46 protein-coding genes are annotated in these 50,237 nt (G+C 63.7%); 31 read left to right on the top strand and 15 right to left on the bottom strand.

Going from position 1 to position 50,237, the window contains the following annotated elements:
- The first annotated feature begins 127 nt into the window (after positions 1–127).
- The 5 genes from V2S85_RS22365 (at position 128) to V2S85_RS22350 (ending at position 3,100) form a co-directional block, all read left to right on the top strand.
- Positions 128–838, top strand: a complete 711-nt coding sequence (locus V2S85_RS22365) for a LuxR family transcriptional regulator (RefSeq protein WP_330705023.1) — start codon at positions 128–130, stop codon at positions 836–838.
- A gap of 70 nt (positions 839–908) precedes the next feature.
- The gene (locus V2S85_RS22360; protein ID WP_330705022.1) at positions 909–1,514 is read left to right on the top strand and encodes an acyl-homoserine-lactone synthase; all 606 of its coding nucleotides are present in this window, start codon (positions 909–911) and stop codon (positions 1,512–1,514) included.
- On the top strand, positions 1,511–2,374 hold the full coding sequence (locus V2S85_RS22355) for a phytanoyl-CoA dioxygenase family protein (RefSeq protein ID WP_330705021.1): 864 nt from the start codon (positions 1,511–1,513) through the stop codon (positions 2,372–2,374). The genes V2S85_RS22360 and V2S85_RS22355 overlap by 4 nt, the downstream gene beginning before the upstream one ends.
- Positions 2,375–2,379: 5 nt before the next feature.
- Positions 2,380–2,565 (top strand): transcriptional regulator domain-containing protein, encoded by a 186-nt coding sequence (locus tag V2S85_RS27285; protein ID WP_419198227.1) that lies wholly within the window; start codon positions 2,380–2,382, stop codon positions 2,563–2,565.
- 7 nt (positions 2,566–2,572) lie between these two features.
- Complete coding sequence (locus V2S85_RS22350) at positions 2,573–3,100, top strand: hypothetical protein (protein WP_330705020.1); 528 nt, start codon at positions 2,573–2,575, stop codon at positions 3,098–3,100.
- A gap of 4 nt (positions 3,101–3,104) precedes the next feature.
- Here the strand turns inward: V2S85_RS22350 and V2S85_RS22345 are convergent, their stop codons facing one another.
- Entirely contained in the window at positions 3,105–3,344 is a 240-nt protein-coding gene (locus tag V2S85_RS22345; RefSeq protein WP_330705019.1) for a helix-turn-helix transcriptional regulator, read from the bottom strand.
- A gap of 696 nt (positions 3,345–4,040) precedes the next feature.
- Between V2S85_RS22345 and V2S85_RS22340 the strand changes: the two genes are divergently transcribed.
- The 10 genes from V2S85_RS22340 (at position 4,041) to rlxS (ending at position 13,010) form a co-directional block, all read left to right on the top strand.
- Complete coding sequence (locus V2S85_RS22340) at positions 4,041–5,006, top strand: ArdC family protein (protein ID WP_330705018.1); 966 nt, start codon at positions 4,041–4,043, stop codon at positions 5,004–5,006.
- On the top strand, positions 5,003–5,431 hold the full coding sequence (locus tag V2S85_RS22335) for a DUF2958 domain-containing protein (RefSeq protein WP_330705017.1): 429 nt from the start codon (positions 5,003–5,005) through the stop codon (positions 5,429–5,431). Before V2S85_RS22340 ends, V2S85_RS22335 begins: the two co-directional genes overlap by 4 nt.
- A 106-nt stretch (positions 5,432–5,537) precedes the next feature.
- Entirely contained in the window at positions 5,538–7,334 is a 1,797-nt protein-coding gene (locus V2S85_RS22330; protein ID WP_330705016.1) for a ParB/RepB/Spo0J family partition protein, read from the top strand.
- Positions 7,335–7,519: 185 nt separating this feature from the next.
- Positions 7,520–7,948, top strand: a complete 429-nt coding sequence (locus tag V2S85_RS22325; protein ID WP_330705015.1) for a DUF5990 family protein — start codon at positions 7,520–7,522, stop codon at positions 7,946–7,948.
- Positions 7,949–8,303: 355 nt separating this feature from the next.
- Entirely contained in the window at positions 8,304–8,603 is a 300-nt protein-coding gene (locus V2S85_RS22320; RefSeq protein ID WP_330705014.1) for a DUF736 domain-containing protein, read from the top strand.
- A 158-nt stretch (positions 8,604–8,761) separates the two neighbouring features.
- Positions 8,762–8,989: a DNA-binding protein gene (locus V2S85_RS22315; protein WP_330705013.1), complete on the top strand. Its 228-nt coding sequence runs from the start codon at positions 8,762–8,764 to the stop codon at positions 8,987–8,989.
- Positions 8,986–9,567, top strand: a complete 582-nt coding sequence (locus V2S85_RS22310; protein ID WP_330705012.1) for a S26 family signal peptidase — start codon at positions 8,986–8,988, stop codon at positions 9,565–9,567. Before V2S85_RS22315 ends, V2S85_RS22310 begins: the two co-directional genes overlap by 4 nt.
- Positions 9,555–10,190 carry a lytic transglycosylase domain-containing protein gene (locus V2S85_RS22305; protein ID WP_330705011.1) on the top strand — a complete coding sequence of 212 codons (636 nt, stop codon included), beginning with the start codon at positions 9,555–9,557 and terminating at the stop codon, positions 10,188–10,190. Before V2S85_RS22310 ends, V2S85_RS22305 begins: the two co-directional genes overlap by 13 nt.
- Before the next feature lie 232 nt (positions 10,191–10,422).
- The gene (locus V2S85_RS22300) at positions 10,423–10,794 is read left to right on the top strand and encodes a hypothetical protein (RefSeq protein ID WP_330705010.1); all 372 of its coding nucleotides are present in this window, start codon (positions 10,423–10,425) and stop codon (positions 10,792–10,794) included.
- Between the two features lie 197 nt (positions 10,795–10,991).
- Entirely contained in the window at positions 10,992–13,010 is a 2,019-nt protein-coding gene (gene rlxS, locus V2S85_RS22295) for a relaxase/mobilization nuclease RlxS (protein WP_330705024.1), read from the top strand.
- 588 nt (positions 13,011–13,598) lie between these two features.
- On the opposite strand, the gene V2S85_RS22290 is transcribed toward rlxS, so the two are convergent.
- The 9 genes from V2S85_RS22290 to V2S85_RS22250 all read right to left on the bottom strand — a co-directional run bounded on the left by V2S85_RS22290 (position 13,599) and on the right by V2S85_RS22250 (position 26,132).
- On the bottom strand, positions 13,599–14,483 hold the full coding sequence (locus V2S85_RS22290; RefSeq protein WP_330705009.1) for an HNH endonuclease signature motif containing protein: 885 nt from the start codon (positions 14,481–14,483) through the stop codon (positions 13,599–13,601).
- Positions 14,480–16,126: an AAA family ATPase gene (locus V2S85_RS22285; RefSeq protein WP_330705008.1), complete on the bottom strand. Its 1,647-nt coding sequence runs from the start codon at positions 16,124–16,126 to the stop codon at positions 14,480–14,482. Before V2S85_RS22285 ends, V2S85_RS22290 begins: the two co-directional genes overlap by 4 nt.
- Positions 16,127–16,180: 54 nt before the next feature.
- Positions 16,181–17,182: an HNH endonuclease gene (locus V2S85_RS22280; protein WP_330705007.1), complete on the bottom strand. Its 1,002-nt coding sequence runs from the start codon at positions 17,180–17,182 to the stop codon at positions 16,181–16,183.
- Between the two features lie 28 nt (positions 17,183–17,210).
- A complete protein-coding gene (locus V2S85_RS22275; protein ID WP_330705006.1) occupies positions 17,211–18,008 on the bottom strand; it encodes a DUF6339 family protein in 798 nt (265 codons plus the stop codon).
- Entirely contained in the window at positions 18,005–18,919 is a 915-nt protein-coding gene (locus V2S85_RS22270; RefSeq protein ID WP_330705005.1) for a hypothetical protein, read from the bottom strand. Before V2S85_RS22270 ends, V2S85_RS22275 begins: the two co-directional genes overlap by 4 nt.
- Positions 18,916–20,757, bottom strand: a complete 1,842-nt coding sequence (locus V2S85_RS22265; protein ID WP_330705004.1) for a hypothetical protein — start codon at positions 20,755–20,757, stop codon at positions 18,916–18,918. The genes V2S85_RS22270 and V2S85_RS22265 overlap by 4 nt, the downstream gene beginning before the upstream one ends.
- Positions 20,739–21,752: a PD-(D/E)XK motif protein gene (locus V2S85_RS22260; RefSeq protein ID WP_330705003.1), complete on the bottom strand. Its 1,014-nt coding sequence runs from the start codon at positions 21,750–21,752 to the stop codon at positions 20,739–20,741. The genes V2S85_RS22265 and V2S85_RS22260 overlap by 19 nt, the downstream gene beginning before the upstream one ends.
- Complete coding sequence (locus tag V2S85_RS22255) at positions 21,742–24,381, bottom strand: Z1 domain-containing protein (RefSeq protein WP_330705002.1); 2,640 nt, start codon at positions 24,379–24,381, stop codon at positions 21,742–21,744. The genes V2S85_RS22260 and V2S85_RS22255 overlap by 11 nt, the downstream gene beginning before the upstream one ends.
- Before the next feature lie 140 nt (positions 24,382–24,521).
- Positions 24,522–26,132, bottom strand: a complete 1,611-nt coding sequence (locus V2S85_RS22250) for a DNA cytosine methyltransferase (protein ID WP_330705001.1) — start codon at positions 26,130–26,132, stop codon at positions 24,522–24,524.
- A 76-nt stretch (positions 26,133–26,208) separates the two neighbouring features.
- Here V2S85_RS22250 and V2S85_RS22245 point away from each other — a divergent pair, with 76 nt between their 5' ends.
- The 3 genes from V2S85_RS22245 (at position 26,209) to V2S85_RS22235 (ending at position 28,274) form a co-directional block, all read left to right on the top strand.
- On the top strand, positions 26,209–26,676 hold the full coding sequence (locus V2S85_RS22245; protein ID WP_330705000.1) for a very short patch repair endonuclease: 468 nt from the start codon (positions 26,209–26,211) through the stop codon (positions 26,674–26,676).
- A 115-nt stretch (positions 26,677–26,791) separates the two neighbouring features.
- Positions 26,792–27,415 carry a type IV toxin-antitoxin system AbiEi family antitoxin domain-containing protein gene (locus V2S85_RS22240; RefSeq protein ID WP_330704999.1) on the top strand — a complete coding sequence of 208 codons (624 nt, stop codon included), beginning with the start codon at positions 26,792–26,794 and terminating at the stop codon, positions 27,413–27,415.
- On the top strand, positions 27,408–28,274 hold the full coding sequence (locus V2S85_RS22235; RefSeq protein ID WP_330704998.1) for a nucleotidyl transferase AbiEii/AbiGii toxin family protein: 867 nt from the start codon (positions 27,408–27,410) through the stop codon (positions 28,272–28,274). Before V2S85_RS22240 ends, V2S85_RS22235 begins: the two co-directional genes overlap by 8 nt.
- A gap of 84 nt (positions 28,275–28,358) precedes the next feature.
- On the opposite strand, the gene V2S85_RS22230 is transcribed toward V2S85_RS22235, so the two are convergent.
- Positions 28,359–30,086 (bottom strand): hypothetical protein, encoded by a 1,728-nt coding sequence (locus tag V2S85_RS22230; RefSeq protein ID WP_330704997.1) that lies wholly within the window; start codon positions 30,084–30,086, stop codon positions 28,359–28,361.
- 137 nt (positions 30,087–30,223) lie between these two features.
- On the opposite strand from V2S85_RS22230, the gene V2S85_RS22225 reads away from it, so the two are divergent.
- From V2S85_RS22225 to V2S85_RS22215, 3 genes are all read left to right on the top strand, one after another.
- Positions 30,224–31,462 (top strand): hypothetical protein, encoded by a 1,239-nt coding sequence (locus tag V2S85_RS22225; protein WP_330704996.1) that lies wholly within the window; start codon positions 30,224–30,226, stop codon positions 31,460–31,462.
- A 403-nt stretch (positions 31,463–31,865) separates the two neighbouring features.
- Positions 31,866–32,537 carry a DUF6088 family protein gene (locus V2S85_RS22220; RefSeq protein ID WP_330704995.1) on the top strand — a complete coding sequence of 224 codons (672 nt, stop codon included), beginning with the start codon at positions 31,866–31,868 and terminating at the stop codon, positions 32,535–32,537.
- Entirely contained in the window at positions 32,534–33,592 is a 1,059-nt protein-coding gene (locus V2S85_RS22215) for a nucleotidyl transferase AbiEii/AbiGii toxin family protein (RefSeq protein WP_330704994.1), read from the top strand. The genes V2S85_RS22220 and V2S85_RS22215 overlap by 4 nt, the downstream gene beginning before the upstream one ends.
- A gap of 344 nt (positions 33,593–33,936) precedes the next feature.
- Here V2S85_RS22215 and V2S85_RS22210 read toward each other — a convergent pair whose 3' ends face one another.
- Positions 33,937–34,716 (bottom strand): class I SAM-dependent methyltransferase, encoded by a 780-nt coding sequence (locus V2S85_RS22210; protein ID WP_330704993.1) that lies wholly within the window; start codon positions 34,714–34,716, stop codon positions 33,937–33,939.
- Between the two features lie 87 nt (positions 34,717–34,803).
- Here V2S85_RS22210 and V2S85_RS22205 point away from each other — a divergent pair, with 87 nt between their 5' ends.
- Entirely contained in the window at positions 34,804–35,250 is a 447-nt protein-coding gene (locus tag V2S85_RS22205) for an Rrf2 family transcriptional regulator (protein ID WP_330704992.1), read from the top strand.
- Between the two features lie 342 nt (positions 35,251–35,592).
- On the opposite strand, the gene V2S85_RS22200 is transcribed toward V2S85_RS22205, so the two are convergent.
- Both V2S85_RS22200 and V2S85_RS22195 read right to left on the bottom strand, forming a co-directional pair.
- Positions 35,593–36,075 carry a GNAT family N-acetyltransferase gene (locus V2S85_RS22200; protein ID WP_330704991.1) on the bottom strand — a complete coding sequence of 161 codons (483 nt, stop codon included), beginning with the start codon at positions 36,073–36,075 and terminating at the stop codon, positions 35,593–35,595.
- Positions 36,076–36,087: 12 nt separating this feature from the next.
- Positions 36,088–37,119 carry a TIGR02391 family protein gene (locus V2S85_RS22195; protein WP_330704990.1) on the bottom strand — a complete coding sequence of 344 codons (1,032 nt, stop codon included), beginning with the start codon at positions 37,117–37,119 and terminating at the stop codon, positions 36,088–36,090.
- Here V2S85_RS22195 and V2S85_RS22190 point away from each other — a divergent pair.
- The 9 genes from V2S85_RS22190 to V2S85_RS22150 all read left to right on the top strand — a co-directional run bounded on the left by V2S85_RS22190 (position 37,084) and on the right by V2S85_RS22150 (position 49,492).
- Positions 37,084–37,572, top strand: coding sequence for a hypothetical protein (locus V2S85_RS22190; RefSeq protein WP_330704989.1), 489 nt, complete (start codon positions 37,084–37,086; stop codon positions 37,570–37,572). The two genes, V2S85_RS22195 and V2S85_RS22190, sit on opposite strands and share 36 nt — an antisense overlap.
- A 1-nt stretch (position 37,573) precedes the next feature.
- Positions 37,574–38,059: a DUF7665 family protein gene (locus V2S85_RS22185; RefSeq protein ID WP_330704988.1), complete on the top strand. Its 486-nt coding sequence runs from the start codon at positions 37,574–37,576 to the stop codon at positions 38,057–38,059.
- Entirely contained in the window at positions 38,013–38,543 is a 531-nt protein-coding gene (locus V2S85_RS22180) for a Mov34/MPN/PAD-1 family protein (protein WP_330704987.1), read from the top strand. Before V2S85_RS22185 ends, V2S85_RS22180 begins: the two co-directional genes overlap by 47 nt.
- Positions 38,540–39,949, top strand: a complete 1,410-nt coding sequence (locus V2S85_RS22175) for a hypothetical protein (protein ID WP_330704986.1) — start codon at positions 38,540–38,542, stop codon at positions 39,947–39,949. The genes V2S85_RS22180 and V2S85_RS22175 overlap by 4 nt, the downstream gene beginning before the upstream one ends.
- A 152-nt stretch (positions 39,950–40,101) precedes the next feature.
- Positions 40,102–41,352 (top strand): DNA repair exonuclease, encoded by a 1,251-nt coding sequence (locus V2S85_RS22170; protein WP_330704985.1) that lies wholly within the window; start codon positions 40,102–40,104, stop codon positions 41,350–41,352.
- A gap of 2 nt (positions 41,353–41,354) precedes the next feature.
- Positions 41,355–44,795: an ATP-binding protein gene (locus tag V2S85_RS22165; RefSeq protein WP_330704984.1), complete on the top strand. Its 3,441-nt coding sequence runs from the start codon at positions 41,355–41,357 to the stop codon at positions 44,793–44,795.
- 82 nt (positions 44,796–44,877) lie between these two features.
- The gene (locus V2S85_RS22160) at positions 44,878–45,543 is read left to right on the top strand and encodes a sigma-70 family RNA polymerase sigma factor (protein WP_330704983.1); all 666 of its coding nucleotides are present in this window, start codon (positions 44,878–44,880) and stop codon (positions 45,541–45,543) included.
- A complete protein-coding gene (locus tag V2S85_RS22155; RefSeq protein WP_330704982.1) occupies positions 45,543–46,157 on the top strand; it encodes a helix-turn-helix transcriptional regulator in 615 nt (204 codons plus the stop codon). Before V2S85_RS22160 ends, V2S85_RS22155 begins: the two co-directional genes overlap by 1 nt.
- Positions 46,157–49,492: a UvrD-helicase domain-containing protein gene (locus tag V2S85_RS22150; protein ID WP_330704981.1), complete on the top strand. Its 3,336-nt coding sequence runs from the start codon at positions 46,157–46,159 to the stop codon at positions 49,490–49,492. The genes V2S85_RS22155 and V2S85_RS22150 overlap by 1 nt, the downstream gene beginning before the upstream one ends.
- 440 nt (positions 49,493–49,932) lie before the next feature.
- Here V2S85_RS22150 and V2S85_RS22145 read toward each other — a convergent pair.
- Positions 49,933–50,237: hypothetical protein (locus V2S85_RS22145; protein ID WP_330704980.1), on the bottom strand; the 305-nt coding region annotated here is incomplete at its 5' end.

Below are 50,237 nucleotides of genomic sequence, written 5' to 3'. Positions count from 1 at the left end.
AATATAAACGCCGGGCAAACCATGTTCGAAATAAGCAACATCGTCACCGCTGCTTGATTACCAAAATTACATCGCCAAACCTGCCGCGGCGGTTCAACCGCAACGTGGAGGATTTTTACCGCTTACGGTGGACTCGGCTGGCGGGCTTCAGCATCTCTTACGAGATACCGCCGCCGAGCTGGGATGCCGCTACTTCGCCGTCATTCGCCATGATATGTTAAACGGCCTTGTCCCTGACGACATCCCCCTGGTTCATTACCCCGGTGCCGTACTTGAGCGGCTGTTTCGAGATCGCGGCTACCGTCGCGATCCGGTCCTGCGCGGATGCATCTTCGCCGATAGCGCCTTCCTGTGGTCTGAAGTCGGGCGAATAATCGACCTCGACAGGCATGACCATGCGCAGTTTGAATTCGGGGCGAGGGAAGGCCTCAACGAAGGCATTACCGTGCCCTGCTTTCGGCTTGGGCAAAGCCTGGGATCTTGCACCTTTGCCGGCATGCGTCGTCCGGAGGACGCTACTGACATCCTCGGTGTCGTCCAGATGATGGGCGTCTTTGCCGTCCAGGCCGCTCGCCGCCTGAGCTGCCTCGACCTGCCGGTCGTAGCACCTCGCCCGCGCTTGCATCCGCGTCCCCGCGATTGTGTCGTGCTTGCTGGCCGCGGCTATTCCAACAAGGAAATCGCTCGTGCCCTTTCGCTGACTCCGCGCACGGTCGACGGCTACCTGACCGAAGCCCGGCGGCTCTTCGACGCGCATGATCGCACCGAACTGGTCGTCAGCGCCGTGCTCGCCGGCGAGATCGGACTCCATGAGCTTAAGAGCCGTCAACCCGGGTAATCGCTCGGTCTATCTGTCAGGCTGCGACGCTGCTTCCTTGGGCTTCGATCGAAGCCAGCGGAGCCCTTGCATGATCCATCACATCGACAATTATCCAAGCGACCGACGCCAGGATCTTCTCGCGTCCATGTTTGCCGACCGAAAGGCGCTATTCGTCGATTTCTTCGGCTGGGACGTCCCCGTGGTCGATGGGCTCTACGAAATCGACCAGTTCGACACGGCGGGCGCTCTTTACATCATCATTGCTGACGAAACCGGCGGTCATGCCGCTTCGCTGCGCCTCCTGCCGACCACCGCGCCGCACATGCTTGGCACCATCTTCTCCCAGCTTTGCCCGCTCGGTGCGCCCGTGGGCGACGATGTCTGGGAAAGTACCCGGCTGTGTCTGCCGCGGCGGCACGGCGCCGCGCGGCGGCGGGCACTGCGAAACGAGCTGATCTCGGCCATGGTCGATGTCGCGCTGGAGCGCGGGATTGCACGATACATCGGCGTCCTGCCCGAAGGCTTTCGCAAGGAGGTCCTCGCGATGGGCTGGAGAGCCGAGCCGCTCGGGCCTGCGGTGCGCACGGCCGGCGGCACGGTCGGCGCCTTTCTCGTCCATATCGATCCGGAGACGCCCAAGCGGCTGTGCTGGACGCAGACTTACATTCACGCCGACCGGGAAATTGCGGCATGAGCAGGACTGACCATCTCGCCGCCCGTCTCGACCAGGATGGCTGGTGCGTGATCGAGCAAGCGCTGCCGGGCTCGGTCATCACGGCCCTCGAACGGGATCTCCAGGTCCCCTTCGCCGCCACGCCGCTGAGCCAGGGCGCGTTCTATGGGGAGCGGACGCGGCGCTTCGGTGGGCTGCTGAAACGTTCAGCCCACGCGCGTGATCTGGTGATGCACGAGGCGGTACTGGACCTCGTGGAAGCGCTGCTGCTTCCCTGGTGCGATCGGATCGCCCTCAACCTGACCCAGGCGATCGAGATCATGCCGGGTGCCTTGCCCCAGATGCCCCACCGCGATCAGGACATGTGGCAAGGCCCCAAGGGGTGTGTCGAGTATCTCGTCAACGTGATGTGGCCGCTCACCGCGTTCACGCGCCAGAATGGCGGCACCCGGCTCTGGACCGGCAGCCAGCTCGTCCAGGATGTCCCGGCGCTGCCGGAGGAGGAGGCAGTCGTGCCGATGGTCAGGCCCGGCGACGCGCTGGTCTTCCTGGGATCGACGCTCCACGGTGGTGGCGGCAATGTCAGCACTGCGCCCCGGCGCGGCATCATCGTTAGCTATTGTCTTGGCTGGTTGAAGCCATTCGAGCTGCAATGGCTGGTCTACCCGCCTGCGGTCGCGCGTCATTTCTCGCCGGATCTTGCCGCACTTGTTGGTTACGCGCAGCACCGCCCGAACCTCGGCAACGTCGAAGGCCAGTGCCCGTCGGTCCTCCTGCGCGACGTGGTTCCGGCCAATCTTCCGGCGATCGACGCCTTGCGCCTTGACCAGGCCGAGGCCGCTGAACTGTTCGTCCGCTCGCAGATGGGCGAAATGGGCTGAAGTTGGTGGTGCGCCCGCGCCCCCTGGAACGATGCCGGTTGTTGGCGCATCGCGGTCGTGCCGGCCTCGCCTGGGAGGTGCTGCGGCGCGATCCAGGCTACCGGGCTGCTGCGGGCGCGCTTCGCGGCGCATCGCCCGACCACGCCGCGCCTCCATCCTTCGCTGCCCGCTGGGGGGGGCACTTTCGCTGAGGATCCATTGCTGGATTGCGCCCAGGTGCTGCCCGTCTGGTCGGCGGCGCTGGATCCTCACGTCTTGCGCGCCCGGCTCGTGTCGCCGGCCGATGTTGCCCGGCCTTGCTGGTTCGACCCAGCTGCTTGGCGCATCAGGCATCTTGCCGGCGTGGATCTCCAGCATCTCGCCTTCACCTGTGCCGGCGAGGTCGCGCGGATTGATTTGGTCGGAGACGGCCGGTTCGCGGGCCCCGCAGTTCTTCAATTTGACATCGTGGCCGACGAGCGGCTGGCTTGCCAGCTTGCTGCTGTTCGGCGGATGTTCGGCATGGCGGCGGTTTCCAGCGAGCCACGCCGACTCCAGCGCCAGCACTTGTCCTTGCTGGCCCATGACGTCCATGCTGGAGGCGCGAGCTTGCGCGAAACCGCCGGGCTCATCCTGGGCGAGGGCGAGTGGCCCGGTGATGGTGAGCACCGCAAGTCGTTGATGCGGCGTCTGATTGATGCAGGCGACCGCCTGCTGGCGGCTGGGGCTGGAGCGGTGCTGCGGTAAGAAGCTATGAAATCTGCTCGAGCGTCCCGCGCGGCAATTCGTCCATCAAAAGAACGTACGGCTGGACGCCCAGTGATGCAGCAATGCTGTCCAGTCTGTCTATACTGACGCTGTACTCGCGCCTTTCAAGCGCGCTGACATACGTCCGGTGTATCCCTGCTTCGTGCGCCAAAGATTCCTGCGACATGCCTTTTGCTGCCCGAAGGAGGCGCAGATTGCGCGCAAGATTGTCGCGGCTGGACATCAAGGCCAGCCACCCGATTGCACTGTATTTATCTACACTGTATACTGTGCAATCGTGATGCGGACTCCGTCTTGCTCCTGTTCTCCCCGGGCTCCCGAGGGCATGATGACCGGTTACGATCGGCTTAATCTGGCCGTGTACGCAGCGCTGCTGGATTGGGATGATTCAGGATATGATTGGGCTGCCGGTGTGAGCGCACTATTGGGCATCGATCCGGCGGACCCTCGTGCCGAAGCATGCTGGCGGTCGCATCTGCAAAGGGCGCGATGGATCGTCGGTCCCGGGCTCGAACAGGCGATCAGCGCTTTCGGAGCGCGTTCTTCATAGCATGAATGGGCGCCTCGCGGCACGCCGCGATCGCGCTCTACGGCTCGTTGCTCTCGCCGCCGAGCCCCTCGCGGGTCTCGTCCTGCGGTGACGATCGCTTGCGCAGGATGATGGTCGCCGCGCGGTTTGCGCGGCGGCGCTTTCTGTTTGCCTCTCCCGGCGTGGCGGGTGTGGCCGGCGCTCCCGGCTAGGCCCGTCGCGGCCAGGGACAACCCCGCTCGCTGCGCTCCTGCGGGGTGCTCCACATCCGTTCCGCCCTGGCGGTGTCCTTGTCCGCTGGAGCCGGGCCTCTTGGTCGCATTTCGCCGCCCACCCCCGCCTTTGCGGGGAGGCTTTGTGCCTTTTTAGGGTGGCGGGAAAGGACAGGCCATGTCGAAGTCTTCAAGCCGCAGTGTTACCTGTGAGGTCGGAAAGGACAGGAACGGCGAGCGCTCCAACCTCTATGACGAGGTCACCATGCGCATCGTTTCGGAACTGGAAGCGGGGCGCTTCCCGTGGGTGCAGCCATGGGGAAATGGGGAGGGCATTGGCCCCGGCCTGCCGCGCAACGCGGTGACCGCCCGGCCTTATTCAGGCGTCAACATCCTCATCTTGTGGTGCGCCGTTATCGAAAGCGGCTGGCCATCGCAAGGCTGGCTGACCTTCCGGCAAGCCCGCGCGGCTGGGGGATGCGTGCGAAAGGGCGAGCGCGGCGTGACCGTGGTCTACGCCGATCGCTTCACCCCCAAGGGCGAGGCCGAGCGGGCAACACGCGACGGCGACGAGGCCCGCGCCGTCCCCTTCCTCAAGCGCTTCACCCTCTTCAACATCGCCCAATGTGATGGCCTACCGGCTGAGCTTGGCGGCGATCCGGTGCCGCTGCCCGAGTGCGAGATCGTGCCGCTTGTCCACGAGTTGATCGCCGCTTCGGGCGTCGAGTTTCGCGTGGGCGGGGACAAGGCCTTCTATGCGCCAGGTGCCGACTTCGTGGCCGTGCCGCCGCAGACCGCTTTCTTCGATCCGGTGAACTGGCACCGGACGGCACTTCACGAACTTTGCCACGCGACTGGCCACGCCAAGCGGTTGGGCCGCGATCTTACCAACCCCTTCGGCAGCAAGGACTATGCCCGTGAGGAACTCGTCGCAGAGATGGGTTCCGCCTTCCTGTGTGCCGCGCTCGGCATCATCCCGACTGTCCGTCATGCGGATTATCTCGGCGCTTGGCTCGATGTTCTGCGCGAGGACAACCGTGCCATCTTCCGCGCCGCGAGCGCTGCTTCCAAGGCCGCCGACTGGCTGCTTGCCCGCCATCGCGAGGCCGAGAATGCCCGAGCCGAAGAAAGGATCGCAGCATGATCCTGCTTCCCGATGACCTGCGCGAGGCACTGCGCGCGAATGCGATCCGCCATGGCATCGCCATGCGCAGCGGCCTTGCCGAACCGGACTTCGTGCCGCTTCTCAAGCTCTTCAATCCGCTGGGCGCGGCGACATGGCTGGCGACCGAGCTTGCCGAAGATGGCGATACGCTGTTCGGCCTCGCCGATCTTGGCTTTGGTTGCCCGGAACTGGGCACTTTCAGCCTCTCGGAAATCAGTGCTGTGCGGCTGCCTTATGGCATGGGCATGGAGCGCGATCTGGCCTTCGAGACGGCTCACCCGCTTTCCGTCTGGGCCTCGTGGTCGCGCCGTTCCGGCTCGATCCTCTGGGCGCAGACCATGCTCCGCCGACACGGTCCGGCTTCGCCTGACGGGGCTGCGGACCCCGACATTCCGCCGTCCTGACGGCGGATGACGCGAGGCGGCGCGTCACGCCGCCATTTAAGTGCCGGTCAAGCCAAGAACATCGCAAGCAGCGCGACCGGCACCTTTTCCTGAAAGGTGATCACCCATGAAACTCGATCATATTCCTCTCGACAGGCTCTATGTGGACAAGACCAACATGCGCTTTGGCCGCAAGGCCCCGGACGTGTCCGACATCCTGCCCACCATCCGCGCGCGGGGCGTCATCCAGACGCTGCTGGTCCGTCCTCCCGATGCCGAAGGGCGCTTCGGCGTAGTCGCGGGAAGCCGCGGCTTCCATGCCTGCCGCATCGTCGCCGATGAACGCCGGGAAGCGGGCAATATCGATCCCGAGGCGCTGCTCCTGCCCTGCGCGATCATGGAGGAAGGCGACGATGCCGCCGCCATCGAGGCCTCGATGATCGAGAACATGGCCCGGCTTGACGCCGATGAAGTGCGCCAATGGGAGAGCTTCACCCGGCTGGTGCGAGAAGGACGAGGGCTGGACGACATCGCCATGACCTTCGGACTTCCCGAGCTATCCATCCGGCGCGTCCTCGCGCTAGGCAACCTTTTGCCGCGCATCCGCGATCTCTATCGGACCGAGCGGATCGAACGGGGCACCGTCCGGCACCTGACACTGGCCAGCAAGAGCCAGCAGAAGGCATGGCTGGCGCTGTTCGACGACGCCGACGCCTATGTCCCCACAGGCCACCAGTTGAAGGCGTGGCTCTTTGGCGGACAGTCGATCCCGGCCCGCTTCGCCCTCTTCGACATCGATGGTTTCACCGGCGCGACCGTCGCCGACCTGTTTGGCGAAGACCGTTATTTCGCTGATCCTGACACCTTCTGGACGGCACAGAATGCGGCGATTGAAGCGTCGCGCGGCGCTTATCTCGATGAAGGATGGGCCGACGTCGTCGTGGTTCCGCCTGCCGAGCACTTCCACTCGTGGGAGTTCGAAAAGGCCGCGAAGCGCAAGGGTGGGCGCGTCTATATCGATGTGCGCGGCACGGGCGAGGTCACGTTTCACGAAGGCTATGTCACGCGCGCCGAGGCGCGCCGGATCGAGCGCGGCGAAGCCGCCTGCGCGCCGAAGGCGCAGCGGCCCGAACTGACGTCCACGCTCCAGACCTATGTGGACCTGCACCGCCATGCGGCTGTGCGCGCCGCGCTTATCGGCCATCCGGCGCTCGCCCTGCGTCTCATGCTCGCGCACGCCATCGTCGGCTCGTCCCTTTGGACCGTGCGTGTCGAGCCGCAGGCGACACGCAATGACGAAGTGCGTGAGAGCGTCGAAACCAGCCGGGGCGAGGCGGTCTTCGACACGGAACGCCGCGTGGTGCTCGATACTCTCGGCTTCGCCGCTGAAGAGCCTGCCGTTACCGGCGGCAACGGCGATGACCATGGCGTGGCCGGGCTGTTCCTGCGTCTTGCCGCCTTGCCTGACGAGGCCGTGATGCGGGCGATCACCGTCGTCATCGGCGAGACCTTGGCGGCAGGCTCGGCTGCCGTCGAGGCGGTCGGTGAGGAGGTCGGGATCGACATGGCGGACTGGTGGCAGGCCGATGAAGCGCTCTTCGCATTGCTGCGCGACCGCGAAGTGCTGGGCAGGATGACGGCCGAAGTGGCGGGCGCAACGGTCGCCAATGCCAATGCGGGGGAGAAGACGAAGACCTTGAAGCGGATCATCGCCGACCATCTCGGCGGCGCGGAAGGGAGGGACAAGGTCGAGCGCTGGGTGCCCCGCTGGATGCAATTTCCGCCGTCTGCGTACACCGAAAGGGGCGGCGTCGGCACCGTTGCAGCCCATGCCGAGGTCGTGGCCACGCGCCAGACGGCCAGTGGCCAATGCACTGCGGAATGTGAGGAAGAAGAGGAGCAACCGCTGCCCCAAGCGGCGTGAACTGGCGCGGGCGGGAGCGATCCCGCCCGCCTTCGGAGTGTTGGAAAAATTGCGCCGCGCGGCCTTGCCTCTGGGCTCGGCCGCGCGGCTTTGTCGTGCCTGGATGAGTGCTGGAACAACCCGGCACGGCCCATTATGATCGACAGACTGCCAATGGAAGCCGGGCGGGCAATGTGGGAGCGGCGATGAAGCGGACGGACACGACCGACATCAGGATGCGGATCGTTATTGATCGGCCCGTTCCTGGTGTGCTCCACAGCCTGCAATCCAAGGACGGCAAGCCGCTTGATCCGCAGCGCTCCCGCGACGGCGAACCACTTGCTTTCGATTTCGCCGTCCGCACCGGACCCGGCCCGAAATTCTACGGCGACCAGGTTCGCTCCGAGGGCCCCATTCGCCGGTTCGTCTATGTTCGCGTCGGCCAAGCGGCCGGTGATCCCGGCTCACCCTGGTCCCGCCGGATGAAGGTCGATATCCATGATATCGACCCTGTGCTGCTGGATCACGCGGCCGGAGGAGGAATTATCGTCACTACGGTCTGCGGTGCCGGCAAGGACGGCAGCCCTGCCTGCGCCACGGTCCTCGCGTTGCGCCGGGAGCTTGTCGAGCGCTAGGACGCGGGGGGGCGTTGTGCGCGCACCCTAGCGTTGCGGCTTCCCCGTAGCCGGTTCTTTCCCACGGTATCGTAGCCATATCGTGCGAACAAACGTCTCCACCTTTGGATCGCTCATGCCGACTCTGGCCTCTTTCGAAGGCTGGTCTGGCGGCGTGCGCGCCTAGTCCATGCAACGGCTTCTCGCCTCTTTCTTCCCCGCCCTGACGGGCTCCTCGCGGACCAAGAAACAGGCGCTTTCGCCGTCCTTCGCTGGCGCTGCGGCCGTCCCGGTGCACGGCGGCGCGACACCGCCCGATCGACCGCCATCGAGGCCGCATCGGGCGGCATTCGGGCAATCGAGAAGGAGACATATCATGGCACAGATCGGCAGCTTCACTCGCAACGAGGACGGCGTCTACAACGGGGAAATCCGCACCCTCACGCTTCGCGTCAAGGCCACCATCAGGCCGGTCGAGCGCGATCACGACAAGGCCCCGGACCATCACGTCAGCGCCGGCGGCGTCGAGTTCGGGGCGGGCTGGACCAAGGCGGCTCGCGAGACTGGAGCTGAATATCTCAGCCTCAAGCTCGACGATCCGTCGCTTCCCGCGCCGATCTACGCAACGCTGACCCAGGGCGACAATGGCGAGCACAGGCTCATCTGGTCCCGCTGAATAGCGCGAGCCCCGCGTCGAGACCGGCGCGGGGCCTGGCCCTGCTGTGTCGAAAACGACCGCGCGGGTTCCGACACTCCCGGCCCGGTATCTCGCCAGCCATCTTCGATGTCGCGACCGCACAGTCTCGGGTCGCTCTATTCGAAGGATGGCCCATCATGGACGACGACCAGATCGCCCGGGCGACCCGCGCCAAGCGCGGCTCGCCCTTCCTCAACACCGAGCAGGCCGCAGCCTACCTGAAGATTTCCGGCCTGCTGCTGCGGCGCATGCGGCGCGGCGGCACGGGACCAATCTTCCGCCGCCACAGCCGCTTCGTCCAATACCATATCGATGATCTCGATGCCTGGTCGCGCGAGCACAGTGCGCGGGGGCTTTCGAAGTGAGCGGCCGTCGCGACAGTCTGCGCGATGCACCGCTGCTCGCCTGGGGGGAAGCCTTTCGCCGGCGCAAGGAAGCGCACAGCCGGCTTCGCCGCCGCATGCTCGCGGTTGGCCTCGGGACCGCTATTGTCTTCGGCGCGGCGGTGCTTCCGCCCACGCCGCGCCTTGTCTGGAACGCGAGCGCCAGTGCGCCGGTCGGGCTCTACTGGGTCAGTCCTGCTGCCCCCGCCACGTTGGGCGACATGGTGGTGGCGCGCTTGCCCGAACCCGTCCGGGAACTTGCAGCAAGCCGCCGTTACCTCCCTCGCAATGTGCCGCTGGTCAAGCGCGTCGCGGCTGAGGCAGGCGATGAAATCTGTGCGCTTGGCGACCAGATTTTCGTCAACGGACAGCCATCGGCGAAGCGACGGCTCGCCGATGGCGCTGGACGAGCCATGCCCTCATGGAACGGTTGTCACATGCTGCGGGGGCGGCAACTGCTGCTGCTGATGGACAGTCCAGGCTCGTTTGACGGGCGTTATTTCGGGGTGACCGAAGGCACTGATCTCGTCGGGAAGGCACGGCTGCTGTGGCGCCGCTGAGATGGGCGGTGGCCCTCCTGGCGTTTGTCGCGCCGGTCCCGGCATCGAGCCAGCCATCGGCCCAGCAAGCTGGATCAACGGTTGCGACATGGCGGCCGTACATCCGCGAAGCGTCCCTGCGTTTCGGCGTCCCGGTGGCCTGGATCGAGCGCGTCATGCAAGCCGAAAGCCGGGGCCGAACCTCCCAGGGCGGTCGGCCGATCCGGTCGTCGGCGGGTGCGATCGGGCTCATGCAGGTCATGCCTGCGACCTGGTCGGACATGCGCGCGAGACTTGGCCTTGGCGCCGATCCGGATGACCCGCGCGACAACATTCTCGCGGGCACATTCTACCTTCGCCTGATGTACGATCGCTTCGGATATCCTGGGCTCTTTGCGGCCTATAATGCCGGTCCGGCGCGCTATGCGGACTATCTGGCCGGTCGCACGAGGCTGCCGGGCGAGACCATCGGCTATCTCGCCAGTGTCGCGCCGGGAGCAAAAGGGAGTGGCCAGGCCTCGGCAGCAGCGCGGCCAGTTGAGGGGCTTTTTGCCGTACGACGGATCCCGGCATCACCGCCTTCCGATAGCCCCGATGCGACGTCCCAGGGGTCACTCTTTGTTGCGCTGTCGCAGGGGCAATGACGTGAGGTCGTGTGCCAACGAGAGGGAGGAAGCTCGTCTCGATAGACCCAGTATGACGGCTGGCGGACCGGCTATCAAGGCTCGCGGGTGCCCCCCAATTTGCTGCGCAAATCGGTTCCCCCCACGTCCGCTTCGCGGCGCTGCGCTTCGCTCCGCGGCCCTGACAGCCGCTCCGCCAGCCGTCCTTCAAACGCCGTTCTCGATGATGGGAACGCGAAGCTTGGAGGTTTCAATGGGCATGTCTCAAAGTATTGGAACGGCGTCGGCGAATGCCGTTGATCGCGTGATGGCAGCGCTGGTTTCTGGCCTTGAACTGGAATTCGGTCGGGGTGCCGGCGAAGCCTTGGCGCATCGGTTTCTTGAGGCCGAGGAAGCGGATTTTCGCTGGGATGCACGGATCGAGGAGCGCTGGATCGGCGCCTGCGAAAGCCCCGATGGCGAGGAATATGAACTCGACCGGATCGCGATTTGCGGGCGGCTCGACGGGAAATGGTTCTGTGCCACCATGATCGTGGATGGCGAAGGCCAGGCCCACGGGATGGTGGGATGCCGCCAGTTCAGGTCGCTGGTCAGGGCGCGGGATGCAATGCTCGATGCGCATTGATCGCAGCGCAATTCACGGGGAGAGGCGGCGTCGCAAGGCGCTCGCCTTTCCCGCTTTTTTGAGCCTTGTAGGTGTGCAGGAGGGAAGAGAGGGGAAACAAGATAAAGGCAGTGTCTCACGACCCCTGCCAAGTCATTGTCTGCACATCCTTTTTTCACGAGACAGGCAATCGCGACCGCGAGACAGTCAAAGCAGGAATGGCCGAAATCAGCGATTTTCTGCCCGAAATCGCGAGACTGGAGGACGGTGTGATGTCTGATGACGATTTTACCCCCAGGCTCGGCAGCCAGCGCGGCAAGGACGGCAAGAAGGTCGTCAAATATGGCGGACGCATCCGCGCTGCTGCACGCCTCGCGGGCACGAAGACCGGAGTCCGCTCGCGACGGTTCGACGGCAGTCGGATCGGGCGCGGCGCCAGCATGGGGCGATTGCTGTCGAGCCGCGACCGGCTCGCGGGTTTTCGCGGGCGCCGTGCCGTGGTGAAGGCGAGCCTGATCCGTTTGGCTGGCAAGGGCGGCTTGGCCGCCCGCGCGCACATGCGCTACATCCAGCGCGACGGGGTGACCCGCGAGGGCTTGCCGGGCGAACTCTACGGCCCGGAAACCGACCGTGCAGATGGCGGCGATTTCCTGAGGCGGACCGCCGGCGACCGCCATCAGTTTCGCTTCATCGTCTCCGCCGAAGACGGCGCGGAATATCCCGATCTCAAGCCCTATGTCCGGCGACTGATGATCCAGGTCGAGCAGGACCTCGGCACGAAGCTGGACTGGGTCGCGGTCGATCACTTCAACACCGAGCGTCCGCATACCCACATCGTGCTGCGCGGGGTCGATGACCAGGGTGACAATCTGGTCATCGCGCGGGAGTTTATTTCGCACGGGTTTCGCGAGCGCGCCTCAGAGCTTGTGACGCTCGACCTCGGTCCTCGTACCGATCATGAGATCGAGGCGCGCCTGCGCCATGATGTTGACCAGGAACGGCTAACCGCGATCGACCGCCGTCTGGTCCGCCGCATGGACGTCGAGCGAACGGTGTCACCGGCGGACAACGATCCCTTCCAGCAGTCGGTCGCGGCGGGGCGGCTGCGCAAGCTCAAGGCGATGGGCCTGGCCGACGATGTCGGTGGCGGGCGCTACAGGCTCTCCGAGGGGCTGGAGGACACGCTTCGCCGGATGGGCGAGCGCGGCGACATCATCCGTCTCATGCAGCGTGAGTTGACCGCCCGCAGGCTCGACCGTGCCGGCGTCGAGCAGATCGTGTCAAACGACCTTCGAGAACCGATAGTCGGACGCGTGATTCAGCGTGGCTTTTCCGATGAGCATCGCGACCGACATTATCTGATGGTCGACGGAGTAGATGGCCGGGTCCATTATGTCGATATCGGCCGAGGCGATGCCACGCCATCGGTTCCCGAAGGATCGACGGTACGGGTCGCGCCGTCGCGGATCGAGGCGACCCAGTCTGATCGTACCGTCGATGCGATCGCCCGCGCCAATGGGGGGCGCTACTCGATCGACCTGCACCTGGCGCACGATCCGGGTGCCAGCGAGGCGTTCGCAACCAGTCATGTCCGGCGGCTCGAGGCGATGCGGCGCGCGGGCTCTGGACCCGAGCGCCTGGCGGACGGGAGCTGGACGATTCCCGACGATCATCTCGCTCGCGCCGATGCTTATGCGAGGGGCCAGCAGCGCGACAGGCCAGTCACGCTGGAATTGCTGTCGCGGTCCCCGGTCGACGAACTGGCAGGGAAGGTAGCACCGACCTGGCTAGATCGTGCAATTGCCGAGGGTGGTCATGGTGCCGTGCGCGACGTGGGATATGGGCGGGAGGTACGGACCGCGCTCGCGGCGCGGCGGCAGTGGCTGATCGAGCAGCAATTGGCGGACGACGACCAATCCGGATTTCGATACCGGGACGGCGCGCTGGACACGCTGCGCCGACGTGAATTGCAGCATGCCGGCGAGCGGCTCGGCGACGATATCGGGAAACGGTTTGAACCCGCGCGGATCGGCGAGCGGATCGAGGGAAAGATCGCCCGGCGCATTGATCTGGAAAGTGGGAGTTTCGCTGTTGTCGAGCGATCGCGGGACTTCACCTTGGTGCCGTGGCGCGACGTGCTCGAGCGCAACATCGGCAAGGCCGCTTCGGGCATCATGCGCACGGATGGAATAAGCTGGCAATTCGGGCGCGGCCGAGCGGGGCCGACGATATCCTGATCTTGGGTGGGTCCATCGTCGCCATGAGCTTTACACGAAAGCCGACTTGGCTTGTTTCCACTCGGCATGAGCCGTTTGCGCTAATCCCGGGGAAAGATGCGAGCGGCGACACCCGTCAACGACAATGTGCAGCATGGCATCGACTGACGCTGGGTCACGCCGCCGGCGCGTGTGTTTTTCGTGGAAGAGATTGGACGAAAGCGCTCGACCCAGAGTGTGCTCGCGCTCTAGATCAACCCGTCCGAATCCTCAGAAAGGCGAGACGCTGTCACCCTTCGACCGGGAACTGTTGACTGAACGACAACGCATCAGGATGCGTGAAGAGTTCATTCCGTTTCTCGGCAGGATCCTTGCTGTCGATAAAGTCAGTTTCCGTCCGCTGCCTGACGAGATGAGATCCGTTATCCAGGATTCGCCGGATTATGTCTCGATCATGCCGGGCGACCCGTCGACTTGGCTCAATCTGGAAACAGACGATGCCACGCCGCGCTCGTGGTCTATCGGGCGGGTAACGGCAGTTATCACGTCCTGGCGGCAACCCCGGAAGTTTCCACCGGATAGAAGATTGCGGAATCGGCCAGCTCGCTATCAGGTAGGCTCTTCTTCCGGCAGAAGAGCTCCATCAGGATCTCGGCCGGGCCGACTGAGGTGATCGAACATCCAGTCGACTACTTCATCTTCAAGCAGACCAGTCAGGAAGACCGATTTCCAGTTGTTCCGGCTTTCGGCCACATCATCCTCTCGCTCACGCTGACGTTCGAGCACTTCTTCGAGATCTCCTCGGGTCTGAGGATTGTGTCGGAGCTCCATCGCAATATTGCTGGGCCGTACGATGAGCTTGCTCCAGCTGCGACGCATGAAGTCCGCAATGCGCGTGCGCATGACGATGCGGCGGTAATGATACGCGACTGCGGCATAATCGGCGTCAGCTGGATCAATCAACAGCTGAATGGATGTTAAGGGCGCCTGTCCGAGATCCTCGAAATGCGCGCCCAACAGTCGCTGGTCGAGCACGTCGTCAAAATAGGGATGAAGCACGCGCTCGCCTGGCCCTGGACCGATCAGAGCCGTCCCACGTCGACTGTTGCACTTGCATGCCGGGACGAGGTTCAGACCGAATATCGCGAACACGGCGAAGTCTTCCTTGGGGAAGATGTGATCAAGCGTGCCGGAGAAGAATGACCCGCACATTGGGCAGGTATTAATTTCACCCTCGTCACGAAGTCTGTCAATGAATTCGATTACCTTGGGCGGACTGGCGTAATGCCCCTTCAAAAAACCTCCGATGTTCGCGGGCAATGCGATGTTGAGAACGGCGTGGGCGTTGCCTTGCGCAGCCTGATACTGCGCGTAGCCCAGCTTGATCGCATCGACATAAGGCAGCAGATGAGGGTGGCTCGCGAGAAGCGCATTGTTGGCCAGCTCATCCAAGGCAGCGTCGTTGTCGAATACGGGAAGGTCGAGCCTGTTCATGAGCCTCCTTCGATCCGCGCACGAAGGTCGCCGAGAACGTCCATCGACAGCTGGTCCTTGTATCGTTCGAAGACCTCGGTCCAGTCATCATGGCGGCCCGCAATCTCGCCTTCCAGACGCTTCGCGAGGGCGGAGGGCTCATCCTCTCCGAAGACAAAATAGGAGATAGTTCCGATGTCGGCGCCGAACGTCTTGAGCCGTGGAACTTCAGCTACAATCTCGCGATCCTCGCTAGAGCGGAGCACTATGACTTGGTCTTCAAAGACTTCACGCACGAAGTATGCGGAATGGGTGGCGATGATCGCCGCTGAACCGGTCTGCGCGAGCAAGGTATCCAGCAATGCGACAAACTGACTGATGAAATTGGGATGAAGGTGGGTCTCCGGCTCATCAAACAGCAGCAGAGAGCTGTTTTCTACATGCAGACTTGCAAGGGCAGCAAAGCGCAGAAAACTCAGTTCACCGCTGCTCAACGGGTAAGCGTGATCATTGACCAGTCGCAGAGGTTCCTGCTTGAGGTCGACCAGCGCAAACTGTTCGCGCGCCGCCGTTCCATCCATTTCAAGAAGCTCGCGCAGAGAAAGATATCTTGCGGGAGTGTCGCGCGTCCGCAACGAAATCTCTCGATGGCCCTCGATCGCCGCGAGTGAGGCTGCAAAGATTTCCAGTCGTCCGCGGTCCTTTATCGCTTCCCGCGTGCGCGCAAGTTCAACGATGATATCAGGCGTGGTCTGACGCCGCGGCCCTATGCCAGCGCCATTGAGTGCGAAACGACGATACCAGATGCGCGCGCCGCGACGCCGCTCCACTGGAAAGGCAGCGGAAGCGAGAACCGTTGGATAGAAGGCAAGCACGCGGCTAAACAGAGGCCGCTCGCCGTTGCCATCCCTCAACGCGCTGTCGCCTTTCAGCGCGGCTTCGGCGATGCGACCGAGGGCCTGACTCTTACCCACCCCATTCTTGCCGATCAGAACCGAAAACCGCTTGGGAAGGACTGGCTCGTGTAACGAGAACTGAAACTTCAGCGAATGCGCGTTCGGCCGGCCGGCAAGCTGGTAGTCGATGAACAGCGTTTCGGAAAGACGACCGATTTCCTCGAACTGTGTGCCGTCGAGGAGCGTCCCAGCGTTCTTCCAAGCGAAATACGCCTCGCTGGTGCGCAGGAATGTGCCTTGGAAAAGAAGGCTTTCCCGCGCTGACCGATACCAGTTTCGTCGTGCGGGTGCACCATCACCCTCGACCATGTCATGCAGGCTGAGAAGGATCAGACGCGCCTCGGCGGGACCAGCCTGATTGACGAGTTCGCGATATGCGCCAATCGCTGGAAGCATCGTGAAGAAGAAGCTCTCGATCTGTGCGGGTTCGAGCGTTGTCTCGTTGCGGACGTTGAAGATCTGCGGAAGAGTCTGACTTGTCGACTTGTGTGGCCGCCCATCGACAAACCCGACAAACCCCTGAAACCCGAGGCGACCGAACTCGATCCCGGTTTCCTTGCGCGGGTGGATCGTGATGTCTGCGTCAATCTGCGCTGCCCGCGAACGGACACGCGGATTTGGCACGATAACGATGGTACCGGGCTCCGATGGCGCCATCTCGAACTCGCGCGCGAAGATGATCCGATAGCGAGCGTCTGCCTCAGCCAACTAGACCTCCCGCAGCGTCGCGCCTCATTTTGCGTTGCCTGGCGGTGAGCGGCTTCATTGGTCAGTGTCCAGCGACGTTAGTCGATCGCTGTAGAAGGCCCAGCGCTCCTTCAGGGCAGCCCGGCTCGGGCCGAAGGTAGCATTCACGCTCAGTTTCCTTCCGTCGAACAGGTCATACCCGGCAAGCTTGGCGTCCTGATGTATCGCTACTTCCAACGTCACCGGGTCGATGCCAAGAAGACCAAGATCAAAAAGTGTGTGCAGGTCACTGCGTAGAAGAAGGCCATTGGTCTCGCTGTTGTCACTGGACCGAGCGTACGGACTGACATGCGCAGCCTCGACCAAGCCGGGAAATTCGCAGCCACTGATCTGACATCGGGCGCCATAGCGATCAATCAGGCGCTTTCTAAATCGGGCCTGACCGCGGCGCAGCGAAATTTCCCTGAGAACGCGACGCCGCTCCTCGATAATCGAGTTCGCGCTTCCATTACCCTCAGTACCGATTGCTTCGGGGGCTAGGCGGCGTACGTGATTTCGAACGATCGGCGCGACTTCCGGGTGAGACAGCAGGATGGGTTCTAGGCGCGCTAGATCAATTTCCTTGATCGACATCTGATCATTGGGGCGGATGACGGCATCGTTGAGTACCCCGAGGGTCACTTCGGAAGGACACGCCTTGAAGGTCTTTCCGTAGTGGGCCTCGAATGTCGCTACCTGAACCGTTTCCTCGGCCGCCCGTTCGAAGAAGTGCGCGTTCGTGCAGCGCCATCGAGGAGACTGTGTCGTGCGCGCCTTGAGGTTGACCGTGCCGCATTCGGGACAACGCTGGCGGACCTTCGACCCTTGGCCCTCGACGATCGCTTCGATCGTTCCGATGCCAAGGACAGTAGTGCCCGATCGGATGACCGCTACATCGCCGCTGCCCACGTTTCGATGATTGGCGACGTCGCTGTCGTAGCGGTAGATGGCAGAGGGATCGTCTTCGTATCCCGTATTCCCGCCATATTGCCTGACCCCTTCGACGGCGAGTAGCGACCATGCTTTTGGCGAGGTCACGCGGAGCGTTCCTTATCATGACGATCGCTCATTTTGCGCGACCCAACAGACGATCCGTCCACGATCGGCGTTCCGGCCCGGCTGCCGTGGGCGCCTGCGCGAAGAATGTGTCAATCGTCACTTCTAGGTCGCGGTCATCAAGTTCGGCGAGGAGTTGCACCTGATTGCGAAGTCGCAGGCGGATCACCGCCTCGCGCATGGCGTCTTCCATTACCGAACGCCCAAGTTGCCGCGATGCGCGCAACCAGCCCTCCGCCAGCGCCCGTGACAGCCGTGCGTCATTGCCGATCGACGGGCGCTCCGTAATCTGGACAAGTGCATCCTCGGTGAGCGCTCCAAGCAGCTCCCAGCGATCTTCTACAGCACCCCGGTCCAAGATCCGGCCTCGCATCCAAAGACGCTGGAATGTGTTCCGCACCCCTCCGTGAAAGCGCTCTGCGGGCCGATCGGCGAACCGCCAGACCACAAGATCGGGAAGAAGCACGCAGGCTAGGAATGCCCAGACATCGTCGCGCAGGGCTTCGCCCCCGTCGAGTTCATCCCGTTCAGCGAGAAAGGCGGACACCTGCTCGTCGAATCGCGCCCGGTCCGAAGCACTGCCCCGATCTGGAAACCCGCAGCCGGCAGCGATCTCAACCAGTCGCGCGCGGAGGTCGACGAGAATGTCGTGCCTGATCGGACTACCGCCGCTTGCAGCATAGCGGGTCTCGATCGGATAGCTGTCGGCATCGAGGATGGGCTCCGGACACGCCTTGTCGTCGGCGCGTATGGCCAGAAGCGCGTCGACCGCGAGACGATCGAGCCTTGGGAAAAGTTGCACGATCATGTACCGTCCTCCACGCTGACAATGTCAGCTGCGGCCAGAATGCCGGCATGAAATGTCGACGGGCGGAGATCGATCATGCTGCGGACGGCGGCAATCTCTTGGTCAGGAAAGGCAAGGCCGATCCAGTGCGCTGCCCGACCGGCGATCGAGCACGGATCGGCCTCGACTGCGATCCGTTCGAAATCACTCTGACGCAATGAAGCCGACATGATCTGGGTCATGACATCGGCAAGCACGACCTGGGTAGTTGCGCGATCGCCCGCCAGCAGGCGATCGGTCACGTCGGCGCGGTCACTGTTGAGATAGAGTCGGACACTCCCGCCGAAATCGCGATGTAGATTGCCGGGCGTCCAGTGCAGCAGCCAAGGGGCATAGGCCTCGGGTCGGCCGGCAAAACGCGACAGAAAGCTGACGGCCTCCATCGGGAAGCGCGGTTCCTCGCCTTCGAGGCGGAGGTCGAGCTGATCCGACCAGAGCTTCGACCCGACCCGACCGGGAGAAAGCGGCGAACCGTCGCGCGGCCGGCGCAGGAGCACGAGAGTATTGACGAGGAGTCTCTGCGACAGGCTGCGGCCGGACACCAGTTCGTCGACCACGATCGTCGGCTCCAGACGAGTCAGCGGCAGTCTCGAGGTCGCGATGATCCGCCGCGGCATGTTGCCGATGCCAGTGCCGATCCGAACCACCAGTTCGAGCGCACCGTTGTCGACAGCCATGGACAGCTGATCGGCTGCGCGATCGAGGTCGGTGGTCACGAGCCGCCGCAGACGGAGGTCTCTCGCCGGATCCCAGTCTGGAAGCCACGCATCGGCGATCGGCGTTTCAATGCCGTCTTCGAGGAGAGCCCATGGCGCCGGGCTGATCGTGGTCTGATCGAGGGTCAGAAACGGAAATGCGACCCGGCCCATCATTCAGCCTCGCCGGAGCTGAGGCGGGCGGTCATCGTCACTGCGCAGTCTGCCGGCATCGCAACTGCAACCTCGAACCTGCCTCGACTTTCGCCGATGGCAACCGGGGCGTCGACTGCGAGCTCCTGTCCGTGTTCGTCGACAATACGCGTGACTGTGGGCCGTAGCGCGGTCGCTGACTCCGGTGCCGTCCCGCCATCCATCACCAGCAGTGGATCGAGATGGAGCGAGAGCGACGGACCCGCGCCGCGGACGGCAAGCTCGAAGACAGCGACAAGCCCGCTTTCACTCAGCTCCAGTCTGACAAACGCGGGTCGTGTTACAGACGGTCCCGAGCGACCACCTCCGCCACCGCCCGGGCCTGGCCGACGCGGGCCGGCACCCTCGCCATCACCCTCCAGCGCTCGACCGAACAGTCCCGCAACACCGGCCAGCGACGGCGCCAAGTCTCCTTCCGGCGCAGGCGCCGAAACCGGGTTTGCATATTCGAGTGCTGCCGTGCGGATACGGTCAACAGCGATCTTGACGATGCTGCGAGCCGCTCGGTCCGAGAGAGCCTCGTACTGCCAGTCATCATGCGCCGGCGGTTCTGCTTTGGCGAAGGCTTCCTCCACCGTGTCGTCATCCGAGGCGACAAAGACCCCGGCCCATTCGAAACGGTCATCCGCAATCTGCGTCCCGGTGAAATATCGAACGACCAGCTCCACCGGCCGCATCACCGCGATCGCGGCGGAGCGATCGGGGAACAGGCTGCCCTCGCGACCTGCGGGTGCAACGCGTTCGGCACGGAGGCCGCGCGCAAAGCTCAAGCGACCAAGATCACGCTTTGGGCGAAGGGATCGCACGATGTCGCCGCCGGGAGGATCGGCGCGCATGCTCTTCATCGCGCGTGCGAAGAGATCAAGCGGCGGGAAGTCCTCCGGGCGAGGCAGCGGTCGCTCCTCGCCGTCCACGAAGATGCGAAAATGCATCTTCCTGTCATCCGGCGTTCCTTCCAGAAGGCGGGGCCAGAAGAACCAGAGAAGCGCCTCTTCGATCAGGTCGATCGCACGCTCGCGATCCTCTTCCACGAACAGCGGATCGAGGATCATGATTGATGTGCCGCTGTGCTCTGGCGACCTCTGTGGAAAGCCGAGAGCGTTGGCGAGCTCGGCCGCATCGCCCCCCTCGACCGGATCGACATGTTCGTCTTCGCCCGATACCCGTCCCCACCAGTGTCGCCCGGTGAAGCGACGACGAACGCCCTGAGCATCTTTCGCGCTGAACGCGGAACCCAGCTGTGCCGCAATAACCCGGCGTCGAGGTTCTCCCAAATGCGTGGTCTGACTGTCGATGACGATCGTCGAGCAGCGACTGGCGAGATACAGCGAGGTCTTTCCGTAACCGTATGTCCCGCCGCCGTGCGTCGTGTTTCGCCTCGAGCCTACATTCCTCAAGAAATCGACGAAGTCGGTTGGCTCGTCCTCCATCGTTGCCACATCTGCGCGCGTCGGCCCTGCGAGGCCCGCCGTCCCGAAATCGCATATCTCCAGAACATGCGGCGCGAAGCTCGACAGAAAGGCGTCGAGCGGCTCTGCAGCGCTCTCGTCGAGAGGCCGATCGGCAAGCACGATTTCGCGAAGCGCCTGCAGCTCGGTTGGCTGGAGAGCACGGACACGGAAATGAACTTCCGCGCCTCCGTCGGAAAGTGCGGCGTCGCAGCTGTTCTGGACCGCCTCTCGCACGACAGTCTGCACAAGATCGATCGAGGGCGCCCCAAGAAGCTTGCGATAGCCGTCGGCTGCGAGGTTACCGGAGGCCGCGTACGCCTCCGAGTGAAGTGTCAGATGTGGTCGAGGCACGCGACCAGCTCCGCATTTCTGGCGTCGACGGCGACGTTGCTCAAACGACACTGCTCCGCCGTTCCGAGGTTCACTGCGTAGGATATCTCCTCGACTCCCGTCGGGACGACGCCGTCTGGAAAGCTTTCGGGGATGACGCGCGGAAAGCGGGCGTCGACCAGATAGTGATGCTCGTCTTCTAGGCGAAAGCGGCAGCGATTCCAGTCACGGGATTCGTGATCGGTGCAGCCGTAGCCCGCGACGAGGCGGAGAACCTCCTGCCTGTCGGAGGCAGCTCGCAGGATATCGGCAGTCAGTCTCGCTACCGAGATGTCTCCGCCGGCCGTTTCCGCCAGCTGAAACACTGCAAGAGTCAGCGACCCTCCTGCGGGCGGAAGAAGCTGGTCCACAGCCGAGATCGTTACCCTGCGCATCGCCGACCTGCTCGTCGTCTTCACTTCGGTGGCCAGCAACCCGCCGTGAAAGTCGTGGCGTTCGCGAAGCGGCCCACGCCAGAGTCTCCAGGCTGTCGGATCCAGGTCGAGCAGCGTCCGCAGCATCAGCAGCTCGCCTATCAGTCCCTGAATTTCCTGAATGCTGACTTCCGCTTCAGGTGCGATCAGGAGAGAGCGGAAGTCCTCGATCGTCGTGCGGCATGCTTCGACAGGGGACGCACCGCCGACGATCCGGTCTATGATCTCGCCGGCCACATCCGCAAACACGCCATCGAGCGCACCTATTAGGCATGTCATGTCCAGATAGCGGATCGGGGTACCGCCGAGGGAGTAGGTCGCAACGCCAATGCCCAGAGCATCGCTCGACGGAGTTTCGGCAATCCTTTCGCTCTGGCGAACGGGAAGGAGCAGCCTGAGCTCGCCTGCATTGCCGAGGGCAAGACGCACCGAACCCGATCCGGTCTCGATCCCTGTGTCAATGCTCGGAATCTCGAGTGCTGTCGACGCCTGTCCGCCTCGGCGAAGCATTTCCCAGTGATCGATCGACGATTCAGCGGGCACGCCCGGCCTCGAGCTGCACAGCGATCTCGTCCTCGATCTCCTCCAGATCGTCCGCTGACGGAGGTTCCAGCACAACGCTGTAATATCCGCCGGCTCCTTCGGCCCTGCCGGGGAAGACGATGCCGAAGCCGACGAGGTCGCCGATGGCATCGAGGGGCGAGCGCTCGGTCGAGCTCGGTCGAGGCTGCGACGCTCGATCGATCGGATAGAGCAGCAGCAGCGGCACCTGCCCGACAATTCCGGCGCGTGCCGTCTTGAGCTCGCTCCAGTCTCCGCTCGGCACGCCATTCCCGGCCGCGCCGCAGTCGAACAGGACATCGCGCTTCGACATCAACGCCTTGATGTCGGCAAAGTCCTCGGGCCGGTTGAGCCGGCTTCTCGTCGACAGCCTGACAGGTCCAAGGCCTCCAAGCGGCTCGGCAGCAACAGGGCCGACGCGCGGCTGCACGACGCCGACGCTCCAAGTCTTCTGGCTGTCGCCTGACGCATCGAGATAGCCGAGCAGGAAGTCTGCGGACAGCTCCCGATGTGACGCCTGAACGGAATAGGCACGCAGGAACTGGACGATCAGCCTGCCGGGAACGCCCTCATACAGAACACTCGCTTGATCAGCAGATCGAAGACCAAGGTCGGTCGCCTGGGTCATCAGATTCGAGGCAGCGTTCCAGTTGGTCTGGACGATCCGCTGATCGTGGTGATCGAAGCGGATCGTCTGCACATGCTTTCCGGCGTAGCTCACGTCGGTCAGCACGGCCGATCTCATCTTGCTCGCCGCGGTGATGGCCATGCCCGGAATGGATCGCACGCGAACCGCAAATTCCATCGGCGTGTTGTGGCGAATGGCATATTCGGCGACGTCTTCGCGAATTTCCGCCTCGATTAGGGCGAGCGATCGGAATGCGGTCGACAGCGCCTCGGTCATCCAGATGCGCGGCATCTCCTCGTAGTTCGGGCGATAGCCGAACCAGCGGCCCATTTGCAGAAGCGTATCGTACTGGCTCGAGGTGCGAAGGAAATAGCTGACGCACAACCCTTCGATAGTGAGACCACGTGCCAGGATCGATCCGCCAACCACGATATAGGTCTTCGGTGCTCCGTCGTAGTCGATGCGATCCTCGCTGACGCCGTTCTCCACCGGCACTTCGAGCGCTTCGAGGACCGCCGGTATGAAAGGAAGCAGCCGTTCGGAGGTGACATGCGGATGGGGACAGACGCCCGCGGGAATTCTGAGCTGCTCGGCATCCCAGAGGGCGAGCATTCGCTGGCACAGAGCCGAAGAGGAATCACCGAGCTGGTCGCCGATCACTTCCAGCCAAGCCTTGACCAGCGTCGCGAGCCGATCATGCATGATCACATAGGCAGAGGTGTGGATCAGCATCGACATGTGGGTGTCGGCCTGGCCCCTGAAACGGCGCGCCGCACATGATGCGAGGAAATAGAGGACCGCATCTTCCAGCGAGGACGGCATGCGCGGCTGGAAGGCATCCTTTTCCGCCCGGCTCGGCGGCTGCAGCAGCGTGATCTCATCCTCCTCGATGTCCCGGATCATGTCGAGACCCTCTTCCTCGGGCAGGGGCGCGTCGGCATCGGCGGGCGGGCGGCCGAACAGCCTTTCCGTGCCGAAATAGCCGTCCGGCGTCGGAAGTGCGGTGATGAAGTCCTTCGGATAGAGGTCGTCCAGCTCGCCGCCGTTGACGGGAAACGGGTTGATCAGCACATTCGCGAAGGGTGTCGCGGTATAGCCGACATAGGAGTTTGCCGGAAACTTCTTCAGGATCAGCCGAATGTTCTCGTTGATCCGGGTCATGTCATATTCGCCCGAAGCGGTATTGACGCTCGCCTGATCACATTCGTCGTCGATGATGAGTACGCGGAGCCGGCGGAGCACGGCCGGCAAGGTACGATCAAGCGTCGCAAGAAGCTGACCGAGCGGTGCGACGTTCTTCTTCACGACCGCGAGCTGCACGACCCCCTCTGCCGGCGCAGGAAATCCTCCGTTCGGTGGCATTCGGAAATCGCCCTGATCGTCCTCGCTAGTTCGCAGCTCCCAGCGGTCACGGAGGCGGTCGACGAGATCCTTGCGCATCCTGCTCTGTGTCTGCCGACGCAGCTTATTTGTCAGCCCGGCAAGAATGATCACCAAGTTGTAGCCAGCGTCGACCGCCTTTGCGATGACCGCCGTCATGTTTGCGGTCTTGCCCGACTGGACGTGGCCGATCACCAGACCTCGACAGGCAAAGCTTTCGGTCGACGGATTTTCGAGCAGCGAGACGATCTCGTTGGACGCTGCACCGATCCGCTCGTCTACCGTCTCGGCCGACCAGCCCTTGGAATCCACGAGGTAGGATCGCAGTGCCGGCCAGTGCCGGTCGCCCTCCGCAGGTCCGCGATACCATTGCTGGCGCACACGGAACATGGAATTGACCCGGAGAATTTCCACGGGGCGGATCGTCGCTCTGACGCTCTCGATCGCGGCGGCAAAGTCCTCCTCCTGTTCGGGCGTGAAGGCCCCGAGAATCGGCTCGAGATCAGCGCGCACGAGGCGAGCCGCATCATCGACATCAACCGCTGTCGCGAGGCGCGCGCGCAGCTGCCTGGCAAACGCGTCTGTCTGTGTTGCTGATGGCATCAAGCCTCCCCCAGGCCCTGAAGTTCGAGTCCCAATTCAGGTGCCGTTGTGCACAGCGTGCCAGCAACCGACAAGTCATAAAGCCGCCGTTTCGAAATACTTGCGGTACCGCAGTTAGACATCCGAACTGATGAGCTTGGTCACCCAGTCCGCGGGATGGCAGCATCCTCGAGAGTGTCTGCCGCTTCATCGCGGTCAGCGGTGAGGATCGCGTACAGCGCCTCGCCGATCCATCGCGCGAGCAGCGGAGGAACCGCGTTTCCTACCTGCGTATATTGCTGGGTCCTGTTCCCCTTGAACAGATAATTGTCGGGAAATGTCTGCAGTCTGGCAGCTTCGCGGACCGTGAGACTGCGACATTGCAGCGGATCAGGATGGATGAAATAGTGGCCGTCCTTGGAGATATGACTCGTGACCGTGGTCGACGGACCAGTGGCAAGCTGAACCCTGAAGCGATCGGCAAAATTGCCGGAGGTCCAGTTTTCGTGCGCCGGCGCCAGCTCTTCCGGAAAGTCCGATGCTTTCGGTGACTTGCCTGTCACCTCGGCGAAGACGGCCGCAAAGAAATAGCGCGCCAGATCGCTGCCCATGTGGCCCCGCGTTGCATGGTTCGGTAGCGTTTCCAGCTTCGGATCGGTCAGCCAGTCTCGCAGATCCTCCGGGCAGTCCTCGGAAATCCCGACGCCAAATCCTTCCCGACCAGGGATATTATTCAGTGCCGCGAACCGGCTGTGATAGTCGCTGGCACGTTCGGCGAAGTCAGCATGCTGCTCATCGGTCAGACTGGTCTCCAGCTCGGCCACAAGGGCCATCGCCGCGAGCACGATGGCGCGCCAAGCATCAGGTCCGTCTGCCTCCTGGCTGAGACCACTCCGCAGTCGAGGCATGCCGGATAAGGCGTGGCCGACTGTCGTCTTCAGATTGTGTCGGATCATGAGATCAGCCAGCGCTCGATCCGGCAGGTCTTCGGCGAGGTCGGCGCGGAGTCCGACCACGATCACGCGATGACGAGCTTGGGGCACGCCGAAGTCCTCGGCACGCACTATGAAATCGGGCGCACGCGGCTCGAAACGCCCGAGATCAAGCTGCTGTCGACGGCGCGGATCAAGTGCGATGAGCCGATATTCCCGCCCGCCTTCGCGTTCTCCCCGAAGGTCGCGGAGGACCTGATCGAAGATGCGGTTTTCCCCGTCGACCGACGAGGACAGGATACCCTTCACGTTCTCCATGACGAAGGCGGCGGGATTCAGGCGATCCAGTATCCGGATATATTCCTGGTAGAGGAAGTGCCTGTTGTCCTCGAGCGCTACATAGTCCTCCTTGCCCGCATTGCGCGAACGACCGGCGAGTGAGTAAGCCTGACATGGCGGTCCGCCGATCAGGATGACATTGCCATCGCTCTCCTCGCGGATCGCATCCAGTTGCGCGTCGAGCCGTTCTGCAGGGTCCTCGTTGCCGAGTTCTAGCTTCCAAGCTTCCCTTTCCGCGGCCTTCCACTCTTCCGGATACAGCGAAGCCCAGTCAGGTTCCGCCGCATTTCCGTTGATGAAGTCGTAGTAGACAGCGGGAAGCGCGTTATCGAACTGGCGCAGAAAGCTGCGGAGGCGCAGGGTCTCGTGCGCCGATTTTTCTTTCTCTATCGACAGGGCGATTCTGAAGGCATGTTCATCGCCGGCACCGGGAACACTCGAAAATCCCTCGGCGAGTCCCCCCGGACCTGCAAAAATGTCGACGACTGAATATCTTGGCAAGACTCGCACGCTTTCCGAAGGTTAGGCAAAGGGATGATGATTACCACCATCGACGCGAAATGACAGGCCGCTGTCCATGGTCGATGTAGTCGACCAAGCGACCCGGTCCCGCATGATGTCGGGCATCCGGGGCGCCAACACCCGGCCGGAGATTTTGCTGCGAAAGGCGCTCCACCGCGCCGGGTTCAGGTACAGGCTGCACGCAGCGAATCTTCCTGGACGGCCCGATGTCGTCCTGGCCTCGCGGCGTGCTGCGATCTTCGTGCACGGCTGCTTCTGGCATCGTCATGAAGGATGTCACTGGTGCACGACCCCAGCCAGCAACCTCGAATTCTGGCGCAGCAAGTTCGAGCGCAATGTCGAACGGGACAGGAGCGTTGTTGAGGCGTTGCAATCGATGGAGTGGCGGACAGCCATCATCTGGGAATGCGGGCTCCGCAAGCCCCATGCGGCCTCGACCCTGGAGAGCGTCGGGACGTGGCTCCGGTCGGACCATGCCGTTTACGAGAGCGCATTGGTCCGGCCCAGAGCAATGAGCGATTGAAACACTCGCATGCGTCACATATCCTGGGTCTCATCCCAGGGAAACCCAGGTTATGTGACAACGGCTCGTCACATATCCTGGGTCTCAAATCAGACAGACCCAGGTTATGTGACACATGAGCGACGATCGGCAACCTCAGCGCAAACTGCTCGCACATCTGCTGATGCATCAGCCAATCGTGCGCGCATATGAGCTGCGCAGCGAGGGCATCGACCCCCAGACCATATCCCGTGCAGTCGCGGCCGGTGAGCTGGTTCGCATCTCGCGCGGCCTCTATCAGCGGCCGGACAGCGATATCGACACCCATCAGGCGCTTGCTGAGGCGGCGAAGAAGATTCCTCGCGGCGTCGTGGCGATGGTTTCTGCGCTGGCATATCACGAGCTGACCGATCAGATGCCGCGAAAGGTCTGGATGGCGGTCAGCGTGAAGGACTGGAGTCCGTCTGCATCATCCTATCCGCCGATCCGCATCGTCGAATTCCGGGACCGATACATACAGCAGGGGGTCGAGCATCACACGATCTCCGGGACCCGCGTTCCCATCTATTCGATCCCGAAGACACTCGCGGACGTCTTCCGAAATCGCAAGCTTGTTGATCGGTCCGTGGCGGTGGAAGCACTCCGCGCCACACTGACTCAGCGCAAGGCGACGCCCGCCTCGATTGCAGAAGCTGCGATGGCCGGCGATGCGTGGAACATTATGCGGCCCTATCTCGAGGCGTTCACGTCCAATGGCTAGGGCGCCGGTCAACATCGCGGCTTCGGTTAAGCAACGCCTGCTGAACCTCGCACGCACCGAAGGGCGAGCCTATGATGTAGTGCTCGTCCGCTACGCCCTCGAGCGACTGCTCTATCGCCTGTCGATATCGGAACATCGCGGTTCCTTCATTCTCAAGGGCGGCATGCTTGTCACCCTATGGATCGAGAGCAGCTCGCGCGAGACGAGAGACGTGGACTTTCTCGGTCACGGAGATGCTGGCCCGGATCATCTGCGCGAGCTGTTCGCAGGCGTGCTGTCGATCGATGCCGGCGACGGACTGGTCTTCGATGCGGGCGGCCTCAGAACTGCGGTCATCAGGGAAGAAATGGAATATGGCGGAGTGCGGCTGCGCGCCGATGCCTATCTTGAGAAAAGCCGGATACCCGTCACGATCGACATCGGATTCGGCGACGCGCTCGCGGACGCTGCACGGACCATGGCCTATCCTTCGATGCTTGGCATGGACGAGCCTGAGATTAGGATCTATCCTCCTGCATCGGTTATCGCCGAAAAGTTTCAGGCAATGGTCGCGCTCGGCGTCACCAACGGGCGGATGAAGGACTACTTCGACCTCTGGGCGATTCCCAAGGCGCTGCAAATTGATTCCGATGATCTAGACGCCGCGATCCGCGCAACCTTCGGCCGTCGAAGAACGGCGATCCCCGACGAAAGGCCACCCGGACTGTCCGGCACCATGATTGCTGACGATGCAAAACAGGCCCAGTGGCGTGCCTATGCCGCGTCGCTTGAGCTGAGCGAGCTCGGTTTCGAGGAAGTGATCGAGGCTGCTTGGGAGCTTGTCGGTCCGTCGTGTCAGAGACTGTCGATGCCGTCGTAGCGCTCGTCATGCTCACAGCGCCCTCGGCTCTTCTTGCGGCAGCTGATCTGCGCCGGCGACAACTCCTCGACGGAGGCTGCTGTCTCATTCTTGCTCCTGCTCGATCGTGAAGCGGAGATTTCCCACACCCCAGCTGCTCGCCGGCTCGGGGAGATATTCAATTTCCTCGGGAACGCTGAGACCTTCCAGTTCGGCCAGGAGATCGTGCAGTCCGATGGCGGCAGTCGTATCCTCCGACAACCGTCCGGCCGCAGTCACCAGCTGATTCCAGTTCGCGAACATGGCGTCGTCGCCGTCGACCACCTTGCGAAGCGAGTGCGCGTAATGCCGTGTCAGAACCAGAAGGCTGATCTTCGGCTTCGTGGAACTGGAAGGAAGGCGAAGGGTTGCCCGAACCTCGGAAGGGCTCGCCATGGCGATCCATGATCGCACCTTTCTCAACCAGTCACTTACCTGCTGGTTCAGCCTGCCGGTCCGCGTCAGCATCGTAGCAAGGTCAGCACCATATGGGTCCTGGTGCTTCAACTGCACGAATACGACACGATCGGTCGAAGGCTCGACGATCACGAGATCGAGGTCAGTCAGCACCTTTCGGCCCTGTCGGAGCTTTATGTTTCCGCGATACTCGAGAGCCGGAAGCACATCCCGGACCGCCTTCTCCACGGCCCGCTGCATGACGCCTTCACGTGCACGCTGCGCCCGGTCGTAGTCCTTTGGAAAACTATGCTGCAGCGCGTTCAGGAGGAAGAGCATGACCTCGTCGCTCGTGGCGCCGGCCAGCGGCCGGATCACATGGCCGTCGGAACACTGGATGAGCGGTGGTATCTGTGCGCCCGGTCTCTCGAGCAGGGCAAGGTTGCGTCGGCTAATCGACAGCACGTCGAATATCCTTCGGACATTCTCATCGGTGACCGGCACGTGCCCTGTAAACTGCCGGCCATACTCATTGATGAAGTCGCGGAGACCCTCGAGGTAGCCCGGGGTCTCGACCGAAACAGTAAGTACGTCCTCTATCCGGATCGACGGCACCTTCTCCATTAGCGCGCGCACGAATGCACGGTGCTTCATTCCGACCGACACGATGAAGGTCGCGGCAAGCTTGAAATTCGAGAAGGTGATGCCGCCGAACGTCGTCGAAAAATGAAAGGTGTCGTAGCCTTTTGCGAGCAGCATGTCGGTGTAGGCGTGACCGAAGAAATAGAAGTCGAGCGTCGGGGCTGAGTCGTAGCCGATGAAGTGTGTAGCAAAGGGATAGACGAGATCGGTCAGCAGCGCTCTGACCTCGTCGCCGATCTCCTCGCCAACAACTGCCTCGTAGCCTTCCGCGAGAAACGACCGATGATTTCCGACATGCAGGCGCTCCAGTTCGCGCTCGTGCAGTTCAAGATCGGGCAACCTCGAAGGAAGAATGATTCGATAACCGTCGTCCAGCCGTTCGATGCGGCCTCCGACGGCATAAAGGCTCTGCGCGACGCGCCGACCATGCTCGATCGTCCCGGCCATGACGATCAGTTGCAGGACCGCGCCAGAATATCCGGGATCGCGCTGGATCGTCGCAGTGGGCGCATCGAACTCCGGGTGTGCCTCCATGGCAAGCTTGATGATGCGCACCACACCGATGCGCATGATGTACGATCGCTCCTGCTCCAGCTCGGCTGATGCACTTCCGTGGTGCACACCCTCGAAGTCGAGATCTAGCTCGTTGATGGCGATCCGCATTAGGAGGCCTAGGCGGTCGACCGCAACTTTGCCCGCGAGGTTTGCCTCCTCCTCGGTCAGCCTGTTGTAGAATTCCCGAAGATCATCAGTCACGAACACCCCCCACGTGCCCTCCTCGCCAGTCCAGCAATCAGCAGCTGCCGGTGAAGGGATGACATGCTTCTGCCAATGGCCCGCGCGAGCGTCCGGACTTTCGCATTAGTGCAACCTAGACAAGGCAGAAGCCAGGCATGTCCAGAACGTTCACGCGCGAAGAATTCTACGATCTTGTCTGGTCAAAGCCAATGACCCACTTGGCAAAGGAATTCGTGCTTTCGGACGTTGCTCTCCACAAGATTTGCAGAAAACACGCTATCCCCAATCCGCCGCTGGGGTGGTGGGCCAAGAAGGCAGCCGGCAAGCCGGTGAAGCGGATTCCGCTGCCGAAGATGAAGACCGGCGACGTCGACCGGATCACCATCGCCAGCGGAGAGCTGAAAGCGGAGCCGGAACTGATCGCAGAAGCTCGCGAGAACGCCCGCGTGCTGGCTTCGACGATCGAGGCCGGGGATGAGCCGCCGTCCAACCCGATCGTCGAACGGACGATCGGGAAGCTTCGCAAGGCGAAGCCCGCTCCGGTCACGGGTCTGGCTTCGGTCGAACAGCCCGGGCTCATCAAGATCGAAGTCGCGCCCGACTCCGCAGAGCGTCTCCAACTGGTGCTGAACCGGATTGCAGCAGCAGGTGCCGCACTCGGTATCGGGCTCGTAAAGACGGACAAGGCCGCAGCGTTCGAATGCGACGGCGAGACAATCGGATTTTCGATCTCCGAGGCGACGAGGCACGAGAAGCACGTTCTCACCGAGAAGGAGGTGGCGGAGGAAGCCGCATATCGAAAGAAGCGCGAGAAATATTGGAGCAAGTCCGCCTCATGGGACGACGAGGATTTCAGCATCTTCCCGCCGCGCTTTCCGGAGTGGGATTATTACCCCACCGGGCAGTTTTCGTTCGAACTGGAACATACCTACCTAATGGGGGCCAGTCCCCGACGCTCTTACCGTGATGCCAAGGTGCAGCGCCTTGAGAAGATGGCTGTCGACATCGCCGTGGGTATCAAGGTCCTGGTCGCCGCGCGGAAGGAGGATCGCCTGCGGCGAGAGGCGGATGCGCGGCAGCGCGAGGAAGAACGGCAGCGTCGCGAGAGTGTCCTTCGCCGGAAACACATCGACGAACGCCGGGCCAAGGCGCTCGACAGTCTGCTGGAGGAAATGGCCTCGCTCGATCGGTTGCGGCGCTTTGTCTCATCGCTGCGCGCCGAGTTGAAAGCAGATGCGTCCGGAAGGGTTGCGATTCTTGTGACGTTTGCGGAGGAAAAGCTGGCGCGTCGCGAGTTGGCGCTGTCGGCAGATGGTCTCGAGCGTCGGCTCAAGGAGAGCCGGCTGTTTGCCGAGGACGACGATCACGACTTTCGGTCACCAGCCTATTACTGACTTACTTCGCCGCTGGCTGCCGAGAGACGATCTCTGCAGAAATTGCTGAAACTGGCGGCTGCAATCTCCGCATGGCGTTGTCCGATGAAATGCCGCAGATACTGTCGTCCGACGACGTCCACCCTTTTCCACGAATCCAGATCGTGCTAATGATGTCTTTGGCGACTTCTCAAGTCTCTGATTTGACTGAGAAATCAACCGCTTGAGCGGCGCCCCAGAAAGCTCTTCTGAGTCCGTGTTCGTCTATCAACGTCCACGTTCGTCCAGTTATTTCCGACATCGCGCTGCGTTTCCGACGCCGCCAGCCCCTCTTGTGATTTGTCAGAAATTCGCGTCATGTATCTGACAAATTAATTGCGGTTTGTCAGAATTGCGTATACACGCTTCTGACAAAGGAATTGCCATGCGCGGGCCGGGTCTCGATCTCAAAAGTGCCATAACGAGCCGGATGGTCTCCGGCGGAGTGCCTTCGGTCTGGACGCCGCAGGACTTTCTCGACCTCGGTTCTCGCGATGCTGTCGACCAAGTGCTCCATCGACTGACCCGCAACGGCGAAGTCCGCAGGATTGCTCGCGGCCTTTATGACAAGCCGAAACTCAACCCCCTCACGGGCAAGCCCACGAATCCCGATCCGCGCACTGTCATCGATGCGCTGGCTCGCCGGGACCAAGCCCGTATCCTCGTCGATGGCGTAACCGCAGCCAACGATCTAGGACTCTCCGATGCCGTCCCTGCTCGTATCGTCGTCCACACGGACGCGAGGTTGAAGCCCATCACGCTCGGCAACCTCAAGATCGATTTCAAAACCACTGCGCCAAGTCGGCTTCATTGGGCTGGGCGACCAGCGATGCGGGTCGTGCAGGCCTTGCATTGGTTGCACGACGCCGGGGGCGATACCGATCCGGATGTTGCCAAGCGTCTGCGCAACATCTTCGCCCACCCCGGTCACGGCGCCGACATCGTCAACGACCTTCAGACCGATATGCTGACGCTCCCGCTCTGGATGCAGAATCTCCTGCGCGATACGATGCCGGCTACCGCGTCAGCCAACCGTCCGAAGACCAAGCGAGCATGACAATGAATCCCGCTTACGCCCAGTTCCTCGCCGCCGACCCGACGGATCGACGGGATGTGTTTATCGGCGCCGGGCAGCGGCTCGGCACTGCGCCCCAGAATATCGAGAAGGATTTCTGGGTCTGCTGGACGCTCGATGCGCTTTTCAATGGTCCGGCGTCCCACGACCCGCGCTTCCTGTTCAAAGGGGGCACATCGCTGTCGAAGGGCTTCGGCCTGATTCAACGTTTCTCCGAAGACATCGACATCACAGTGTTTCGTGAAGACATCGGCCAAGATGCAAGCGTCGAGGCGCTGGAGGAGATGTCCGGTAAGAAGCGACAGGCAAAGCTCGACGCCATCAAGGCGGCATGCCAGGCCTTCATAGGCGGAGACCTGCTCGCCCAGCTTTCGAAGACCCTAGCCGATGCAGTTGGCGAGGGCATGGCAGGCGCGAAGGTCGAACTCGATCGGGACGATGAAAGCGCCCAGAGCATTCTCCTTTGGTATCCAAGCGTGACCGCCGAGTCCGATGGCTACATCCGCAAAGCCGTCAAAATAGAATCCGGGGCAAAATCCGCTCTCGACCCTCATGCCCGCCACAGCGTCATTCCCTATCTCGCTGACGATCTGCCCGCCCTCAATCTGACGGTTGCCAACGTGACCATCGTCGATGCGGAACGCACCTTCTGGGACAAGGTCGTCATACTCCATGGCCTGCGCCGCTGGTTCGACGCCCGGCAGGTTCTGCGTGCGGGTGGCCAGCGCGTCTCACGCCATTACTACGACGTGCACCAACTGATGATCGCCGGCACGGGCGCTTCAGCGATGGCTAACCCCGCGCTCGGCAGGGATTGCGTCGCACACGCCCGGATGTTCTTCAACAGCCGCGACCTTGATCTTGCCCATGCTGAGCCCGGCAGCTTCTCCCTGATGCCGACCGATGCGATGATCGCTGACCTTCGCCGCGACTATGGTGCCATGGCCGGCATGATCTTCGGCGATGTGCCCGACTTCGATGACGTTCTCGCAACCGTCGAAACGCTCCAGCGCTCGTTGAACGAACCGGATGCATAATTACCACCTACGGCATCGCTCATTGTCCGAAATTTGTGTGTGTATTTCGGACATGAGCAGCCGAATGCCAAAAGGACTCGAACCATCCCGTCATTCAGGTGCGAGCTGGTTTACCGGCGTCCAGATACCCAATGATTTGAATGGCATGGCACGGTCCAACGATGACCTTCTGAGGCATCTCATTCGTCACCGCAGGGGCCATCGGTGATCGGCGCTTCGTGGCTATGTCGACCAACTCGAGCCGTTCCCCGACCCGCGTCTGGCCGGCTGATCTTGCCGAAACTCGCCATTCCCGCTTCGAGGCAGAACATTGCCGCCAAGCCCTCAGCAGCAAATGGTCTGGTTCACCGCCGGGCCACCGCGATGAGCGCGGTCGAAGGGATAGGAAGGATCGTGCGATCACCAGCCATAGCCCGCACTTCGGCGATGACTGCGACTTTCTCCGCATCGCTTAGACTTGTCCAATCGGGCGACATGCCGAACAGGGTATCGGGCTCGACAAGCAAGGTCATATCCACCGGGTAGTCGTAGGTGACCTCTTCGATCCGTGGGTCGTGATATCCCGCAAGAACCAGCTCGCGCGCGAAATCGGTCGGGTCGCTCAGCGCCTTGACCGCGTCCGGCATGGTCATGCCTTCACGATCAGGAAATAGCTTGCGACGGATCTGGCCGAGCAGCAGGAAGGTCGCGGCACCCCGGTCCTGCCATGTCGCAACAACGCCTGTCCCGCCGATGCGCGTTACCCTTGCCATTTCGGCAAGGCCCTTGCGCCAGTCGGGAAACATGATGACGCCAAAGATCGAGAACACCGCATCGAAACTGCCATCGTCTAGCGCCAGCGCCTGTCCATCCATCACTCGTGTTTCGACATTGGGCATGTTCGCCGCCGCAATGCGTGCCACCATGCCGGGGGAGAAATCAGTTGCGAGCACCTGCGCGCCGCTTCGTGCTGCCGTCAGCGCCAGCGCACCGGTGCCGGCCGCGACATCCAGGACGCGGCTTTCCGGTGTCAGCGTAACGCGCGCCAGCGCCGCCTTGGCATAGCGCATAGTGAAGGGATGCGCCGTCTTCTCATAATGCTGGGCGGCGGTGTCCCAATGGTCTGGGCTCTCGAACTCCGGCATGGCGAACGCTCCACGAATCATGTAACAATATAAGTATCGTGATGAGATGCGCTTGCCAATCCCTCCACGTCCGGGAAAGATCTTGCCGTGCGAAACGACAGTCGCCTTTCGAGAATGCTCCATGTGCTTCTTCACATGGCACGCCATGATGGCCCGATGACGTCCGACGCCATCGCGCGGATGCTCGGGACGAACCCAGTAGTCGTCCGCCGCACGATGGCAGGCCTGCGCGATGCGGGATATGTCAGATCGGAGAGGGGGCATGGCGGCGGATGGGGCATCGCCGCGGATCTGGAGACGGTTTCGCTACTCGATGTCCACCGGGCGGTAGGTGGTTCGCGCATATTCGCAATCGGTAACGAGCATAGTAATCCAAACTGCGCGGTCGAGAAGGTCGTCAACGCTGCGGTGGAGGATGCGTTGCGAGACGCTGAAGCGCTACTGGTCGCGCGGCTGGGCGTGGTCAGCCTCGCCGAACTGGCGCGAGGCTTCGAAGTGCATTGCGCTCAGGCTGATAGCGTCGCGCCTAAATAAACGCCTGACCCTTTGGCTACATAACACTGACAGCAGGCGACCAGCACACGCCGTTCCGATGTGGCACCGGGAATGACGGCTTATGCCGACACCTGCCGTTTGCCCTGCTTGAACCTGCTGTTCGGGACGCCAACATTGCGGACATTCGGCGGCCGAAAACAGATCCCTGAAACCTGCCTCTCGTTCATGAAGTAGCTGCGGCCGGCCGATCGACCGGCGTCGGTTTGAAAGTGGACGTTCGCGGTTTCGCCGAAATCGTATCCGGAATGAGCAACCTTGGACGATTGCGGACCGGACGGGAACCGGTCTCTACTTTGGACGCACCGACTTATCGAGCGCCGGTCAGCCAGCCGACGACGCCACGCGGCGCGTGTAGTGCAGTGCCGGCAGCCCGGACTCGCTGTCGATGATAGATGTCGGCGCGGCGTCGAAAATAGCGGCCGCGACCCGCTGCGACGCCGGGTTGTCCGGTGCGATCACCGCCTCGACATAGATCGCGGGAATTCGCGCGCTTGCGAGCCCTGCCGACAGTTCGGCGAGCGCCGCTGTCAGTGTCGCCTTGGCAAGGCCGTGCCCGCGATAGGCCTCGGGCACCGCATAGCCGATGTTGAACACCGGCTCGCCATCCTCCAGCCCGTTCTGGGCGAACATCACCAATACCGTGAGCGTCGATCCGTCGGCCCGCATATAGTTGAAGCGCGGATGCCCGTTGGGCGTGTCCGGCGCGAACAGGAGGTCGCTGTCCCGCCGCCCCGGCTGGACAGGGATCAAGCCCTGCTCGAACGCCTCCTGGAACTGAACCAGCGCGCTCATCGGATCGGTCATATGTGCCATCGTTCAGCCTTCCGCAGGCGCTGCTGTCGCCGCGGCGGTGACCGCCGCTTCCGCTACTGGACTCGGCTCGCCCTGCGGGGGTGCGGGCTTGCGCGCATCGACAATCCTGAGCAGGTGGCTGGCCAGCATCACCACCTCGATCGCCTCACCCGCATCGTTCATTTCCACCGCCCGGTGTGAATGCGGATTTTTGTAAGAGCCGATCGCGCCGGCGAAGAGATGCATGAGCGCCTCGCGCTCGCCATCATCCTGGTTCGGATCGCGCAGCGGCCCGTTGTCCTTGTGGAACGCCCGACGGATCATCGCCACGCCGTGATCGCTCGCTTCGAAGCCTGCAGCCTCTCGCACAGCGATCTCGACCGCGCGCATCGCCTGGAAAACGGCCGCCGCGAAATTACCGCGCACGAACGCCAGCCACACTTCTTCGGCGATCGCCGGATGTAGCAACTCGCGATTGAGGCGCTTCGCCATTACGAACTGCTGAAAATCCTCGGTCGTCTCGAAGGCGCGGGCGCGGCGGCTGAGCATGCGCCATGGCGCCGTATGATCGGCGGGGAAGGGGATCAGCAGGCCTTGTGCCTGCAACCACATCATAGCCTCGGTGAGCGCGAAGGTGACCGAGACACGCGCCTCGTGCGGATAGCCCTTGCCGCCTTCCGAGGGCAGCTTCTCGCTCATCACCTCGGTGATGAAATCGCTCGTCTGGAGCTGGTTTTTGTCGCGCTCGAAGCGCACGCGCATCAGGAAGAGCAGCTTGCCCGCTAGCTCTTCGGGCGCGAGCGCAAGCAGTGCCTCATGGTCCGGTATCGCGTCATGGATTTCGATCATGAGCCGATCCTTATCGGACGGTGCTGACGGCGAGAAGATGTTTGGCCCATCTGCGATGCGCCAAGGCGACCAGGGCAACCGGGCTGAAGATTTCTTCCCGATTTTTCCGTCCGGATTTCGCTTGGGTTTGTGAGGGCGGCCGGTTCGCCGCCCGATCAGGAGCCAAGCCCAATGCCCCATATTGTTTTCATCGCCGTCCAGGGTCACGATCGCCTCGTCGAGGTCGACTTGTCCGAGAACGCCTCGATCGAGATCGTCCACGCCACCGTCAAAGCGGCTGGCATCGAGATTGACGAGGAGTTCATCCTCTTCCACGACGAGGACGACGAGCCGATCGAGTGGCACGGCCACAAGCGCCCGCACAGCATCAAGCACGGCGCGAAATTGCACCTCGCCCGCTGTCGCAAGATCGACATCACCATCCACTACCTTGAGCAGACCAAGCGCCACAGCTTCGCGCCCGGCGCCCGCGTGCGCCGCGTTAAGGCGTGGGCGGTCGACCGCTTCAAGCTGGCCGAGCGCGACGCCGCAGAGCACGTCCTGCAGGTCTGCGGCGGCACCGATCGCCCGCCGACCGACACGCCGCTGCACAAGTTGGTCAAGCGCGGCCACTGCGAGCTGTGCTTCGACTTGGTCCCCGACATCCGCGTCGAGGGCTAAGATGAACGCGCCTGTCAGCCCCAGCCAGCTGCTGCTCGTGCGCGAACTGGCCGCACCGGAGTTCCGGTGCGGCCAGTTCGACGGGCGGTGGCGCCTCGTCTCCCAAGCCTGGCCCCACGTGGTCATCGCCGTGTCGGCCGCGCCGCGCCCGAACTCGCCAACCGAGTTCGGGCTGCGGTTCGAGTGCAGCGGCTATCCCCAAGTCGCCGTCACTGCGCAGCCGTGGAACCTCGCGACCGACGCGCCGCTCGCGGCGCACCTATGGCCGCGCGGCAAGCTGATCCTGCCCTCGGTCTTCCGGCCCGAATGGCAGGGCGGCACCTGCCTCTACCTGCCGTGCGACCGCATCTCGATGAACGGGCACGACGTCTGGGTGAACCAGCACCCCAACCGCCTGTGGCAACCCGCCCGCGGCATCATCTGCTACTTGGAGCAAGTCTATGATCTTCTCAATCAGGACGATTACACGGGCGCTGTCGCGGCGTAACCGCGGCATCCGCTTCGGGCCCGAGCGCTGGACCGGCCTGCTGGCCGAACTCGACCGCCGCGGCGAACGCCGGCACGAGGCCGGAGCGTTCCTCCTTGGTGCCCGCACGGGCGACCTCCGCGAAGTGCAGGACGTTGTCTTCTACGACGACCTGGACCCAGAGGCCTACTGCTCCGGCGTCTGCATCCTCCACGCCCCGGCGTTCGCCGCGCTGTGGTCGATGTGCCGGGCGCGCGGCCTCACCGTCGTTGGCGACGTCCACACCCATCCGGGCGGCGCGTTCCAGAGCGAGGCCGACCGCACCAACCCGATGGTCGCGCGCGAAGGCCACATCGCGATCATCGTGCCGAACTTCGCTACGGGCCGCCCCCCACGCGAGATACTCGGCGTCTTCGAATATCGCGGCGACCACGACTGGACCGACCATTCCGGGGCCCCCGCGCGCCGCTTCCTGCACAACGACTTCTGGAGCAAGTTCCTATGACGATCGATCCCGACCGCCTGCACCGCACGGCGAAATATTTCATGGACAGCGGACGGGCGGCGACCGCCGAGGACGCGGTCGACATGCTTTCGCGCTTCGGAATGACGATAACCATCGACGTGGCGGGCGCCACGACCCTGAACGGCCAGATCGCGCTGCTCACCCTGGTCAACGCGGCCCGGCGCACGATGCTCGGCGGTATCGAGGTCGAGGGCGTTGGGGACCAGCCTGTCGTGACGGCCCTCTCGACCGAGCCGACTCTCGGCGCCGCGGTCGCGGCGCTCGGCGGAACCTGCGTCGGGCGCACGCGCGACGACTGGCCCCGTGCGATTATTGGGGACGCCGCACCGCCGGCGAGTCCCGCACCCGCCTGGCGCCTGCGGTGGGCGGGCTGGCGCGGCGGTGTCGTCCCCGCATCGTGGACCCCGGCTGCCGCCTGCGACGCGCTCGCGCTCGCGCCGGCAATGGCCGCCGCCGCCTGCGTTGGCGAGGTCTTCGCCTGGCATGCCGGCGACCACGACATGGCGGGTCGGCGCGCGTCGGGCCTGTCGATATGGAACCCGGGCGCGCCCTGGACGGACCCCGATCCCACCGAACCGCCGCTCAATCACCTTCCCGCCAAGCTCTGGCTGATCGGCCTCGGCAACCTCGGCCAGGCCTTCGCTTGGTGCCTCGCCTCGCTGCCGTATCCCGAAGGGGCGGATACGACGCTGATGCTCCAGGACTTCGACCGGATGGCGGAGTCTAACGACAGCACCTCGCTGCTGGCGGTGCCCGAGCAGCCGACCGCGATGAAGACCCGCTGGGTCGGCGACTGGCTCGAGCGCCGCGGGTTCGAGGTTCTGCTCGAGGAGCGGCGGTTCGGTACATGGACTCGGCGCCACCACCTCGAGCCCGGCGCCGCACTGTGTGGCGTGGACAACGCAGTTGCCCGCGCAGCCTTGGAGGAGGCGGGCTTTGACTTGGTGGTGGAAGCTGGCCTTGGCGGCGGGACGCAGGGGTTCCGCAACTTCTCGCTGCACAGCTTTCCCGGCCCTAAGCGCGCAGGTGCGATCTGGGGAAGCACCGCGGCAACGGCGATCGCCCCCGACGTCTCGACTATGCCGGCCTACCGGACGATGAAGGACAACGGAGTGGACGGATGCGGCGTGACACAAATCGCGTCGCGCACGATCGGCGTGCCCTTCGTCGGACTGACCGCCGCGATTCTCGCTGTCGGCGAACTGCTGCGGAGGCTCCACGGCGCCGACGCCATGGCGGTCGTGTCAGGGTCTCTTATGGCGCTCGAAGACACCGTCGCTTTCACCGGCAAAGACGAACCCTACGCCCACGGCCACATCGACATCGGTCACGCCGGTCCCCCGGAGCCGGCTACCGTCCGTCGCCAGGCTTGCAGAAAAACTTGAAAGCCGCCGTTCGCTCAGATGGCGTTGATGTACACAATGGTGCATTTCGAGACCTACATCTTGTAAGTGGCGGTGATTTGCTTCCACACACGTCTTGTTTGTTTGGGAGCGGCCCCGAAAATGAGGTGTCGATCTGACTTTGGGGGATTTGGTTGACAAGCTTCAGGTTCCTACACGCCGCCGACATTCATCTCGACAGTCCTCTGCATGGCCTCTCGAGATACGAAGGCTTACCGGTTGACGAGATTCGCTCGGCGACGCGCGCAGCCTTCGACAACCTCGTGCAATTCGCGATCGACGAGGCGGTCGACTTCGTCGTGATCGCGGGCGACCTCTTCGACGGCGATTGGCGCGACATGGGCACCGGCCTCTACTTCGCAAAGGCGATGGGACGGCTCGACCAGACGGGTATCCCGGCATTCCTACTGGCCGGCAACCACGACGCGGCCTCGGTGATATCGCGCACGGTCCCTTGGCCGCCCAACGTCCATCTGTTTGATTCGAGGCGGCCTGAGACGCACCGCCTCGCCCACCTATCCGTTGCGGTCCATGGCCAGAGCTTCTCCACGCCAGCCGTTACCCAGAACCTTGTCCTCGCCTATCCACCGGCCGAGCCGCACATCTTCAACATCGGCATGCTCCACACGGCCCTGGCCGGCCGGCAGGGCCACGCTAACTATGCGCCCTGCAGCGTCGAGGACCTGCGGTCGCGAGGTTATGACTACTGGGCGCTCGGTCACGTTCACGAGTTCGAAGTCGTCAGCAACGAGCCCTACGTGGTCTTTCCCGGTAACGTGCAAGGCCGGACCATCAGGGAGATCGGTGCTAAAGGTGCGGTCCTGGTGGATGTGGCCGACGGCGAGGTCGCGTTCGTGGAGCGGGTTGAGCTCGACGTGATCCGCTGGGCGCGCCTCGACGTGAACTGCGCCGGGGTGGGTATGGACGACGCGGAGGGCGTGCTGCGGTCCGCGCTCGTCGGCCTCCACGGCATGAATGCCTCGGGTCGGCCGCTGATTGTGCGCGTGACGCTTGTGGGGGAGACGGCGGCAGCCGGCGAGTTACGCGACCGCGCGGCGACGCTGCGCGATGACGTGCGCGCGATCGCCACCTCTATCTCCCCGGACCTGTTTGTCGAGAAGGTGCGGGTCGAGGTGACCGAACCGGCGAGGACGACGGTCGTGGTCGGCGAGGACCTTGGCGCGATGATCGACGGAGCGGCGGCCGATCCCGACCTCTTGGCCGTGATCGGTCGCGACTTCGAGCGCTTCATGCTGGCGGCGAGCACGTCGCTGGACGAGCCTGATGATGGCGAACTTCGGCTGGCGGCTACGCGGGGTGACTGGGCGAGCGTCCTAGCCACCGCGTCGACCGCGCTGCGGTCGCGCCTCACGAGGGATTGTTAAGCATGCGCTTCTCCCGCCTCTCGCTCGAACGCTACGGGCGCTTCGAGGACTGCGTGCTGGACTTCCGTTCCGGCAGTCCCGATCTCCATGTCATCTACGGCGAGAACGAGGCCGGCAAGACGACATCGCTGGCCGCGGTTTCGGACCTGCTCTTCGGCTTTCCCCAGCGATCGCCATACAATTTCATGTTCGACTATTCGCTGCTCCGCGTCGGCGCGGTACTCGAGGACGGCGGCACGACGCTCGCTTGCCGCCGGAAGAAGGGGACGGTCGGCACGCTGCTTGGTGCCGACGACGCCGCGATCGACCAGGGGCCGCTCGCCGCGATGCTGCGAGGCCAGACCCGCGACACTTTCGGCCTCTCATTCAGTCTGGATCAGGCGGCGCTCCGCTTGGGTGGACAGGCCATGGTCGAGGCGAAGAACGATGTCGGTCGCACGCTGTTCGCTGCGGGGTCCGGCCTGACCGGTATATCCGACGAGCTGCGCCGCCTGGAGGCGGAGGCCGACGCGATCTGGGGCCCAACCACCCGCGGCAGCCGCACGTTCACGCAGGTCCAACGCCAACTTGCGGAGGCCGCGAGGATCGTGCGCGATGACGCGCTGAAGCCAAAGGCTTGGTCGGACGCCAGGATCGCCACGGAGCGGACGCGCGAGGCGCTTGAAGTGGCGCGCCGCGATCGTGACGCGGTCCAGACCGAATCCAGGTCTGCCGAACGCGTCAGGCGTGTCGCACCGCTCGTCCGGCGCCGCGAGGAGCAGATGGCTGCACTCGCCGACTACGACGGGGTCGTAGACCTAGGGCGTCAGCGCGAGATCGCCGCCGCGGAGTTGATCCGTGATGCGGATGAGGCGGTCCGCGCGATGGCGACGGCCGAGAGCCTGCGCGCGGACATCGCCGACCGGCGTGCCGCCGTATCGACCGATGCGCAAGTGCTCAGGGAGGCGGAAGAGGTCGATCGCCTCATCGCCGAGGCGGGCGCCGAGATCAAAGCGAAGCGCGACCTGGTCGGGCTTGAGGCGGAGCACGCCGACGCGAAGGTGGCGGTCCGCCGTCTCCGCGCCGAAGCAGGCCCGAACGCCGATGCGGAGCCCCCGCGCGAACTCGCGGCGCGCTTGCGAGAGCTCTCCCGTATCGACGGCGAGCAGCGCCTGGCGGCGCGCCAGCTCCAGGAAGAGCTGCAGCGCATCGATGAGCGGCGGAGTCGTGCGGAGGCGGCGCTTGCCGCTAACATGATCGGCGACGCCGACGACGCGTTGGCGTCAGCCGTCGATGAGGCGCGCGCGATGGGCGCCGACGCCGACTCCCGCTGCGACGCCGCGCGCATCAGGTTGGACGCCGCCAGGCGCCGCGCCGCCGAAGCGCTTGCCCGGCTCGCGCCTTGGACGGGCGATGCGGATGCGCTCGCCCGCCTGCCTAGGGTTGACGCCACCGAGATTCAGGAGGCGCGCGACGCCCTCGCGGCCTTGGACACGGACATCCGTCGCGAGGAGGAGGCCGCCCAGCGCGCGTCGGATCAGTCTTCGGCCGCAGCGCTCGAGATCTCGCAGCTGGCGACCGGGACAGCCGTGTCGATCGAGGACATCCTGGAGGTGCGGGCCGAGCGCGACCTTCTGTGGCGGCCGCTCCGCGACCACCTCTTGGATGGCGCGTCCCTCGCATCTCCGGCAGACGCGGTCGCGGATTTCGAGACCAGCGTCGTGGCGGCGGACGGGCGGGCAGATTCACGCTACGCAGCCGCCGACGCATCGGGCCGGTTGTCACTGCTGGAGCGGACGCGGGCGTCGCACGACCTCGCTCGCGAGCAGGCTGCGGCCCGCGCACTGTCAGCGCGCGACCGTCACGAACAGGTCCTTGCCAGCTGGGGTCGCCGGCTGAGCGATGCCGGCTTGCCTGCATTGGATCCTAGCAGGTTCAATTCCTGGCAGGCGGCCCGCGACGCGTGCGAGGCGGCGCAAACCGAGCTGCGCGGCCTGGTCTCGGAGGCCGAGCGGTCCGACGCCAAGCGTGATGCGGCGCGCTCGGCGCTCGCCGCCGCGCTTGGCACCACGGATGCCGCCGGTCCTATCGGGCCTGTGCTCGCTAGGGCGGAGGCGCGCCGCGCCGCGTCCGAGGACGTCTCGCGTAAGCGCCTGCTGGCGCAGGCGGAACTGGATCAGGTCGGCGTCGAGACTACCGCGCTCGACCGAAGGGCTCGCGTCGCGGAAGGAGAAGCGACGACGAATGCCGCGGCGTGGGCCGCGGCGTTGGCCGAGGCGCGCCTAGACATCGACGTGACCGCCTGCGGAACCATCCTCGATCTTCTCGATGAGCTTCGCGAGGCGTCTTCGTCCGAAGCACTCCTTCGTCGTCGCATTGATGGCATCGCGCGCGACACCCGGGATCACGCGACGGCGGTGGGACGGCTCGCCGACACGCTCGGCATCGCCGCGGGCGAGGTGCCCGAGCGTCTCCGCTCGATGCGAGACCGGCTCGCGGCGGCGCGGATCGCGGCGACGCTTCACAGTTCGCTGGACGAGGAGGACCGTCGCCGCCAGGGCGAACTGCAGGAGGCGCAGGCCAAGCTGAAGGCGACCGACGAAGCTCTCGCGCCATTCCGCGCGGAAACCGGCGCGGCGGACAGGATTGCGCTCGGCGCGGCGATCGAGCGCTCAAGTGCCAAGCGCGCGTTGGTCGAAGGGGTAGCCGCCACCGAAAGCGCGATCACCGAGGCAGGCGACGGTCTCGGACTCGACGCACTTGTCGCCGCGGTTCAGGCAACCGACCCGGATCAGGTTGCGTCGCAGTTGGCGATGCTGGAACCTCGTCTCGATGACCTAAACGCGGCGGTGGATGCGGCCGCAACTGCTCACGGTGACGCCCGTGCCACCTTCGCGGCGCTCGACACGGGCAGCACCGCCGCCGTCGACGCGGCGGCCGATGCCGAGCAGGCACGTTCGGAGTTGGGAGCGCTCGCCGAGGATTACATCCTGAAGCGGACGCAGGCGGTTACGCTTAAGTGGGCCATCGAGAGGTATCGAGAGCGACATCAGGATCCGTTGCTGCTGCGCGCGGGAGAACTTTTCTCGACCCTGACCACGGGACGCTACGCGACGCTCAAGGTGGACACCGACGGTCCCAGCCCCCGGCTCCGGGGCTTCCGCGACGACCTGCGGACGATGGTCGACGTCGACGCGATGAGCGAGGGCACCACCGACCAGCTGTTCCTCGCGCTGCGCCTCGCTGCGCTCGAGCAGTCGGTTGCGGCCGGGGTTGCCCTACCGTTCCTCGCCGACGACCTATTCGTTAACTTCGACGACCGCCGGGCGGAGGCGGGCTTCCGGGTCTTGGTTGAGGTAGCCTGGAGCACCCAGGTGCTGTTCTTCACCCATCACCCGCACCTCGTCCAGATCGCAAAGTCCGTGGTGGGGGCCGAGCTTCATTCCGAATGCGCGCTTGCATGATCGAGCGGGTGAACTTTTTTTCCGGATTTTCTGTGTCAGTGTTCGCTCGTGTCTTTGAGGTCCAGATATGGAGGAGATACCGATGAGTGACGCGGACGATGAGCCTCCGCTGCCGGGCGACCATCAGAGCTGGCGCCTGGTCGTCAACCACGGCCAGCTGTCCGGTTTCCCGGAAGGGGTGATCGTCGGGGCGATCCGAGCGAACTACCGCCGCTTGGGCGTCGACCAGCAATTCGTGCGGGAGATGATCCGCTTCATTTCCCGTCGCATGCTGGAGGTCATCCGAGGCGAAATCTCTTCGACCGCTTTCCCCAATCAAGGCCGCGACGTCGTCGAGGACGTGCACGCCGCCATGTTGGATGCGCTGTTGTCGCCGACCGCCGCCGACGGCGAGGGCCTCCGGAAGTGGTTCAAGTCCACGCTCCGCACGCGTTCGATCGATCACGCGCGCAAGGCCATCATCGCAAAGAAGCGCAATCCGGACACGGTCGACGACCCCGGCGACATGGCGGATCCGCAGACCGAGTTGTTCTCCCATGCGGAGCAGGAAGTCTACGTGCAACGCATCCTGGAAAGCATCCGGGACAAGGACAAGCGCGCGGCCTTCATGCTCCACATGCAGGGGGTGCCCTGCAGCAGCAAGAAAGGTCCTTCGATCGCGAGCATCCTCGGGATCAGCCCGGACACCGCCGCTTCCAGGGTCGCGGCTGTCCAGAAGCAACTAACCAAGAAGATCGGAAATTCGTGATGGAAGACAATCAGCAGGAAAGGGACGAAGCGCTGATCGCATTCCACGAGGAATGCGATATTCCAACCCGCGCCGACGTGGAGCGCTGGGTGGTTCTTCACCCGAAGTTCGCGCATGACATCCGCGAGCACGCAGCCGTCCGTCTGGCCATGCTGGCCGACACCATCGAGGCCGCTGTCGAGCTAGATGACGACATGATCGCCCGGGCCGGGAGCCGCGTGCAGGCCGCCATGTTCGCGGCGGAGGCCGGGGATCGGGTCGTCGACGCAACCGCCGAGGCGGGCCCGACGCTTAATGGCATGCTCAAGTCGGCGGGCCTGACCCAACCGGAACTCGCCCGCCGGCTGCCAATAAAGCGTGTCGTCGTGGCGGACCTTTTCGCCGGCCGCATGCGCGACCTTCGGCCACGCTTTTCGACAGCGATATCGCGGGAGCTCGGCGTGTCGGTGGCGGCATTCAACGTCGCCCATGCGCACGCCGCTCGCATTCCGGCGCTTGGTGGCCGCGCCAAGTCCGTAGGTCAGCCGGTTGTGAACCAACGAACCTTCGAGGAGATCATACGATCGTCCGGGATGAGCGAGGAAGAGATTGCTTACTGGTTGGCCGACGTCTGATGGACGCTTGGAGCGACATCCGGCTCGCCGCGCGCGACTGCCGCACAGCCGCGTTGGCCAAAACAGGTGCCGCTCCGACAGCCCGCCAGCTTGTTGACGCGATGGCCGGCCTGCACGACCTGGAGATCGTCGAGTTCGATCCGGGCACGCGGGCCGGTGACAACGTCCTGGGCTTTTTCGAGCGCGGTTCCGGCATCGTCCACGTCGCGCGCGGTCAGACTATTGAGGATGAGGCTGTCGTCATTGCGCACGAGCTCGGCCATTTCCGGCTGCACAAGGATGCCGAGAGCGACGTCACCGACGTGTCAATGAGGCTTTCCGGCGAACCCGTGGAGAGCGGCGGTGCCCGCGTCGACGGCTATTCCTCGCGCGAGCGAAAAGAGGTGCAGGCCGACGTCTTCGCGGGCGAGTTCTTGTGTCCTTCGGACTGGCTGAGGGCCGAGCTCCTCACCGGCGCTCGGCCGTCGGCGATCGCGGCCCGGCTCGGACTGCCGCGCAACCTGGTGCTGCAGCAGGCCATCCGGGCGCTCCTACTCCCACCCCTCGTCCGCCACGAGATCGAGGAGGGCGAGAACGTCGTCTACGACCTGGATGCAGATCAGCAGGCGGCCGTCGACTGGTCTGACGGGCCTCTCCTGGTCCACGCCGGTCCCGGGACGGGCAAGACGCGCACCCTGGTCGAACGTGTCACGCGCATTCTGAAGGAGGACGAGGCGTCTTCGATCCTCGCGCTCACCTTCTCCAACAAAGCGGCGGAGGAGATGCGCGAGCGACTGTCGGCGGTCGATGCCGACGCTGCGATCGAGATGTGGGTCGGCACCTTCCACAAGTTCGGGCTCGAACTGGTCACCTGCTACGCGGGCCGGATCGGCCGTACCGAGAAGGTCAGGATCTTCGATCCAACGGCCAGCCTCGCGCTGCTCGAGGCCAACCTCGAGCAGCTTCCGCTGCGCCACTACCAGAACTTGTTCGAGCCGGCGCTCGAACTCGCGTTCGTGGTGAGCGCGATCTCCAGGGCCAAGGACGAGCTGATCGGTCCGGAGGAGTACCTCGATGCGGCCGAGGCGGACCTCGCGGCGGCGGACACGGACGAGGCCGCGCGGGAGGTCGCGGAGAAGGCGGTCGAGGTCGGCAATGTCTACGTGATATACGAGCGCTTGCTCGAGGAGGCGGATGCGGTAGATTTCGGCGACCTGATCCGGCACGCGGTCACGCTGCTCAAGGATACCGAGGTCCGGACGGAGGTACTCGGGCGCTACCGCCATCTGCTCGTCGATGAATACCAGGACGTGAACTTCGCCAGTTCCGCGCTCCTGCGCGCGTTTGTCGATGATTGCCGCGACATCTGGGTGGTCGCGGACCATCGCCAGTCGATCTATCGGTTCCGGGGAGCCGAGCCCTCAAACGTCGAGCGCTTCACCGCGGAGTTCGACGGCAAGCGGCTCAGTCTCGGCATCAACTACCGCTCGGGCACGCCGGTGGTCCGCGCCTTCGCCGCCTTCACCGGTGGCATGGCGGGTGGGGCGGCGGCGCAGTGGCGTGCTAACCGCGGGGCGGTCGGCGACGTCACGCTCGAGGTCTGCGCGACCATCGAGGACGAGGCCTGTGCGATCCGCGACCGGGTCGAGCGGCTACGGGCCGCTGGCGTGCCCTACCGGGACCAGGCAATCCTGGCGCGGAGCCATCTCACGCTTGGCCGCCTGACCGCGCTGCTCGAGAGGCTCAACGTCCCCCTACTGTATCTCGGCGACCTGTTCGAGCGCGGCGAGATCCGCGACCTGCTGTCGCTGGTAGCGCTCGACGCCGAGTTCGGCGGGATCGGACTTGTCCGGGTCGCGCAGCTTCCCGCATACGGCGCGACTGAAAAGGACGCCCTGGCGGTGATTGCCTGGGCCGCGGCGGAGAAGCTGCCCGTCATCCAGGCGTTGTCGAGGGCCGCCGAGATCGACGGCCTGTCTGACGCGGGACGCAGCGGGCTCGCAAAGCTGGGCGCGGAGCTCGCCTTCGTCGGCCCAAGCACCTCGCCTTGGTCGATGCTGACCGGTTGGCTGTTCGAGACCGGCGGTTACCTCGATTCCCTCGTTCGGAGTTCGGCCCCGGCAGACCATCAGAAGCTCATTGCGATCTACCACCTGCTCAAGGTATGCGGCGAGCACGATGCGGTCGGCGATGGGAGCAGGAAGCGCCTACTGGAGCGCATCCGCCGCATCGAGCTGCTGAACCAAGATAGCGTCTACCGGGCGATATCGGCGGAGGCGACCGACATCGACGCCGTGCGCGTCCTTACCATCCATGGCAGCAAAGGGCTGGAGTTCCCGGCGGTCCATCTGCCCGCGTTGGCGACGAGATATATGCCGGCGAGCCGCAAGGGCTCGAGGACGCCTGTCTTGGCGAAATACCCGCAGCTGAACATGGCGAAGGACGACCACGACGCCGAGGAGGAGTGCCTCTTCTTCGTCGGCCTGTCCCGCGCACGCGATCATCTGTCGCTGACGCGGGCGGTAAAATACACCACGCAGAACGCGACGGCGTCGAAGTTCCTGGACTCGGTCTCTGCGATACCGGCGACGTCCCGCACGGTTCCCTCCAGTGTGCCGCCGCCGATCGCCCTACCGCCCGTGGTCGTCGAGAGGCGGACCAGCTATTCCGCCAGCGAGCTTGAGACCTACATTCGCTGTCCCGCGAGATACCGGTACGAGCAGCTGATGGGCTTGCGCGGCGGCGCCGACGGGGCCGCGTTCCTTGACTTTCACCGCTGCGTGCGCCGGACGCTAGCATGGAACCAGGACCGTCGCGCCGCAGGCGTCGCGACTAGCGCAGCGGAGTCGCTGGCGTATCTCGATGAGGTCTGGGCGGAGCGCGGCCCTGTTGGCCACGGTTTCGAGGTATACTACCGGCAGGCCGCGAACAGGATGGTGGCCAATGGGGCTGTCTTCATCGCTACCGAGGGGGGCGCGTCTGTCGACGGGGAACTCGACGTCACGATCGCCGGGCGCACGGTCACGATGGAGCCTGACCGTCTAGTAGAGGCCGGTGGCGTGGTGCGCGTGCAGCGGATCCGGACCGGCCGGCAGACGAAGGGCGAGGGGGACAAGCCAATCTACGGTGCGTTTCGCTTGGCGGCGCAGAAGCGGTTTCCGGGCAGGACGATCTCTGTCGGGGCCTATTATCCCAGCGACGGTGAGACGCGGGAGTTCCCAGCCGGCAAGGAGGACAAGGCCATCAAGGCGTTTGAGGGCGCGATCAACGGGATAGAGGCTGGGCAATTTCCTGCCAAGCCGGACGATCCGCGCTTCTGCCCAAACTGCCAGTGCTACTTCATCTGCGGCACATAGAACGGGAAGCTAACTCGCCAGTTCTCAGTTACGAATGTCCGCTAGCCCAATCTGCGCCCCCGAAAGGTGTCGTTCCGGATCGTCCGCAAGCTCAGACCTTGGCGAAAAGGCTTATGACGATCAACGAATGGCGGGTGTCGCAAATAACCGGACGTTCCCAGTCGCGCTGCCGAAGGGAAGGAATGTCCCAGGCCCGGCCGTGCATCAAAGAACGCAGCGACCCGAGGTGACCCGTCCATTCACGTCCAGCCTTTTCCACGAATCCAGATCGTGCTATTAATGCTCTCGGCGACTTCGCAAGTTTATGATTTTGTTGTGAAATCAACCGCTTAGGTGGCGCCCCAGAAAGCTCTTCTGGCACCATCACTTCTCAAGTGATTGAGAGCGTTGGGGGATCATCGCAAGATGGTCCCCCAAGTTCGTTCTGCTACGATAAACTGCTACGGTTTGGTGCCGATAGTCCGCAGCGAAAGTCCCGGAAATCTGCGGGAAATGGTCCGCGCGGCTGTTACGGCTTCAATTCCCGTTTTGTGCCCGAAGGGAGCACCTTCGTGGTTACCGATTTTGACGTCCGACGTGACGTGCCCTGCGACCTTCAAGCTACTCTCCACCGTATCGAGCTGGAGACCCGCAAAAACCGGGTAATTTCTGGCGAAGCGGGCTGGTTTGATGACGTCGAGGCTTCGGGGCGCACCAAGGGCATCGTTCGGACCAATTTCCATCATGCCCGGCGTTGATTTCGCCG

Source organism: Novosphingobium resinovorum (assembly GCF_036352595.1).
GTDB lineage: Bacteria > Pseudomonadota > Alphaproteobacteria > Sphingomonadales > Sphingomonadaceae > Novosphingobium > Novosphingobium resinovorum_B.
Note: the sequence above shows the minus strand (reverse complement) of the source record. Positions and strands in the feature narration are given on the sequence as shown.

Coding starts and splice junctions, on each gene's coding strand:
- V2S85_RS22330 (WP_330705016.1), top strand. CDS start 5,538: ATGAAACTCGATCATATTCCTCTCGACAGGCTCTATGTGGACAAGACC.
- V2S85_RS22345 (WP_330705019.1), bottom strand. CDS start 3,344: ATGTCCAGCCGCGACAATCTTGCGCGCAATCTGCGCCTCCTTCGGGCA.
- V2S85_RS22240 (WP_330704999.1), top strand. CDS start 26,792: ATGAGCGACGATCGGCAACCTCAGCGCAAACTGCTCGCACATCTGCTG.
- V2S85_RS22225 (WP_330704996.1), top strand. CDS start 30,224: ATGTCCAGAACGTTCACGCGCGAAGAATTCTACGATCTTGTCTGGTCA.
- V2S85_RS22160 (WP_330704983.1), top strand. CDS start 44,878: ATGAGTGACGCGGACGATGAGCCTCCGCTGCCGGGCGACCATCAGAGC.
- V2S85_RS22325 (WP_330705015.1), top strand. CDS start 7,520: ATGAAGCGGACGGACACGACCGACATCAGGATGCGGATCGTTATTGAT.
- V2S85_RS22290 (WP_330705009.1), bottom strand. CDS start 14,483: ATGAACAGGCTCGACCTTCCCGTATTCGACAACGACGCTGCCTTGGAT.
- V2S85_RS22275 (WP_330705006.1), bottom strand. CDS start 18,008: ATGATCGTGCAACTTTTCCCAAGGCTCGATCGTCTCGCGGTCGACGCG.
- V2S85_RS22360 (WP_330705022.1), top strand. CDS start 909: ATGATCCATCACATCGACAATTATCCAAGCGACCGACGCCAGGATCTT.
- V2S85_RS22175 (WP_330704986.1), top strand. CDS start 38,540: ATGACGATCGATCCCGACCGCCTGCACCGCACGGCGAAATATTTCATG.
- V2S85_RS22220 (WP_330704995.1), top strand. CDS start 31,866: ATGCGCGGGCCGGGTCTCGATCTCAAAAGTGCCATAACGAGCCGGATG.
- V2S85_RS22200 (WP_330704991.1), bottom strand. CDS start 36,075: ATGACCGATCCGATGAGCGCGCTGGTTCAGTTCCAGGAGGCGTTCGAG.
- V2S85_RS22210 (WP_330704993.1), bottom strand. CDS start 34,716: ATGCCGGAGTTCGAGAGCCCAGACCATTGGGACACCGCCGCCCAGCAT.
- V2S85_RS22215 (WP_330704994.1), top strand. CDS start 32,534: ATGACAATGAATCCCGCTTACGCCCAGTTCCTCGCCGCCGACCCGACG.
- V2S85_RS22150 (WP_330704981.1), top strand. CDS start 46,157: ATGGACGCTTGGAGCGACATCCGGCTCGCCGCGCGCGACTGCCGCACA.
- rlxS (WP_330705024.1), top strand. CDS start 10,992: ATGGCCGAAATCAGCGATTTTCTGCCCGAAATCGCGAGACTGGAGGAC.
- V2S85_RS22300 (WP_330705010.1), top strand. CDS start 10,423: ATGGGCATGTCTCAAAGTATTGGAACGGCGTCGGCGAATGCCGTTGAT.
- V2S85_RS22340 (WP_330705018.1), top strand. CDS start 4,041: ATGTCGAAGTCTTCAAGCCGCAGTGTTACCTGTGAGGTCGGAAAGGAC.
- V2S85_RS22155 (WP_330704982.1), top strand. CDS start 45,543: ATGGAAGACAATCAGCAGGAAAGGGACGAAGCGCTGATCGCATTCCAC.
- V2S85_RS22165 (WP_330704984.1), top strand. CDS start 41,355: ATGCGCTTCTCCCGCCTCTCGCTCGAACGCTACGGGCGCTTCGAGGAC.
- V2S85_RS22185 (WP_330704988.1), top strand. CDS start 37,574: ATGAACGCGCCTGTCAGCCCCAGCCAGCTGCTGCTCGTGCGCGAACTG.
- V2S85_RS22245 (WP_330705000.1), top strand. CDS start 26,209: ATGGTCGATGTAGTCGACCAAGCGACCCGGTCCCGCATGATGTCGGGC.
- V2S85_RS22315 (WP_330705013.1), top strand. CDS start 8,762: ATGGACGACGACCAGATCGCCCGGGCGACCCGCGCCAAGCGCGGCTCG.
- V2S85_RS22180 (WP_330704987.1), top strand. CDS start 38,013: ATGATCTTCTCAATCAGGACGATTACACGGGCGCTGTCGCGGCGTAAC.
- V2S85_RS22190 (WP_330704989.1), top strand. CDS start 37,084: ATGCCCCATATTGTTTTCATCGCCGTCCAGGGTCACGATCGCCTCGTC.
- V2S85_RS22270 (WP_330705005.1), bottom strand. CDS start 18,919: ATGATGGGCCGGGTCGCATTTCCGTTTCTGACCCTCGATCAGACCACG.
- V2S85_RS22235 (WP_330704998.1), top strand. CDS start 27,408: ATGGCTAGGGCGCCGGTCAACATCGCGGCTTCGGTTAAGCAACGCCTG.
- V2S85_RS22335 (WP_330705017.1), top strand. CDS start 5,003: ATGATCCTGCTTCCCGATGACCTGCGCGAGGCACTGCGCGCGAATGCG.
- V2S85_RS22255 (WP_330705002.1), bottom strand. CDS start 24,381: ATGCCATCAGCAACACAGACAGACGCGTTTGCCAGGCAGCTGCGCGCG.
- V2S85_RS22355 (WP_330705021.1), top strand. CDS start 1,511: ATGAGCAGGACTGACCATCTCGCCGCCCGTCTCGACCAGGATGGCTGG.
- V2S85_RS22320 (WP_330705014.1), top strand. CDS start 8,304: ATGGCACAGATCGGCAGCTTCACTCGCAACGAGGACGGCGTCTACAAC.